Here is a 57,292-nt window from a genome sequence, read left to right as displayed (position 1 = left end):
GGGAGCGGATTGCAAATCCCCGCTCGTGCAACTCTGGGATCAGATGAGACAGGGCCTTCAGCGTCTGGTCCCGCAGAGCGGCCTCAGCATCCGGTCTGAACTCGTTGGGAGGACAGCCATCGTGCAAGAGCACGATTGCGCCCGGGCGGACGGAGGCCATTACCGTACCGACAATCGCCTCGACGCCGGGTCGAGACCAGTCTTGAGGGTCGATCGACCAATGGACCGGCGTCAGACCAGCGCGCGCACAGGTCGTGAGGACTTGTTCCGTCCAATTGCCATATGGAGCGCGCATATGCGCCAGTGAGGCCTCGGGACATGCCAGCCGGATGACCCTGTTTGTCTCAAGTATCTCATACTGTATCTGCCCAAGATGGCATTCGGACGGCTCCCGATGCGTCATTGTGTGATTGCCAACCTGGTGCCCTTCTGCAACGATCCTTCGGATGAGGTCGGGATGTTCCGCCGCATACGCCCCGACGACGAAGAAAGTTGCCGACGCCCGGTTTTCCGCAAGAAAATCGAGGATGTACGGCGTGCAGCCCGGATTAGGACCGTCGTCAAACGTCAAATAAACTGTGCGATCGCCGGCGCCGTCGGCACATTCCCCGCGCACTTCGGGTATGCAGCTGAGGGGTCTCACAGCTCTGGCCCGTTTCGATCGATTATCGTGCCGGCCGGCCATTCGGATATCGGCTGTGCAATCGGGAGAACGATGAGAACTACATCCTCGGTGCGGGTGGGTGGTTTGTCGAGAAGGGCACGGGGAAGGGTCGATCGCACACGGATCCCGGGCATGATCGTCGCCAGACCGTTTCGGCTGAACCTTGCGATATGATGCCGCAGCGCAGGTCGAACCGCGCCGAATGCGAATGGGACTTTGAGCTCCTGCAGTACCGGATGCATGACCCGGACTGAATGCGCAATCCAGAGCCCCTCAAGATCCGGACGTACACCATACAGGCCAAGTTCACCCACCAGCAGATCGACGGCGCCGATCCTGATGAAGCGACGCAGCAGCCCGATGTGAGCTGCTACCCCATTCGAGTCATAGCCGATTGCACGGAGCTCAGGCCTCGCGCCGGCCCAACTTTTACTGCCATCGAATGGTTTTGCGTGGAATATCCCAGTCGGACCATAGGTCTTTCGGAAGAACTCTGCCAGTTCTATATGGTCGTCAAGGTTAAGTTCATTTTCCCAGCACAGTCGCCAACGCAATTGGCAGCGCCTTGAAGAAGCTATTAATTCTTGATGTGTTGCCAAGCTACTCATCACGCGATCCGATCTAAAGCGAACTAGAAATGCACACGATACGGGCTGAGCATCTCAGCGGGAGGGTTGATAAGTTCAGTTGGTATGATGGTATCTATGCACGACGCCGAAGAGCATGATTTCGAAGCATATACCACTGGACTGCTTGTTCTACATACCAAGTGTTGCCGGGGGGAAGGTTGTGGAAATTCATCCTTAGTTCTAAGCTTCGGGTGCTTTAATGCAGCATCTGCTAAAGTTGGTAAAATCGAATGTTTTGATGGGAATTATCCAGGTCATGGATGGGGTAGTCGCCGAACTTGGGTAGCATCAAGCGTCACGGACCTTTCGATCGCTTCGTTTGACGTGTCTGTTCTAAAGTCACGATTTGCGACCGTGGCGCTGAGTGACCCATAAAGGGAGGCTCCTGCTGATCGCGGCAGGATGTGGGGCGAACAGTTCCCGCAGCGAATGCGCCACCGGAACAGGGCTCATGCAAGAGACCCATCGCAATCTCCATGAGGCGGGAGGTCCGACAGCATCCCGCGGCAATAGACCCGCCGCGGCCCGGCCGTGAGAGGGGGAAAGCCATAGCTGGGAAGGGGACGATGGCCCGATCCCGCCAGCAGAGCCGACAGTAGGATGCGCCGTCCGGGAAGTTTTCTTGGTCCCATGCCAATGACGCGGGCCAGACCGGGAACGATCCCGTCAACCGCCGTGAGATGCCAGACACTCGCGCTCGCAAGAGATCAGCCACGGTGCTCCTCGCACAAGGAGAAGCCGGGCAATGTCATATGTGGTGTCCAGATTTGGATGCCCGGTGCTCGCCTTTATCGTCGATCTACTTTTCGCCGAAGCTCGACGCTGCGCCTTCGCAATGGGCTGCTAAGGTCCTTTCCGCCGGAACCCGGGGCTAACCTTGGGCAGCCCGCTCGTTCCCGCCGCCACAGCGATTGAGGCGGTCACCGAGCTCAAAGAAGCTCGCGTAAGGTCCGCCTGAGAAGTGGCGTCGCAACTCTTCGAAATTCTCTATCGTTTCGTCCAGGGGGCGCGCTTCCTGGCGCTTCAGGTTTGAGGTACCAGAGAGCCCAACCGCCGGAACCCCGAGGAAATCCCAAATCTTAGCCAAGCACGACGAGGGTTCGCCAAGAAGGTTCTCGTACTCGACCGCATGCAAGTCGCTGCAGGCGAAGGAGCGCGTGACGCGACTGTGGAATTCGTCGGCGGCCTTGAAATAAGCCTCGCAGCAGGCGATTGCTAGTTTCACGGGCGGAGCCGCGTCGTTGTCCGAGCTGAACTTCAGCCATTGCCGGGTTTGCCTCGCCTGTGTCAGCGATCGAAGCGATTCCAATGTGTTCTTGCGGACCAGAAGGATAACCTTGAGATCTGGCCAACAGGCGAGCTCGGCAAAAAAGCTCGGACGGTCGTGGAACTGAGGTTCATTGATCTTGCAACCAACGCGCGTCAGCTTCTTGTCGGTTTGGTTCGGGTAGCGCAAGTAGGCAAGCTCAAGGAGCTCGCGATCGCCGCCGATCAAACGGTCCTTATCGAGCCAATTCGTGTCGTAGGTGTTGAGCAACTCCCCGTTGCTCAGGACATTCGGATGCTGGTTCAGCATTTCTTCCAGATAGTGCGTGCCCGTCCTAGGCATCGCAAGGATCACGAATGGGCCGGGCGCCGGCACGGGTTGGGTCATTGCTTGTATCTCCGATCAGCATTGCAGATGATAACTCGGCCAAGACTACGAGACGCGGCGAGATAAAACCACGCAGTAGCCAGATGTGAGTTGCTAGAACGTCGCAAGCTGTGGACACCAACGATTTTTCGCAGAGATCTATGCTTTAGATAGAATTATCTTTTCGGCTGCAGCCAATAACATGCAAGCTATACGACGATATATTTGTATTACTGTCATCGTTCCTCAATAACCCACATCGACGATCCAACTTAGAACAGTTTGGAAACTGTCGGCTCCAAGCAGCCCAGGAGGTGCTTTGTTGCGGGTACGCCCAACAAGATCGCGGTGCTGGACATTGCGGATTCGTTGATGCTCGGCGTGCTCCTCAGGGAGCAGGGCAACTGAAGAGCCATGGTTGTGCATCTGAAGAGACTCTCGCGGTTGACATTTTTCTATGCGGCATTCCATAAGCCGCGTAAAATCTAACGTTTTGATGCCTCCCATCCACGCTATGGATAAAATGTCACGTGCGCTTCAAAGGCCTTGATCTAAACCTCCTCGTCGCGCTCGACGCTCTCATGAACGAGCGCAACCTCACCGCTGCCGCACGCAGCATCAATCTGAGCCAGCCGGCCATGAGCGCGGCTGTCGCCCGGTTGCGGGACTTTTTCCATGATGAGCTATTTACGATGAGGGGCCGCGAACTTGTCCCAACGCCCCGTGCCGAAGGGCTGGCCCCCGCCGTCCGTGAGGCTCTGCTGCACGTTCAGCTCTCCATCATTTCCTGGGACATGTTCAACCCAGCTCAATCGAAGCGCCGCTTCCGGATCAGCATTTCCGATTTCATGACGTCCGTATATTTCCAATCGGTCGTGGAGCGTGTCGCACGGGAAGCGCCCGACGTCAGCTTTGAACTGCTGCCTCTGTCCGAGGACCCCGATGAGCTTCTGAGGCGCGGGGAGATCGATTTTTTAATTCTTCCAGACGTGTTCATGTCGAGCGCGCATCCTAGAGCAACACTATTCGAAGAGACTCTCGTTTGCGTAGGCTGCCCCACGAACAAGGCGCTATCAAAACCGCTTACGTTCGAGCAATACCTGTCGATGGGGCATGTTGCCGCCAAGTTCGGACGCACGCGGCAGCCCTCCATCGAAGAATGGTACTTCCTCGAGCACGGGATCAAGAGACGTATCGAGGTCGTCGTACAGGGCTTCTGCATGGTCCCGCCCATGTTGACGCGGACGGAGCGGATAGCCACCTTGCCGTCGCGGCTGGTTGATCACATTGCAGGAGCAATACCGCTGCGGATCGCTGAAATTCCGCTGCCGCTTCCCGCATTTACCGAAGCCATACAATGGCCTGCTCTTCACAACAGCGATTCCGCAAGCATATGGATGCGCGAGATATTATTGCAGGAGGCATCCCGAATGGGTCCGCCGCGCAAGGCTGCTGCAGGTGTCACCTCCTAATTCGATGCAAATTTGCCTAAAGGGCACATAACGCGAGAACGTCTCTGTCCGCATGTGTTGCCCCGAGCCATGTGAGAATCGTTGTGCATTGCGAGACGCACGCAGTGGTTCGGCGGTGGTAAACTGATTGTGGCATGGTCGACGTGTCTCGAATGTCTCTGGTGTATACCGCGACTCCCTCAAGTTGGCGTCCGATCCCGACGCATCTGGCAGCATCGTTGACTCACCTGCGCTAGTCAAACCGCATTCAGACCGCTTCACCACGCTGACTCCAGCGCCGCGCAACAGTCCCCGCGTGCCGGAGACCCCGGCTAAGCGACGCCGTCGTCTACCTGCTCAAAATGAAAGGATTCGCGTTCGTCAACCTGGAATTCTTTGGCTTAAGGCGATCCGGCAAGCCGATCCGCAGCTTTGTCTATCGGCATGTCAATGACTGTGACTGCGCACTCTGCCAGGAAACGGCGTTCGTTTCTGGTCAGCACAGACCCATCGATTAGCGCACAATGTGGCCCGTCGGAGCGCTTCATGATCTGCCGGGCGTAGGTGCGTAACATCTGATCGTCAAAGCGGCAGCCGACAAAGAAAAACCCCCGATTGCTGCGCCGCTGCTTCACCTGATCGGGAATTGGCGTCTGGATGTCGATGTCTGTTAGCACTTCGACATAGTCGGAATCTGAGACCAGGAAGTTTGCGGCCGGCCTGATGCTGCCATGAGGAACATAGAGAACCGTCTCTACCGGTGGTACCCGGTCGAGTTCAATTCCGGACAAATCGTAGGCTTTGGTCCAAATGTCACTGATTTCGTTCGCCCGCGTGACGCCTTGTATTTCGACAACATCCCTTCGGCCGGTCGCGATCAGGGCCGCGCGCATGGCACCGTCATACCAACTGTCAACGATGAGCGAGAGCGGCAGCGTGGCGAGCCAGGTGTGGAGGACCATCGGCACCGCAGACGCGGCGAAGATTTCGGCCATCCAAGCCTGAAGCGTCCGCCGATGCCGTCGCTGTTCGATAAACTGCGCCACAGACCACATATTGGTGCGAATCTTGGAGGGGGCTGGGGCGCGCTTGTTGAGGGCCGCGGCGACAGCTTCCGGAGTATGCGGTAAGGGCGACTTCGCGCAGCCGAGCCGGAGCAGACCAGGACCAAGATAGGGAATGATCGCGTCTGCGACCAGCGCTCCCTTGAGCAGGTCAAGCCGCGTCTCGGCATGACTGTCCCGGGTGATTAGAAGATGGCGCGCGATGGTGTTCATGCCCGTTCCTCTACCGTCAGTCTGCGGCGTCGGAAACTTTCCGAGCCTCAACAGTGATCGGCAAACGTGTGTCCTGCGGAAGCTCAGGCAGAACGAAACGCCAGCCGTTTTTGAGCACCACGGCCCCGCCCCACAGGCTTTCATTTTCGACCTCGATGATCGGCTCTTCGAGATCCTTCTTGGGGATATATGCCGACAGGCCAGCATCGGTCCTGCGGATCATTATCTTCATGTGCCTGCCCGGTCGTGAGGAGCGTCAGTCATTTCGGCACCGCAAGCAGCAGAAGACGTGTCGAGGCTTGTCATTTCACGAGCCCGCATGCCCACCACCGTGCCACGATCGACCCACTCGACCGCATAGATATAAAACTGCTGGAGAAAGGTGCCGATGTCGCGCACATATCCTTCGTCACCTTTCCGCACCAGGTTCTCGCCAGTCGCCCGGCCGGGATAGGTGCCGTCATTCTTGATGTGGCGTGTGGCGCAGACCCTTTCGCCCGGCATAAACCTCGGAGGCTTATGGATTTCGACCTCCTGTTCGCGCCAGAGGTTCATGGCTGTTCTTCCTTTTCGCGGTTGGAGATCTGGGGCGACGAACTTCAAGGCACGTCGCAAAGCGATCGGAAGGTCAAGCGGGAACGCAGGTCATCTCCACCGGACAGACGGAGGCGCATTGCTGTGCCTCAAATATGTCCTTGCATTCGGTGCACTTTTTTGCGTCGATGACGTAGGCTTCGCCTTTGAATTTGATCGCACCAGAAGGACATTCGAACTCGCAGGCACCGCATTGAGTACACTGGGATGCGATGATCTTGAACGCCATTTTTCTTCAACTCCTGGTCAATTGGATTGAGAGGTCTCAGGCCGTCGCGGCCAAGGATCCGCCCCCAAATTCGGCAGCGTAAATCGTGCCGATCGCGGTCTCGATATGCTCATAGCCATAATCATCGATAGCGCGGATCCCGGCTGCCGTCAGGCGGGCCTTCGGGCATTCTCCGATCTTGGCGCACAGCACGACCTCTATGCCGTCGAGGGCAGCGAGGGCGCCCTCTAACGCGGAATCCTCGCCCCAGCCACCCAGGCAATATTGCTCAATCTTGCGATGCCCGACCAAGCTGATCCCTCTCGGCGAAGCCTCGTAGATCTGGAATTCTCTCACGTGGCCGAAGTGCTCGTTGACGCGGCCGCCGCCCTTGCTGGCCACAGCGACAAGAAGCGACCTGCCCGAGCCGGTTGCCTTGACCGTTTCGAGCGCTTCACTCTTCGCCACCACGTGATCGCCGCGCTCGCGCGCCACCACTTCACGATAGGCGTTGCGCTTGCTGGCATCGTAGGTGACTTCGTCGGCAATGTGATCGAGCGTGAAGTCCTGGCCACGATCCTCGCCGAGCAGGCCAACGGCATCGGCCCGGCACTGCCGGCAATGGCGCATCAATGTTGCGCCGCCTGCGAGGCGATCCTGAAGAGCCTTCAACTCCATCGCCTTTGGCCCGCGTCGACCGATCAGGCCGTAGTGGGTACCGTGTTTCGGGTCGGAAATCAGCGGCATGACGTTGTGAAGGAAGGCGCCGCGCTCCTTCACCCATTTGTTCACCTCGACAAGGTGCTCGTCATTGACGCCTGGGATCATCACCGAATTGATCTTGATAAGGATCCCACGCGCCGTCAGCATCTCCAGGCCCAGCATCTGCCGCTCATGCAGGATCCTGGCCGCCTCGACGCCGGTGTAGCGGCGGTGCTTGTAGAAGATCCAAGGATGGATCTCTGCGCCGACTTCCGGGTCGACCATGTTGATGGTGATTGTAACGTGATCGACATTCATGTCGCAAAGTTCAGCGACATGGTCCGGCAGCGCCAGCCCATTGGTCGAGATGCACAGCTTGAGATCGGGGATCTCCTTGGCAACTCGTGCGAACGTTGTCCTGGTCCTGTTCCAGTCGTAGCAGGCATCTCCCGGTCCGGCGATGCCGAGCACGGAAAGCTGCGGCACGTCATTGGCGACCGCGATCACCTTGCGGACTGCCTGGTCTGGGGTCAGCTTTTCCGAGACGACACCAGGTCGGCTCTCATTGGCGCAGTCATATTTGCGGTTGCAGTAGTTGCATTGGATGTTGCAAGCTGGTGCGACCGCCACATGCATGCGGGCGTAATAATGGTGCGCTTCTTCTGAATAGCACGGATGATCCTTGACCTTCTCCCAGACAGCCGACTCCATGGCGACACGGCTTGCGGGCGAGCCGCAGGTTGAAGAGGCGCATCCAGCCGATTTCGCGGGCGAGATCTTTTTGGTCTCGCTTTCAAGCGAAGTCATCGGTGGGGACATCGAATAGCTCTGTTAGGCTGACGTTACACTTCCAGGCGCAAGAGCCGTGCCAAACCCCGCAGAGGCGGCATTCAGCTAAAATCTCGGCTTCTCGTGTCTGGTTTGTCAGCTGCTTACGACTTCGGTTCTGTAGGACCTCCGACATTGACGAAGCCAATGGATCCGAGAGGATCGGTCTTATTTCCGCAAAACGGGCGGTCCACTCAGACCGGACATCATGCAGACGTCTAGAATTTCTTCACCTCGATGCCGTGCCGGCGTAGTGCATAGCCGACTTGACGGGGTGTGAGGCCGAGGAGACGAGCCGCTTTGGCCTGGACCGAGCCGGCCTTTTCCATCGCGGCGATCAGCCGGTCGCGTTCCGTCAGGCGGGGGCCTCTTGCGGGACGATTGGGATCGTCATCGCTGGCGCTATCGGGCCATGCTTCAGTCGCCGAGCCGATGCGCCGGGCCGGGAGCGGCGATCCAACTCGGTCCATGGTGCCGCGGGCGAGACCGGCCATAGCATTGCCGCCGTGGGAACAGCCAGTTCCCTTCCAAATGAGCGAAGAAAGACACTGGCCGTTTTGGCAGGCGAAGTCGGACGGAACGATCGTGGTGGAACGGGCAAGTGTAGCCGTCCTTCTCACGCAGTTTTCCAGCTCGCGGACATTACCAGGGAAGTAGCATTGCGACATGACGTCAAGCGCCGAAGGGGTGAAGGCGAGCTGACGATGGTTCTCCTTGTTGAACCGGTCAAGGAAGACTTCACCCAGACGTGGAATATCGCCGGGTCGGTCTCGCAGCGGAGGCAGGATGATCGGTATCACACTGATGCGGTAGTAAAGGTCAGCCCTGAATTCCCCATTCACGACAGCCGATTCAAGATCCTTATTGGTGGCACAGATAAGCCGGACATCAACCTTGAGCGTCCTGTTTCCGCCGACCCGCTCCAGTTCACCCTCCTGCAAAACGCGCAACAGTTTGGCTTGAAAAGCAGGCGAAATCTCGCCGATCTCGTCGAGCAACAAGGTTCCACCATGCGCCAATTCGAAACGGCCCGCCCGTTGCGCGATCGCCCCGGTGAAGGCGCCCTTTTCATGCCCAAACAGCTCCGATTCCAGAACGCTTTCAGGCAACGCGGCGCAGTTGAGCTTGATAAAGGCCTTCGTCCTACGGCCCGAAAGCTTGTGGATTGCCTGAGCAAAGAATTCCTTGCCGGTGCCGCTTTCGCCGCGCAGAAGAACGGTCGAATTGGTCCTTGCCACGATTGGAACCATTTCGAGCACCTGCTTGACTGCCGGGCTTTCCCCGATGATCCCGTCGATTTTGACCGACCGATACCGGCCGGGGTCGGCCCTTTCTGCGTCGCGCGGTTTGCCCGGTCCAGCTTGCTGTTCGACGAGCTGATGACCGTCAGTATTCGCCAAGCGGTGCAGATGGACAACGCGGCCGACAAGGTCGGCGACCATGTTGAGGAAGGGCAGGTCCTCGTCGTCATGGACGGAGCTGGGTTCCTCTTTGAGGCGCTCGATCGACAATATCCCGAGGATTTCATCCTGCGCTTTTACAGGGATACCGACAAAGGTCAGCGCAACGGCTTCGTCGTTCGACACCGTTTCACCATCACCCTGAAACAGTGCGGACTTGCTGACATCCTCTATGATGACCGGCCTCGCCGTAGCGACGATTTGGTCGATTATGGCCTGCGGTATGGCGCGGCGAGTGACTGACTGGGGTGGATAGACGTTGCCCGGTATTGCGGAGATATCCGGCCCTCCATCAGCGCCAAGGACGATGATTGCTCCACGACGCATCCGCACGAAGGAAGATAGCGCCTTGATGACATTGGCCAGCGTGGACTCTAACCGGGCAGGGGCGGTCAGGATCTTCGATATCTCGTAGAGTCCCCTAAGCGAGATATCCGCGTTATGCATGCTTCCTGTGGCTGGTTCAGGCAGGGTGGTAGAGCTTATGGGGTCGACCCTGCCGCGCATCGTATCGTCCATACAAACAGCTCCGTGTGTCCCCCCACCGGCAAATTCCTGTTTTTTCGGATGTCGAAGAGAACTATCGGCTATACCGTCTTCAATTGCGAGGCGGTTCTTGGCAACTGCCTATGCGACGCGTTGCCGCAACTAGGAGTTGTTGGCCCCGCTATCAGACGGTAAATGCGTAGATCATCCGAACTTGAAGAGAACACCAAAACCGCCGCGCGGATAATTCCACGTGATCTCGCCACTGGCCTCGCATAGCACTCGGCAAGTGCCACACTCCATGCACCCGTCGGCTGCGATCTCCACTTGACCCGTGGCGTTAAGCTCATAGCATCTTGCCGGACAGACGCGTGTCAAAGCCAGCAGGTTCGCGCTCGGGCTTTGGTGAGCTCGCACGGTGATATGGGGACGCCCCGCATCGATAAGGTAGCGGTTTTGATATAGCTTGTCCTCGACGCGTACGGCCGGCACTGCAATCGTCATCTTGCTCTCCCTCAGCGCCAGGCGAATGCCAGGCGCAACGCATCGCTGACCAGCCCCCAGCGCGACCGCGAGGCTATGAACGCTGCCGTGGTCGCCTTTTCCTTGTCGATCTTAGGCGTGCCATCGACCCGCACGAGATTCTGCGCGGCCAGCGAAATCAGCTGCGGGTATGTCATGAAGAAGCTGTGGGAGTTGGTGTGCAGCAGTGCCGGCATATCCTTATGTTTGCGCAAGTCCTTGAGGACAAAAGAGCTGTCCAGCATGGTTTTGTACAGCGCGAGATTACGCCTGGTCATCGGGAGTTTCCGGGCCTTGATCTGCATGATCGCCTCGCCTGCGACGCGACCGGACGTCATTGCGAGATTGGAACCCTCGCGGTGAACGGCGTTGTTCAATTGCGCTGCATCTCCGACGGCGACCCAACCGTCGCCGAAGAGCTGCGGGATCGCCTTGTACCCGCCTTCGGGAATGAGATGGGCGGCGTATTCCTTCACCTCCGAGCCCGCTATCAGCGCCCGCACCGAGGGATGGTTCTTGAAACCCTCGAGCAGGACATACGGGCTCTCCATCGTCGCAGCGAAATCGGAAACGAGGCAACCGATGCCCAGTGAGATCGATTCCTTGTTGGTGTAGAGAAACGCCAACCCGGTCATGCTGCGGGAGATGGTGCCCGCTGCCTCAATGACACAGCCCTCATTGCCCTTGAGGCCGAAGCGTTGCTCGATCACCTCTTCGGGCAAGAAATGCATTTCCTTCACGGCGAGTGCCACGCTTTCTGCCCTCGGCAGTTTGCGCAAGCCCGACCGCGTGCCTAGCAGTCCGTTGACGCCTTCCGCGAGAATGACGACATCCGCCAAGAGCCTTTCCCCGGCTCTGTCGGTGCGAACGCCGACGACCTTGCCTGCGGGATCATAGGCGAGCTCCGTCGCTGTCGTTTCGCACAGGACCGTCGCCCCGGCCTCGCGCACCTTGCGCGAAAACCACTTGTCGAACTGGGCCCGGATGATTGTGTACCGGTTTGGCTTCGCTTCGTTGAAGTCGTCGGACCGATAATGCATCCCAGCATGGGATGTGTCGTCCATCATCCAGAAGCGCTGCTCCACCAGATGCCGTTCGAGAGGCGCGTCATCCCGAAAGTCGGGGATAATCTTCTCCAACATGTGCGCATACATGATGGCTCCCTGGACATTTTTGGAGCCCGGATACTCTCCGCGCTCCAACTGCAGCACCTTCAGGCCGCCACTTGCCATCGTGAAAGCAGCTGCGTTGCCGGCCATGCCGGCTCCAATAACGATAGCGTCGAATTTTTCCTCGAGCATGCCCGTCTCCCTTAGCTCGCAAGCTTGTCGCGACTGTGCGGCGACAGCCGCCGGGTGAAGGCTTCCGTCAATGCCGGCAGGAAGCGGATCGCATCAGTGACGATGCCGATATGGGCGAAATCGAAAATCGGCGCGTTCGGGTCGGTATTGACGGCCACGATCAGATCGGCACTTTCAACGCCCACCCGGTGCTGGATGGCGCCTGAAATTCCAGCCGCGATGTAGAGCTTCGGTCGGATGGTCTTGCCGGTCTGGCCGATCTGCCGTTCAGCCGGCATCCAGCCTTTCTGGACGAGCGGGCGCGAACAGCCATATTCGGCGCCCAGTGCCCGGGCGAGCTTCGTCACGACCTGCAGGTTCTCCGCCCCGCCAAGGCCGAGGCCACCCGCAACCACCACGTCGGCAAAGGCAAGATTTGCCTTCACCGACTGGGCATCGGGCAGGAAGCCAAGCACCTTGGTGACGATCTCGTCCTCGAGCATCGACAACTTGTGCTGGATGACACGCCCGACGGGCTTTTCCTCGCGCTGCGGCAAAGCCATGACTCTCGGTCGCACTGTCGCCATCTGCGGCCGGCAGTTGAGCGTATAGATGGTGCACAACAATGAACCGCCAAAAGTCGGCCGAGTGGCGGCAAGCGAGCCATCAGGATCCACGTCAAGTTGGGTGCAGTCGGCCGTGAGCCCGGTCAGCAGAGTGGTCGCCACCGAGCCGGCAAGGTCCCTGCCACGCATGGTGGCACCCAGAAGCAGGATCTCGGGTTTGTAGGTATTGACCAAGTCGGTCATCGCCTTGGTGAAGGGCTCGTTGCGATAGTCAGCAAGCAGCGGCGCCTCCACGATGTAGGCAAGATCGGCACCATAGGCGAAGGCCTGGGCGACGGCATGCCAAGAGGCCTCTCCCGCGGGCCCGAGCACGACGCCCGCAAGTTGCACGCCAAGCTTATCGGCTAGCTTGCGACCTTCGCCCAGCAGTTCGAAGGAGACCGGGTGCACTTCGCCGCGCTCCAGCTCGATGAAAACCCAGACGTGCCGATAGTCCTTGAAACGCTCGGGCAGATCCTTCTTCATACCAGCACGACCACCCGTCGCAGCAGGGGTTCTTCGGTTTTCGCTCGACATCCTTAGCTCCTCAGGCACCCTCGAAGGCCAGTTCGTGTTCCAGCGCCGGCTGGCGGGTGAAGATTGCAGCAATCAGCTCGTCAGCGACATCGCGCAGCACCTTGTCTGCGCTGTCGATCTGCATTGCCTTCTCCACCCGATTGGCAGGCGCGAACACACGCTTCACGACGGTCGGCGATCCGCGCAAGCCGCATTTCCCGAGGTCCTCGATGCCAGCCTCGGCCGCACTCCATTTCACGACCTGACTACGGGCCGCGCGCAGCGCGTCTTGCAGCGAGCCGCGGCGGATTTCGTTGATGCCTTCCAGCACCGTAATGAGGCACGGAAGCTTGCTTTTAAGCAGTTGCATACCGCCTTCCGCGCGGCGTTCGACCGTGATCTCGCGCGCATCGAGATCAAGGACGGCAATCTTGGCTACATAGGTGAGCTGCAGCAGGTCGAGACGCTTGGCGATGCCAGGCCCCACCTGGGCCGTGTCGCCATCGATCGTCTGCTTGCCTGTGAAGACGATGTCGGGGGGTCCGAATGTCTCACCGATCTTGCCGATCGCCTGAGAGAGAGCAAACGAGGTGGCCAACGTATCGGAGCCGGCAAAAAAACGGTCGGTCAGGAGCACCGCGCGGTCGGCGCCATAGGTGAGCGCCTTGCGCAGTGCGTCCTCTGCCATAGGAGGGCCCATGGTCAGCACGGTAACTTCGCCGCCATCGGTGTCGCGCAGCCTCAGTGCCGCTTCGAGCGCAAACAGATCGTATGGGTTGATGATCGTCGGCACACCTTGGCGCATGATCGTATTCGTCACCGGATGGACGCGTATTTGCGCTGAATCGGGGACCTGCTTGATACAGACGACGATATGCATGCAATCTCTATGGCTCCATCGGAGTGCGGCTTGGCGCTTGATCTGCTTGCAAGCACCATTCGTGCCAACCGCTAGTGCTGGCTACATCCCGTTAAAACGCGCCACTATGCGTCTGAGCCGTGGCTGCCGGATTTGTCGCCTTCACGACATTGTCGTGTGGCAACGCTGTCGCGTTCACTCCTTTCCGAACGGCTTCAGGATGGAATCGAAGGGGACGAAGGTGCGGCCGGGCGTGGCAGGGCGATTTGGATCGTGGTCTTTGAGTACCTTGAAGACCCGATGGCTGAGTGGCGAGGCTGTGGCGAAGTCCTCATAGGCGCGTTGCAATGTGGCGCGCGCGCGCGCGGCGATCACCTGGTCGGTGAGATCTGAGAAATCCTCGTCGGCGAGATATTGACCCATGCGCTTCATGATATGAAGCCGGGAGACATCGAGCACCTTTGGATCATAGCAGACCCGAAGGACGGCGAAGAACTCCTCCGCGGCAGACAGGCCTTTCAGCTGTGTGAGAATGCCGGCGACTTCGATGATTGGCCTTTCGGTGGAACAGCGGCTCATTGCGATCTCCCTGGTCGGTGATGATGATCTCGGGCTCGGCTAGCTTCTCTCCCAAGGCGCAGATCTCAAATCCCATCGCCGTATACGTTGCAGGTGGGGAGGTCATCACGCAGCTTCTCCACGAGTGCTGGCACGATCTCGAGTACCCGGTCGATGTCCTTCCCGCTGTTGTCGCGCGACAGGGAGAAGCGGATTGCCCCTTGCGCCGCGGAGCCGGCAATGTTCATTGCTGTGAGCACATGGCTGAGCTCTGTTGAGCCGCAAGTGCAGGCCGAGCCAGAGGAACAGGCGATCCCCTCGCGATCGAGAAGCACCAGCAGGCCATCGGCCTCGACATTCTCGAAGGCGATGTTGGTCGTATTCGAGAGCCGCTCCATGGGATCGCCGGTCACGAAAGCGTCTGGAATGCGCTGAAGAAGTCCGCACTCCAATCGATCGCGGAGAGACTTTATTCGTTTACCGTCCTCATCCATGAATTTCATGGCAATTTCGGCTGCCTTGCCAAGCCCGACGATGCCAGGCGAATTCTCTGTGCCAGCGCGCCGGTTACGCTCCTGGCGACCCCCCTTGATCAGCGGACGAAAATACACCCCGCGCCTGATATAAAGCGCACCAATGCCCTTGGGGCCATGCAGCTTGTGTCCGGAGAGCGACAGCATGTCGATTGCTGTCGATTTCAGGTCTATCGGAAGCCGACCGACTGCCTGCACGGCGTCCGTGTGGAAAAGGGCACCGACGTCCTTGGCCAGGTCAGCCAACTCGACTGCGGGAAAAATCGTGCCGGTCTCGTTGTTTGCCCACATGATCGAGACAATGGCCACGCCCGGGCTCAACGCCGCCCTGTAGGCATCGATGTCGAGCCTGCCATGGCGATCCACTGGGACCATGTGCACCTTGACGTCGCACGTCTTCTCAAGGTCCGCGCACAGCGCCAGCACGGCCGGATGCTCGACCGCGGAGATCACGATCTCTGGGCGGTGGGGCATCACCTCAAGCGCCGAGAGGATCGCCGCATTGTTGCTTTCCGTTCCCCCAGATGTGAAGGCGATCTCATCTTCAAATTGCGCGCCGATCAGCTCCTGCACCTGCTGACGCGCCTTTTTGACGGCCGTGCGCGCGGAAGCGCCAAATCCGTGCTTCGACGAAGGGTTGCCGAACTGATCCATGAAGAGTGGCCGCATCGCTTCGTAGACCTGAGGATCCACTCGCGTCGTCGCGTTGTTGTCGAGATAGATCGGCCTCATGAAGCTCTCCTTAGCTGACCGGAAACACGTCCACGCCACGACCCGTCGCCCCCCGAGCGTCTGCCCCCATGCGATGGTGGCAGAGCTGAATTGGCGGAGGAGCGCGCCAGCCTGGCTTTCGGCATTCGCCGTGGCCAGAACGCTGGCGTTCGTCGGATGGAAAGCTCTTGCCCGCCGCATAGGCCCACATGGCCTGCCTCTTCGCGCAGGCAATCAGGCGAAAGACTTCCCACAAGCGCATTTCTCCAATGCGTTCGGATTATCGAAGACAAAGCCAGAACCTTCCAAGCTCGTCACGAAATCGACCGTCATGCCTGCGACATGGGGCTGCGAGCTTACGTCGACGAATACCTTGACGCCGTCTTTCTCGATGACCGCATCGCCCTCCTGCGAGAGGGTTTCCAGGCCCATGAGATACTTCAGTCCCGCGCAGCCGCCACCCTCGACCTTGATGCGCAGGCCCTCCGCCGGCTCGCCGGCTTGCGTAAGCGCGGTCCTTACCGCGGCGACAGCATTTTCGGTGAGCGTGATCATGGGACGTCTCCTCAGTGCGCGATGTTCGGCGATGCCGACGCACGGATCGTGCCAGAGGAGGACTGTTTTTCTAAACAGGTGACGTTTTTGATAGCGCAGGTCGCATGCCCATATTGTCCACAGCGCTCGACACGCGGCCGGGTGGGGCGGGAGGGCAGGGCGCCGTTCCGGAGTTTCCTTGGCGACACACAGCTGTCGGCTTTGTCGAGCCAACGACACGAGGGGTGTTCGGCCTGGGTTTTCTGGAGCCTTCCAAGTCGTTGAACACCAGCGATCAACTGTCTCTGAGCTCTTCCGCCGCACCTGGCATGGCTTTTGAAGCACTCTCGTTGCGACGCGGCGGAAGTCGGCCGTTTCATGTCGCCCCGTGACATCGCAACAAAGGAAGGACAGCAAAATGTCAGACCTGCCCCAGATCGCCATTCAATGGGCAACCTGGCATCTACATAGGCCGCCTCCCAAAACACGTTCGCCGCCATTGTCGGTCTTCGGCTGAAAATTTGGTTATCGAGACCCATCGCCGCTAGTTCGGTACACGCTTCTGCTCAGAGGTTGCGCAAGCGCGCAAGGCCGTAGCGAACTGGCGACGATGACATTGCTGCCGCGAGACGGGCGAGCCGACCACGATGGAAGCCAGCTGGTCTTCGTGCCGACTGCGGGACCTCCCGCCCCGCAGTCTCCCTCCATTGTTCTTTCAGTCTTCGCTTTGTGTCGATTTCGATTGAAAGCCCCGCCCGGCGACCCGTCGGGCTACATCGTTCCACGACGAGCGGTCGCAATAAACTTGCAAAGGACTCGCGTCTTCCGATCAGGCCGAGCTCAGCCGTTTGCTTGCTCACTACGCCCAAATCCAACGGCCGGGAACATCACAAAAATGGAAAGCGAACCTTGGGTAACAGTCCTCCAGCAAGTGCTTGTTCCAGTGAGCCGCCCAACTTGCTCGCCAAAGCTGAGGCAAACAGATCTGGAAATTACGCCCGTGAACAATCATGCCGATGGCGGCGCAACCAATCCGAGGCATTCGACCGCGCATGTGGAGGCGGCGGGTTGGGGCCAAGGGCTGAGCACGCTCCCGCGCATCACTTGGATGAATTTGCGCCACCCGTGGCAAGTTGCATTCGCGATTGGATCGACTTTCCTGGCTGCAACCTTGCAATTGCTCATTCCTCCAATGCTCGGTCGGGCTGTTGACCTCATCCGGACTGGCGGCGGCATCTCTGCCGGTGCAACCGACCAAGCGCTTTGGAGTTCGGGTCTCCTACTGCTCGCCGTCAGTGCGCTGCGCGGCCTTTTCACATTGGCACAGAATTACTTTGCCGAGTCCGTCGCTCATCACTTCGCCTATCACTTGCGGCTCGCCTGTTACGAAAAGATCCAGCGCCTCAGCTTCTCTTTTCATGACCAGGCGCATTCAGCCGATCTGATTACCGTCTGCATGCTCGATCTCGAAGGCGTGTGCTGGTTTTTCTCCGCGGCGCTGATCCGCTCCGTCCTGCTGGCCATGCTAATCGGTATTGGCGCCTATAGTCTGCTCTCCATCAATGTGGCGCTCGGTGTCGTGGCGCTAAGCTTTGTGCCGTTCGTGGGATGGCGCTCATCGCGCGCCCAGCTCAAGCTCCGCGCGACTTGGCTCGAACTGCAAGGCCGGCTATCGGTTCTGAGCCGCGTCATGGAGGAGAATCTCTGTGGCATCCGCGTTGTCCGCGCCTTTTCGGCGCAGGCCTATGAGATGCTGAAATTTGAGCGAGCCTCGAAGAGCGCGCTTGCACTTGCCCAGGAACGGGTTGACATCTCCGCGCGCAACACTTCGGCGGTGAGCTTCTCCTTCTTCCTCGCCATGGGCCTTGTCCTCTGGATCGGCGGCACCAAGGTCATTGCCGGTGAGATCAGCGTCGGAAACCTCGCGACTTTCCTGACATTCATGACCCTCCTGCAAATGCCGGTCCGCCAAATCGGATTGATGGTCAATGCCTTCGCTCGCGCTTCGACCTGCGGTTCCCGTCTCTTCGCCTTCCTCGATCTGGACGTCACAATTAAGGATGCGCCCCAGGCTAGCCCCCTTAAAATCAACGAGGGCATTGTACGTTTTGACAATGTCTCGTTCGCTTACCCAGGCGCTCGAAATCATCAGATTCTGAGGAACATCAGTTTCGAGGCCCGCAGAGGCGAGACGCTGGCCATCGTCGGCCCCCCCGGTTCGGGCAAGTCGACAATGGCTCACCTGATCCCCCGATTTTACGACGTCAGCGCTGGCGCCATCACTCTTGACGGGCAAGATATCCGCAACGTCACCCTTTCTTCGCTTCGCCGGGCGGTCGTGGTCGTGCAGCAGGATGCGTTCCTGTTCACCACAACGGTCGAGAACAATATCGCTTATGGAGATCCATGGGCCAACCAACCGCGGATCGAGCGGGCAAGCGTATCCGCCGAACTGCACAACTATATCCTGAGCTTACCCGCCGGCTACAAGACGGTGGTTGGCGAACGTGGCGTTTCCCTGTCGGGCGGCCAGCGCCAGCGTCTCACGATAGCGCGCGCGACGATGTTGCGCCCACCGGTCATTGTTTTCGACGACTCCACCGCCGCGATCGACGCCGCTACCGAACGGCGCATTCGCTCAGCCATGCGGCGTTTCGCGAAAGATCGCGTGACGATCATCATTGCCCACCGGCTGAGTTCCGTCATGCACGCCGATCAGATTCTTTTCGTGGAAAATGGCGAGATCGTCGAACGAGGCACTCACGAAGAGCTTCTGGCCAGGGGAGGGCGCTATCAGGCGCTACATGACCTCCAGGCTCGGCCTGGCGAAGTCGACGGAGCGAACTGATGGTCCAGAATGTCGACGGCGACAGCGAAGGCAATGCTGTCCGCGACGACGGCACGCGGCCGCCGCGCGCTGTCGTCGGCTCGCCCCGAACCGAGGACGAGTTATTCGGTCAGGCTTTTGACAAGAACATCGTCCGGCGGATCTGGGCATTCATCCAGCCTTACCGGATCCAGCTTGTTATAGCGGTTACCGGGGTACTGATCTGTGCCGGCGTGCAGCTTCTCATCCCGCTGATCATCCGCTACGCGATCGAGCACGCCATCACGCCTGGAAGCAACGATGGCTCTGCGCTGCTTGTGGCCACCGGCGTCTTTTTTCTCGCAATTTTGGTCAATTGCGTTGCCAGTTGCGTGCAGGAGAGCGCGATCGGCAAAATGGTCGAGCTCGTGCTCTTCGACATTCGCCGCGCCATGTTCGGCCATCTGCAGAGGGTTTCGCTTTCCTTCATGGACAAGACCGAGGTCGGGCGCCTGATGTCGCGACTCCAGGGTGATATCGGCGCAATCCAGGAATTTCTCCAGACGTCGGTGCTTTCGGTGGGCGACATCGCTCTGCTTTTCGGCATCATCGTCGTCATGCTGTGGCTGGACTCTTCGTTGGCGCTCCTTACGCTTTCGGTATTGCCAGTCCTCTTCATCATTCGCATCTTCTGGCTGCCGAGCGCCCGCAAGGCCTTCATGGCCGCCACCGAAACCAATTCGGCCGCCAATGGGGCGCTGGCCGAGGCCATTCATGCCGTGCGGGCAGTCCAATCCATGGATCGCCAGCAGGTCAATTTCCTCCTCTATGACGACAAGGCCCACGCCAATCTCAAGACGCAACTGACCGCTGCCAAATATGCCCAGGTCATGGTGCCGATTGTCGATACCCTCACGGGTCTTGCCATGGCCGTCATTGTGGTTGGCGGTTCACAAGTCGTGAACGGCCGCAACGATGTAGGGGTGACGATAGCGTTCTTGTTCTATGTCCAGCGCTTCTTCGACCCGATCCGCTCGCTCACGCTGCAGTATTCTGTCATGCAGCGCGCGATGGCGTCAGGCAAACGGCTGACAGAGGTGCTCGACGTGCACATTGAAATTCAAGACAAGCCGGACGCCAAGTCGCTTTGGCCGCACATGGACGGATCCGTCGAATTCAGGAATGTCACTTTCGGCTACGATCCCAAGCATCCGGTTCTGAAAAACGTTTCGTTAAATGTCAACCCGGGTGAGACGGTCGCTTTGGTTGGTCCAACCGGTTCGGGCAAATCGAGCGCCATGGCGCTCGTTCACCGCTTCTATGATGTCCAGCAAGGCCAGGTGCTGGTCGGCGGACATGACGTGCGCGATGTAACGCAGGAATCGCTTGGGCGGCAGGTCGCTATGGTTCTGCAGGAGCCGTTCCTCTTCACCGGGACCGTCTTCGACAACATCCGCTACCATAGAACGGACGCGACTGGCGACGAGGTGATCGAAGCCGCCAAAGCCGTCGGCGCCGACAACTTCATTATAGGAATGCCCGGCGGCTACAACGCCGTGATCGGCGAGCGCGGTGGCAATCTCTCGCTCGGTCAGCGCCAGCTTATCAGCTTCGCGCGCGCGCTCGTGGCCGACGCCAAGATCCTCGTCCTTGACGAGGCAACCGCCAATATCGACAGCTACACGGAAATGCTAATCCAGAGGGCTCTGACAAGGCTTCTAGCAGGCCGAACTGGCCTGGTGATTGCCCACCGTCTTGCCACCATCCGTCGAGCCGACCGCATCATCGTTCTACAGAGCGGAGAAGTGGTCGAAACCGGCAAACACGATCAGCTGATGGCCAGGGATGGCCTGTACGCCAAGCTCTACAAGCTCAATTATGCCTCGTTCGACGACATTCCCGAGGACCAACTTGATCTTACCCCGCAGGGCCGGCGCCAGACTTGATATCTGGAAGGCAGCTGTTCACACCGTTGCCAAGGACCGGGTCCAGCACGCGGCGGAACGACCGCGCGCCAAGGCTGCGCGGTATGGCCCAGAAAACAGCCACGCCCAACTCTCACGAACCAAGATCACCATAGACTTGGATCAAGAATCTTTCGTCGGGGGAGGCCAACCGCGCTTCTCTCGGCGCCGTTGCACGGAGGAGGGTATGTTCATTGCCTCCCGGTATTTCATGACAGTGCGGCGAGCAAGGTCGATGCCGTTTTCCCTGAGTCGGAGGGCAATATCCTCATCGGAAAGCACCGCATCTTCCGCGGCGATCAGCGCCTTGATTTGATGGCGAACGGCTTCAGCGGAGTGGGCACCGCCACCCTCGCAAGAGCCAATCGCGACGGTGAAAAAATACTTCAGTTCGAACACGCCACGCGGCGTGAGCATATACTTGTTCGACGTGACCCGGCTGACAGTCGACTCATGCATATTGATCGCCTCAGCAACGTTTCTGAGATTGAGAGGCCGCAGATGAGCCACGCCATGTCTCAAAAAGGCATCCTGCTGGTGCACGATCTCCGCAGCCACCTTAAGGATTGTTTTGGCGCGCTGATCGAGGCTGCGGACGAGCCAATTCGCGTTTTCCATGCATTCGTTTAGAAATATCTGATCCTTTTCATTTTGGGCTGTAAGCCGCGAGACTTCCACGAAATAGCTTTGGTTGATCAGCACCCTCGGCAGCGTGTCCGGATCAAGTTCGACAGTCCATCCACCTTCGCGCGAGGGCAGGACCCAGACGTCGGGCACGATGGTTTCCGGCCCCCCTGATTGGAATCGGTTGCCAGGCTTGGGATCAAGCGCACGCAGTTCGTGCAGCATGTCGACAAAGTCCTCTTCATCGACCCCGCAACGCCGCTTCAATGCCTTGAAGTCGCGTTCGGCAACCATCTCGAGATTGGCAACCAAAGCTGCCATTGCCGGGTCGAACCGGTCCTGCTGACGCAACTGTATTTCAAGGCACTCGGCAAGCGTTCGCGCAAATATCCCCGGTGGGTCAAAAAGCTGCAAGGTTGCCAGAACCCGCTCCACAACAGCCTCGGGGACATTCAGGATGCCCGCCAGCCCCAAAAGATCCACCTGAACATATCCGGCGTCGTCCAGATGGCTGGCAAGCGCGCCGGCAATCATCCGCTCTTGGGGGTTAAACGCAGTGAGGGCGATTTGACCAGCGACGTGTTCGTGCAGTGTTTCAGGAATGGCGACAAACACCTCTGGCCTTGGCTCGCCGGGCGCGACAGCGGGGGGGTCGCGTGTTGATTTCTGCTGCCTGAGCCGCTCCGAAGGCTCGGCCCCGACAGGCCTATCGACCTGGCTTGCGCGTTCGACGTTCGGAAGATCCTCCCCCGAAGGTGATGCGTCACCCTCACTGTCGTTTGACGTCAGTTCCAAAAGAGGGTTCTTCTCGACTTCCTGCTCCACGAACTGACGCAGTTCCGTGTGCGCCAGTTGCAGCAAGCGAATCGACTCAATGAGTTGAGGTGTCATAACCAGGGATTGCTTCTGGCTCTGAAACAGGCTTGCTGAGGGCTTCATGACTACGGCCAATGCACCTAGGCTGTGCGCGAGGGGCGATGTGAAACGTTAATTCCACTTGGCCATACAGCGGCGGTGGTTTTACGATCCCTCAGGGTTTCAAGAATGTTCTGCGGCGACGAGACCCCATAAGGATCGGTCTCGCAGTTGTCGGAAAAACCTTCCTCCTCGAACCACTGCTCCACCACACCATCGTCGACGACGGCCGCGTAACGCCAGGAGCGCATACCAAAACCAACATTGTCCTTGGCAACCAGCATGCCCATCTTGCGCGTGAACTCACCCGAGCCATCCGGAAGGAGCTGAAGCTTTTCCACGCCCAACGCCTTGCCCCAGGCATTCATGACGTAGGCGTCGTTGACCGCGACACAGTAGATCGCCTCGACGCCCTCTTTCTGGAACTCGCCATAGAGCTCTTCAAAATCTGGCACCTGGTAAGTCGAGCAAGTCGGCGTGAAGGCCCCGGGCAGCGAGAACAGGACGACGCGCTTGCCTCCGAAATAGTCGACGGATGTTTTGTCATCCCAACGGTATGGATTTGGCCCACCGACAGATTCGTCGCGAATGCGCGTGCGAAAGGTAACCAGGGGTATCTTCTTGTTCACGGTCATCAAGGTTGCTCCTGTAAAAGGGAAACTGGCGCGGTGCTTCTCTGTTGGGCCGACGCAACGCCGATCATCAACAGGGACGAGGTGTCGGTGCGCTCCCGCCTGTTCGGGAACGTGCCGGTTTCTGGCCTCGGGCTTCCGAGACAACGATTTGACTGACCTGGGCTCTCTGGCACGCCTTCTGCGGCCATGCCGCTGGAAAGGATATCGACGACGTACGGCCTGTCCTCGAGCAAGAAGTGCCCGTGCGATCACGTCATCAGGTTTGACGCGGCGAACGCAGGAAGCTTCATCGAAAGCACCGGTGTATCGACCAGCATGGCCGCCATACTCGAGATGGACGGTCCGGGCGGCTCTCGAACGGCCGCAAACGTCCGCTATCAGCTGGACGCACCGGAATTGTGTTGCCTCGTGGTCAATAGCGGCGTCGGCGCGCCACGCGCTCGCCAAAAGGGGCGGCATATGCAGATGCGTAGAATTGAAGCCGCATCGACATTGCCATTCCCTTTGCAACAAGGCTCATCTCCTGCGTCCACGAAGCGTTCGCGGATCCCCACGCATGTATCGTGCCAAGGGAGAAATCGTTTCCGAACAAGGGCCGGTTCCAGCAAGCTATGTAGAATGTCGGACACCGGACATTGAGAGGAGCGGTCGCCAGGCACGGGCAATTCCGCTGCCGTTGCGGAGCATCCGGTGAGCCATTGCTGAGGTTGCGAAACAGACACCCGGTGTCGGGTTTGTCGAGCTAGTGACGCTCGTGTCATCCGCATTTTTGATGCGCTCCCCACCTGAACGCGCGCCAATGCGTTCTCCGGTTACTGTGTGATGTTTGGAGGCGCAGTTGGCACGGCACTTGAATCTGCTCACCAAGAGCGGTGGGACGCAGCCGGCGCGTTTCAAGTCGCGGTTGACGTCGCGATCGCGGCAACGAAGCAAGGAAGCCAAATGTCAGGTCAGCCTCAGGAAGGCACTATTTGGAAAACCGGCGTCAGCCGCTCAGCTCCAAATTCCAGAAGTCCAGATCGCCTTCCACACGCACAGTCGCGCGGTGTCGGCCAATGGCCTTCTATCGATCCGGCGGTAAGCTTCGACGAGCACGTGCTTGCCTGTGTTCTCTCAAGAGCGCTCGAGGAGATCGATCGGGGCGAGGCGACCGCGACGCAGGCTACTGGCCTTACGCGTGCCGATCTGCGCGATGTCCTGACGGACCGGTTTCCAGACGTCCCTGTCAGCGCATTCGCCTTGGAAGCGGCGACCGACGTCGAACCGGCGATGGAGGAACAACTCCTGCGCGATCTTTTGCTGGCGCAGGCCCGGCCCGGGGACTCGGCGAGCGCTTGGTTTGCCAAAATCATCGCCCGGCGCGCCATGCGCGATGACCATCTCTGGCAGGATCTTGGCCTTTTCAATCGGGCCGAACTCAGCCGCTTGCTCGCCACGCATTTCCCGACACTCGCAGCCGGCAACACCAGGAATATGAAATGGAAGAAGTACCTATACCGCATGCTGTGCGAGGCTGAAGGTTTTTCACTATGTACCGCGCCCAGTTGCCGCCAATGCAGTGATTTCGAAAGCTGCTTTGGCTCGGAAGAAGACGAAAGCTGCCTCGCACGGATCAGGAACGACATCGATCTGAATTAAAACCGCCTTCGTCAGCGGTACGAGGCACGCCAGCGCTTGATCCGGCGGCATTGCTGGGAGGCGATGTTCATCACATCGCCTTTTGAGACACCGCGCTCAAGTGGGGGCCCAGCCCATGTCGCCCAAAGGAGGCCCAAGGTGAGGAAAAACCAGGTTGCGAACCATTGGGTTCCAGATCATGTCCCGTCCGAGATGGTGAGGGACTTCAGCCTGTTCACGTCGCCAGGGATGCGGCCCACGGCCAACGGAGATCCCCACGCCGCTGTGGCCTGCGTCCATGGCGGGCCGCCGATCTTTTATGCCCCCCACAACACGCGCGATGGCCGGGGTACATGGGTCATCACGCGCGCCAGAGATCAGCGCCGAGTGCTGCAAGACACCGAAACCTTTTCCAGCCAGCGCAGCATCTTCGCCTCCGCGCTCGGCGAAAACTGGCCGATGATCCCACTCGAACTCGACCCGCCGGCGCATGGCATCTTTCGTTCACTTCTCAATCCATTCTTTTCGCCCCAGCGTGTAACCGCGCTGGAACCGGCCGTTCGGGAAAGGGCGATAGCACTAATCGACAGGATCGTCGCATCGGGCACAAGCTGCGACGTGATGAGGGATTTCGCCTTCCCTTTCGCGGTCAACATCTTTCTGCGCTTTCTGGGGCTAACCGACCACCGGCTTGAGACATTTGTCGGCTGGGGGAAGGATCTGCTCCATGGCAATGCTGTCCAAAGACTGACCGCGGCCCAGCGGATTGTCGCCTTCATCGACGAACTTGCAGCCTTGCGCCGCAAGCGACCCGCCGATGATTTCATGAGTTTCGTCGTGCAGGCACATGTCGAAGGCCGCCCACTAACCGACGGGGAAGTCCGTGGCATCGGCGTGCTCCTGTTCGTCGCAGGTCTCGATACGGTTGCAGCAGCGATCGGCTTTGACTTGGCCTACCTCGCACGCAACCCAAAGGACCAGGAATGGCTGCGGAGCAAACCGAACCGTATTGTGCTCGCGGCCGAAGAATTGCTCCGTGCCTATCCGACCGTGCAGATGATCCGTGTGGCCACAAGAGACATCGATTTCGAAGGCGCGCCCATCCGGAAGGGGGACTATATTTCTTGCGCCACGATGATTGCCAATCGTGACCCGGCGGAATTCGAAGGCCCCAACACGGTCGATCTCGCACGTGAGGAGAATCGCCACACCACCTTTGCCCATGGCCCCCACCGCTGCCTTGGCTCACATCTTGCCCGGCGCGAGATTGTCATCGGCCTGGAGGAGTGGCTGGCGCGCATGCCGGCGTTCCGGATCAAGGGGGGGACCGCGCCCATCACCCATGGCGGCCATGTGTTCGGGATCGAAAATCTGATCCTGGACTGGTCCTCGCCAACGCCGTCCCGAGCCGAGGAACAGATGAGGAGCTAACGCCATGCGCATCATCGTCGACAAGGCCAAATGTCAGGGTCACGCGCGATGCTGGGCGCAAGCACCGGACATCTTCACGCTGGATGACGAGGGCTACATCCTGCCCGGTGACATCAAGGTCGCGGTCACAGACGAACCGAAGGCGGCACGAGGCGCACGGTCCTGCCCTGAACGTGCATTGGGAATCGATCGGACGGCCGCTGCTTGAACGAGTGACCCGCTTTGTCATTGAGAGTCTCGCGGCGTGGCCGCATCGAGCGAACTCCCAGAACGCAAACAGCGGGGCGAGGTGCCTCTACCGCCCCGTCAAGCGCCGAACAACACGAACCGTTGCCGCGCAGATGAATGCGCGAAAACGCCTCTTCCAATCTCAGAACCTGGGACAAAGCGATGGGCCATGCAAAACTTATCGAACTGCTCGACCGGGAGGCCATCCGCGACTGCCTCTATCGGTACTGCCGCGGAATAGACCGCGCCGACGAGGCGGCACTGCGCAGCGCGTACTGGCCTGATGCGCATGACAATCACGGTGCCTATTCCGGCTCGGCCGAGGGCTTCATCCAGTATGCGCTGGATGTCTTCAAGGCCCAGCCGCGCTACATCCATCAGGTCACGAACATCCTGATCGATTTCATCAGCCCGGCTAACGCCGCAGTCGAGAGCTATTTCACCGCGCTGCAACGCGGACCCGACAGGGCCGGCGATATACGCCAGGAGCTCCTCTGCGGCCGCTATTGCGATCTATTTCAGAAGAGGAAAGGGGCGTGGCGGATTGCCGAACGGACGGTGGTCTACGATTGGTTGCAGGAGCAGATGCCGCCGACGGGCTTCGAGCCAGAGCTGTTCGGGCCCCGGCGGCCGCTCGGAGCACCGCATCCAGACGATCCGGTCTACGCCCTGGGCATGCCCGCAGCGGAGGCGAAGGGCCATGACTATGCTGCAGTCCTCTCGCACTCTTTTGGCGACGGCCTGTCCGCCGCGAAGAAGTCCAGAGCGGACCAGGCCCAGTTCGGACGGAAATGGACCGTCCCCAAGACGAGCAACTGTGGCGAGACGGATCTTTCCGCCGGCTGGCGCCGGGTCGAGATCGGTGACCCTGGTGGGAGACAAGTTCTCAGGAACCGGCTGGCACGACGCATCGTGATCATTACAGGTGCTGCAGACGGCATCGGCGGTGTCCTGGCCAAGACTCTCGCCGCGGACGGAGACGTCGTCGTTGCAGTGGATCTTCCCGACAGTGGGGTGCTCGAACTGGCCCGCGGTCTCGGGCGGCCGCATCTCGGGCTCGAGTTCGATGTCTCGAAAGAGGAGGACATTCTTGCGCTTTACCGCCGGGTCGAAGCACAGTTCGGGCAGATCAGTGTGCTCGTCAACAACGCCGCTATTGGGCCCATTGTCGATGCGACTGTCGAGACCAGTATCGAGTCCTTCCGACGCACCCTGGGAGTAAACCTGATCGGGCCCTTTGTCATGGCCCGCGAAGCAGCGAAGCGGATGCAGCCGGGCGCCGTCATCGTCAACGTCGCCTCGATATCGGGCCTGGTCAGCAATCCGAAGCGAAATGCCTACGCTGCGTCGAAGGCGGGCCTGATCTCTTTCACGAAGTCTTTGGCGTGCGAATGGGCGTCGCGCGGCATTCGCGTGACGGCGTTAGCGCCGGGCTATGTGCGCACTTCGATGACCGCGGCCCTTGAACGCGCCGGCAAAGCGGACCTGGCGGCGGTGCGCCGCCGCGTGCCGATGGGGCGGATAGGGCGTCCCGACGAGATCGCCCGGGCCGTACGGTTTCTGGCCAGCCCGCAAGCGAGTTACATCACCGGTTCGGTGCTGACGGTTGACGGTGGTTGGACCTCCTTCAACCAGCCGGGCGATGCACATCCGCCGGTGGATGCGACGCCAGGAGCCGAACTCTCCCGTCCGGCCGAGCACGCCGGCGCGCGAATCGTGCTTGTCACGGGCGGGGCAACCGGCGTAGGCCCAGCCGTCGTTCGCCGCTTTGCCGCGAACGGCGACACCGTCGTGATTGCCGACAAAGATGGCAGTGCCGCGACGGAACTTGCTCGGTCGCTCGGCGGCAAGCATGTGGCGCTTACCGTCAACGTGGCCGTCGAGCGCGAGGTGGTGGCGCTGTTCGAGGAATTAAGAGCGCGCTTCCGCCACTTTGAGGTCCTCGTCAACAGTGCTGCTGTCGCCGATACGTCGGCGATCGAACAAATGCCGGCACAGACCGAACACGTGCTTGATGCCACTCTGACGGGTGCCTTCACTTGCGCGCGTGAGGCGATCAAGATGATGCGCCCCGGAGGCATGATCCTTAATATCGGAGCGACCAGCACCTTTCTGCCCTTGGCCCCGCGCCATGTCCATGGCGCATCCAAGGCGGGGTTGGAAATCCTGACCCGGTGCCTGGCGGCCGAACTCGGGCCGGGCGGCATTCGGACGGCCGCCGTCGCTTCTGGCTACATCCGCTCGCTTGGCACCACTCAGTTGGCGAAGCTCGGCACCATCGACCCGAAAGCGATCAGCAGGCGCATCCCAATGGGGAGGATGGGACAGCCGGAAGAGGTCGCGGACGCAGCGTTCTTTCTGGCTTCGTCGGATGCTTCATACGTCAACGGCTCAATCCTGTACGTCGACGGGGGCTGCAATGCGTTCGGCGATGCAAGGTTCGCCAGCGAATCCGATCAGGAGCCAACCAACATCGTGGAATGATTCGTCGAGCCAGCCGGCGGGCTGCGGCTGCTGCACCGAAGCGTGGCCCGCGGGGGGGCGGCATGAGTTCCAACGTTCCCGGCGCGGCTGTGATCTCCGAACCGAAAGCGGCTGACCGCAATGTGGTGGACTGCGCCACGCCAAGATGAGATCGACACCGCGGCCAAGGCGATCCCGTGAAACAAGGAACCAGCATGGAATTCGCGACATTCATCCTGGCCGCTCAACGCGGCTATCATCAATCGTCCGACAGTGTGATCCGCAACTCCATCGAACAGGCGGTGCTTTCGGAGCAGGCGCAATTCAACACCGCCTGGTTCGCCGAGCACCACTTCAACAATTACAGCCTAGTTCCGTCGCCCTTGATGATGGTGGCGCACTGTGCCGGCGTGACGAACACCATTCGGCTCGGCACTGGCGTTTGCGTTCTACCGCTCTATCAGCCACAGCGCCTGCTCTCCGAGATTGGATTCGCCGACGTCGTTTCGAACGGCCGCCTCGAACTCGGAGTCGGCTCGGGGTACCAGCAGTTCGAATTCGAGCGTTTTGGCGTCGACGTCGACGAGGCGCCGGCTGTATTTTCTGAATATCTGGACATTCTTCTCAAGGGCCTCAACCAGCAGATCTTCGAGCACAATGGCCGGTACGAGAAGATACCCCCGACGGCGATCTCGGTCCGCACCCTTCAGAAGCCGACCCCGCCGATCTGGATCGCCGCCGGATCCGCGCGCAGCATGGGCCGGGCGTATCGTGAGGGACACAACCTTTTTGTCACAGCTCTGCACAACGGTCTGGAGACCCTGCGCATGCTTCGCGAAAGCATCGAGAAGGCGGCAGCCTCCGAGGCAAAGAATGCCGCGCAAGCCAGGATATCGCTGCTGCGCTGCTGCTATGCCAGCGACAACGCCGCCGAGATCAACAGCTATCTCGACAATGCCCGCTTCCAGCGCCGGCTGTCTGAAGCCCTGCATCAACGCCGTCAGCAGAGCCAGGACGGTTACCTGCTGCAGGAAACACCGACTCAGCAGGATCTGTCCTTCGAGACCATGCGCGAAAACTTGCCGATCGGCAGCGTGAATCGCGTGATCGATCGCCTGCTGGAGGAGCTAGATGTCCTGAAACCGGACCAGATCGCGATTCAGACCCAATTGGGAGATTTCGACCACAAAACGATGCTGCGTCAACTCGAACTCTGGGGAGACAAAATCATCCCGGCAATCAACAAGTCGCTTGGTCAAGGTCGTAACGGCCTGAATTGAATCAGATTGCATCGGCGCGGCGCTGTTCGGCATCGAAGATCCAGACGCTTGTCGTGTTGCCACCTCGCATAGGCCGCGGTTTGATCGGGACGCTTTTTTGGAACCAGTCTCAAGCTTTGCCTGATGACGCCGCTTCGTCAGGTTGTCGTCAGCAACGGTCTCTATCTGCCCCGTAGCGATCCGCCTGCGAGTCGAGCCGGCAGGGTGGCTTTCATCCCAAATGGATTACGGAGTCAGAAATGAAGAGGTCCTCCCTGCTGGCCGGCATCGCGATTGGCTTGCTCGCTTTGTCTGTGACGGCGAAATCGTTTGCATCCGAAGTCACCAACCATTCGGCTAATGCACTGACGGCACTGACGGGACCAACAGCACCAACGGCACCGGCCGAACCAACGGTGCCAGCGGCACCAAGCGACAAGGGCCAAGACGCCTCTTCCGATGCGACCGATGATCCGGGGGTCGGCAAGAGACTGCTCTGCTTCCTACGGCTGGGGAAGTGTACTGATCCTCGCTTTTGAGCGTGTAAGCGATCTCACCACAGAATGAGATCTTGGTGTTGACCGTGCTGATCAGTCGGAATTGGCGATGTCTCGGCGCCCTCCGTCCAGCGGCCGAGATCGTGAGCATCTGCTCCGGTCCGCCTGCCCATGATGGCCGCTCCGTCAGGATATCGTCAGCAGCGGTCCCTATGGTCGCCAAATCGGGCCGCCCGCCACCGGCGGCCTAAAGCCGACAGGGTGGTTTGACACAATTCCATGATCGACGGAGAGAGAGATGAAGAGGTCCATCCTGCTGGCAGCCACCGCGGTTGCCTTGCTGGGTTTGCTTGTGACGGCGAGATCGTTTGTCTCCGTGGTCGATCAGTCGGCTCCGGTATCGGTCACGCCACCAAGCCATTAACAGCCATGATGGCAGCACCGATTGAAGAATGACCCTGGTGCCGGCGAAAAACGCCTCCGCTTGCTGGGGTAGGCAAGGTAGCGATCCTCGCTCTTGAGCGGTCTACGGCAATGAGACATTGCCGTCGGGCCATACTGATCAGCTGGGAAATGGCGATGCTGGCGCGATCCTGCGGCGGCAGAGCTCATCTAGCATCTGCTTCGGTCCGCCTGGACCGCTCGTATGGTCAGCAGCGGTCCGTATCATCGTCAACGCGGTCTGCCGGCTACCTGCGGCTCAAACAGCCCGCATGGCTGGCTTTGACACACGTCGCTGTTCCCAAAAAAATCGACGGAGACAGAAATGAATAGGATCATTCTGCTGGCAGCGACGGCGATTGGCTTTCTGGGTTTGTTTGTCACAGCGAAATGGTTGTGTGTTTAGTCGATCATCAGCTCCGTTATGGGCCACGGCATCACGCGGTGCCAGCCAGCATACCACCACCGATTCCACCGAAGACTGATCTGATACCCGACCACGAGTTCATCTGCTTGTTCTGACCGCGATCGGTTGGCGGGCGCTGAGTCTGAGTGCGAGATTTGCTGCGTCGCAAGCCGCGCGGCTTCAGTGCCGGCCGCGACATCAGGATGACAGCTGGCTGGAAGGCTAGCGTCCATTCAGCCGATAATCGCTGCTGTGAGACCGACGTCAGCGCTGGGTCGATGCGGCCTCTCGCGCCCACCACTGACGGATTGGGTAGATGCAGTCGTTTTTCACGATAGCTGTAAGGACGCCGTCACGCCCGATTGGGATCGGCCGCTGTGGCTCTGAGTCATTGTCGACATGGAGCAATCGACATTTCTGTAGGCTTTGTCGGATCCGCAACATGGGTGTTTGACCAATCAGCCGGTCCATCCATGAGCTAGATAGCTGAAAACCAACACGAAGTTTTTTCTTCAGGTCGATCCAGGCAGGCTGGCACGAGTTTTGATCCTTTTCCTGGGAGAGCGGCATGACCTGCCGACCGGTCATGCGTGTATTGACCCAGATTGATGAAAACGAAGGAAGGAAACTACATGGCGGCTTTGCGTCAGATCGCATTCTACGGAAAGGGGGGCATCGGGAAGTCTACCACCTCCCAAAACACGCTCGCTGCCCTGGTCGACCTCGGGCAGAGGATTCTCATCGTAGGCTGCGACCCTAAGGCTGACTCTACTCGTCTCATCCTGAACGCGAAGGCGCAAGATACCGTGCTCCACCTCGCGGCAGAGGAAGGGTCCGTCGAAGATCTCGAGCTCCAGGACGTGCTGAAGATCGGCTACAAGGACATCAAGTGCGTCGAATCCGGTGGTCCCGAGCCGGGCGTCGGTTGCGCGGGCCGCGGTGTCATCACCTCCATCAATTTCCTTGAGGAGAACGGCGCCTATGAAGACGTGGACTACGTCTCGTACGACGTGCTTGGCGACGTTGTCTGTGGCGGCTTCGCAATGCCTATCCGCGAGAACAAGGCACAGGAAATCTACATCGTCATGTCCGGCGAGATGATGGCACTCTACGCTGCCAACAATATCGCCAAGGGTATTTTGAAATATGCCCATTCGGGCGGCGTGCGTCTCGGCGGCCTGATCTGCAACGAGCGCCAGACCGACCGGGAACTGGATTTAGCCGAGGCTCTCGCAAAAAAGCTGAATTCCAAGCTCATCCACTTCGTGCCGCGCGACAACATCGTCCAGCACGCCGAACTGCGTAAGATGACAGTGATCCAATATGCGCCGGACTCCAAGCAGGCCGGGGAATACCGCGCCCTTGCCGAGAAAATCCATGCCAATGGCGGCCAAGGCACCGTCCCGACTCCCATCACCATGGAAGAGCTGGAAGACATGCTGCTCGATTTCGGCATCATGAAGACAGAGGAGCAGATGCTTGCCGAGCTAGCGGCAAAGGAAGCCGCGCCTGCGGCCGCTCAATAGCCCCGCCCAAGGCGCCGGCTCCCGGCGCCTTCACCGAACGGGCGCCTAACGAGCAGGCGCCAGCCAAAGAACCTCAAAAAGGGCAGCTTTATGAGCCTTGACTCCCAAAATGACGGCGCCTTGCACACCAAGCTCATTGAGGACGTGCTAGCGCGGTATCCAGAAAAGACGGCAAAGCGGCGCAAGAAGCACTTGGGCGTCGCCACCAACGGCCAAGAGGTTGCCGGAGTGGGCGAGGCCCTCTCCGAATGCGACGTCAAATCGAATATCAAGTCCATTCCCGGTGTGATGACGATCAGAGGGTGCGCCTATGCCGGCTCCAAAGGCGTGGTGTGGGGGCCGGTGAAGGACATGGTCCACATCTCGCACGGGCCCGTCGGGTGTGGCCAATATTCCTGGTCGCAGCGCCGCAACTACTATGTCGGTACGACCAGCATCGATAGCTTTGTCACGATGCAGTTCACCTCCGACTTCCACGAGAAGGATATCGTCTTCGGCGGCGATAAGAAGCTGGAAAAAATCATCGATGAGATCGAAGAGCTCTTCCCGCTGAACAAGGGCATCAGCATCCAGTCGGAATGTCCGATCGGTTTGATCGGCGACGACATCGAGGCGGTCTCGCGCAAGAAGGCCAAGCAGCACGAAACGACCATCGTGCCAGTGCGCTGCGAGGGATTCCGCGGGGTCTCGCAGTCGCTTGGCCATCACATCGCCAATGACGCGATCCGCGACTGGGTGTTTGAGAAGAAGGAAGTCGAGTTCGAGGCAGGGCCTTACGACGTCAACGTCATCGGCGACTACAACATCGGCGGTGATGCTTGGGCCTCGCGCATCCTGCTCGAGGAGATGGGCCTGCGCGTGGTAGGCAACTGGTCGGGTGACGCGACACTCGCCGAGATCGAGCGTGCGCCGAAAGCCAAGCTCAACCTGATCCATTGCTATCGATCGATGAACTACATCTGTCGCCATATGGAAGAAAAATACGGCATCCCCTGGATGGAGTACAATTTCTTCGGTCCTTCCCAAATCGAATCCTCGATGCGCAACATCGCCAAGCATTTCGGGCCGGAGATCGAGGGCCGGACCGAGTATGTAATCGCCAAATACCGCCCGCTCGTGGACGCGGTGATCGACAAGTACTGGCCACGCCTGGAGGGCAGGACAGTCATGCTCTATGTCGGCGGGTTGCGCCCTCGGCACGTGATCTCCGCCTACGAAGATCTCGGCATGGAGATCGTCGGCACAGGCTACGAATTCGGGCACAACGACGACTATCAGCGCACTGGTCACTACGTGAGGGAGGGCACCCTGATCTATGACGACGTGACCGGTTACGAACTGGAAAAGTTCATCGAGGGGATCCGCCCCGATCTCGTTGGCTCCGGCATCAAGGAAAAGTACCCGGTGCAGAAGATGGGAATACCATTCCGTCAAATGCACTCCTGGGACTATTCCGGCCCCTATCACGGGTATGACGGCTTCGCCATCTTCGCCCGAGACATGGACATGGCCATAAACAACCCGGTCTGGGACCTCTACGACGCGCCTTGGAAGAAAAAGTCCGAGCCGTCGGCGGCCATCGCAGCCGAATGAGAACCTCGCTTCGCATCGCCAGCGAGGCCTCGAACGCCTGCGCTACTTGATCCGCAGGCGATCCGAATGTTTTGACGTCCCTGTGCCGCCCGATGGCGCGCGCCAGATCCAAAGAGGTACACCCAATGCCGCAGTCAGCGGAAAAAGTTCTCGATCATGCTCCTCTGTTCCGTGAGGCGGAATACAGGCAGATGTTGGCCGCAAAAAAGCTGAATTTCGAATGCCCGCATCCCGACCAGATCGTTACAGACCAAAGCGAATTCACCAAAACGTGGGACTATCGCGACAAGAACCTCGCTCGCGAAGCGCTTGTTGTGAATCCGGCCAAGGCTTGCCAGCCGCTTGGCGCGGTGTTCGCCGCCGCAGGCTTCGAACGCACGATGTCGTTCGTCCACGGCAGCCAGGGATGCGTGGCCTACTACCGTTCGCACCTGTCACGCCACTTCAAGGAGCCGTCGTCGGCGGTCTCGTCCTCCATGACCGAGGACGCCGCGGTGTTCGGCGGCCTGAAGAATATGATCGACGGGCTTGCCAACACCTACAATCTCTACGAGCCGAAGATGATCGCGGTCTCCACCACCTGCATGGCAGAGGTGATCGGCGACGACCTACATTCGTTCATCGAAAATGCCAGGCAGGAAGGCTCAGTCCCACAGAACTTCGAAGTGCCTTTCGCACACACGCCAGCATTCGTCGGCAGCCATGTCGACGGCTATGATGCCATGGTCAAGGGCGTGTTGGAGAACTTCTGGAAGGGCCAGCAGCGTTCCGCGGTGGCCAACACCGTAAACATCATTCCAGGTTTCGACGGCTTCTGCGTTGGCAACAATCGCGAGCTGAAGCGTCTGCTGGATGTGATGGGCGTGTCCTACACCTTTATCCAGGACGCTTCGGATCAGTATGACACCCCGTCGGATGGCGAATTTCGCATGTATGACGGCGGCACCAAGATCGAGGACGTCAAAGCGGCGCTCAACTCCCAGGCAACCGTCTCGCTGCAACACTACAACACCCGCAAGACGCTGGAATATTGCCAGGAGGTGGGGCAGGCAACGGCCTCCTTCCACTACCCCATCGGGGTGGAAGCGACCGACGAGCTCCTGATGAGGCTGTCGGAGATGTCCGGCAAGGACATCCCGGAGTCGATCCGCCTCGAGCGTGGCCGCCTGGTTGATGCGATGGCCGACAGCCAGGCCTGGCTGCACGGAAAAAAATACGCGATCTATGGTGACCCGGACTTTGTCCACGCCATGGCCCGCTTCGTCATGGAAACCGGCGGCGAGCCGACCCACTGCTTGGCTACCAACGGCAACAATGCCTGGGAAGCTGAGATGAAGAGACTGCTCGCAGCCTCGTCCTTTGGCAAGGGCGCGCAGGTCTGGGCGGGCAAGGACCTATGGGCGATGCGCTCTCTGCTTTTCACAGAACCGGTTGACCTGCTGATCGGCAATTCTTACGGCAAGTATCTGGAGCGCGACACGGGCACACCGCTCATCCGGCTGATGTTCCCGATCTTTGATCGGCACCATCACCACCGCTTCCCATTGCTAGGCTATCAGGGTGGCCTGCGCGTGCTGACGACGATCCTCGACAAGATCTTCGACAAGCTCGACCGAGCTACGATCGAAACGGGCGTGACGGATTATTCCTTCGACCTGACCCGCTGAAGCTGGCAGCCGCACGGCTGCCATTCCGACGGACCTTGGAGACCGGTGCAATGTCCTTGCCCAGTGCGAAATTGCAGGATCTCTTCTGCGAGCCCGCTTGCGAGAAGAACCAGGGCAAGGATGCCAATACGCGCAGACAGGGCTGTTCCAAACCGCTGACGCCCGGAGCCGCAGCCGGAGGCTGCGCTTTCGACGGCGCCAAGATCGCCCTGCAGCCGATCACGGACGTCGCGCATCTGGTCCACGCGCCGCTCGCCTGCGAGGGCAATTCCTGGGACAACCGAGGCGCGATGTCGTCGGGGTCGGCCCTGTGGCGCACAAGCTTCACGACCGATCTCACCGAACTCGACGTCGTGATGGGGCAGGGCGAGCGCAAGCTTTTCAAGGCCATTCGCGAGATTAGCCAAGCGTATGCCCCGGCGGCGATCTTTGTCTATTCAACCTGCGTGACCGCGCTGATCGGCGATGACATCGACGCCGTGTGCAAGCACGCGGCGGCAAAGCTAGGCTTGCCCGTTGTGCCCATCAATGCGCCGGGCTTCGTCGGCTCCAAAAATCTCGGCAACAAACTCGCCGGCGAGGCACTGCTCGATCACGTCATCGGCACTGCTGAACCCGACGATGCCGGCCTATGCGATATCAATATCATCGGCGAATTCAATCTCTCTGGGGAGTTCTGGCTGGTAAAGCCACTCCTGGACCGGCTCGGCATCCGCGTGCGCGCCTGCATTCCTGGCGATGCACGTTACCTCGATATTGCCTGTGCGCACCGCGCCCGGGCGGCGATGATGGTCTGCTCGACTGCTCTCATCAACCTCGCCCGCAAGATGGACGAGCGCTGGGACATCCCGTTCTTCGAGGGTTCCTTCTACGGCATCAGCGCCACCTCGCAAGCACTTCGCAAGATCACGGATCTGCTCGTCAACAAGGGCGCCGATCCAGAGTTGGTCGACCGCACCGAGGCGCTGATTGCGCAGGAGGAGTCTATTGCCTGGAGCAAGATCGCGGCCTACCGCCCAAGGCTCCAAGGCAAGCGCGTGCTGCTCAACACCGGCGGTGTGAAGTCCTGGTCGCTGGTTGATGCGCTGATAGAAGCCGGCCTCGAGATCGTCGGAACCTCGGTCAAGAAATCGACCGACGAAGACAAGGAGCGCATCAAACAGACCTTGAAGGAAGAGAACCAGGTCTTCGAGTCGATGGCGCCGCGCGAGCTTTACGCCATGCTGTCACAAGGCAAGGCCGACATCATGCTGTCGGGCGGGCGCACGCAATTCGTCGCGCTGAAGGCAAAGACGCCCTGGCTCGACATCAACCAGGAGCGTCATCATCCCTATGCTGGCTATGACGGCATGGTTGAACTCATACGCCAGATCGACCTCGCCATTCGCAATCCGATCTGGTGCCAGGTGCGGGACCCGGCACCGTGGGATGGCCATCCTGTCCTGAACGGTCAACTGACGAGCACAACCAGCCCCGGCCCGACCCCCGCCACCGCCAAAGCCGTAGGCTAGGCTTGATGAAGCCAATGGCCAGCATTCTTGCTCAGACCAAATCGGCTGCGGTCAATCCGCTGAAGTCGTCACAGCCGCTGGGTGCCGCGTTCGCCTTTCTCGGAGTCGATGGTGCGGTTCCGCTGTTCCACGGCAGCCAAGGTTGTACCAGCTTCGCCTTGGTGCTCTTGGTCCGGCATTTCAAGGAAGCGGTCCCCCTGCAAACGACGGCGATGGACGAATTGGCGACAATCCTCGGCGGCGCCGAGCATCTCGAAGAGGCGATCCTTAACCTCAAGACTCGCACCAAGCCAAAGCTGATCGGGGTCTGCACAACGGCGCTGGTAGAAACTCGTGGCGAGGATTTGGCAGGCGACATTGCCAAAATCAAGCGCGACCGCGCGGAGGAACTCGCCGGGACGGAGGTCATGCTGGCCCACACGCCGGATTTCGATGGCGCGATCGAAGAGGGCTGGGCCAAAGCCGTCACCGCGATGATCCAAGGCATTACACGGCGTGGCGAGCAGATGCGGCACTCCAAGACGATCGCGATCCTGCCCGGCTGGAATCTCACCGTGGCCGACGTCGAGCACTTGCGCGAGATGGTGCAAAGCTTCGGCCTGCACCCGGTGATCCTGCCGGACGTCTCCGGCTCGCTCGATGGCACAGTGCCCGACCGCTGGATCCCCACCACCCATGGCGGCACCAGCGTCGAGGACATTCGCGCGCTTGGTACTGTCGCGCATTGCATCGCCATTGGCGAGCACATGCGCTGCGCGGCCGAAGCGCTGCAGAGCCTGACGGGAGTGCCTTACGGGCTGTTTCACTCCCTGACCGGGTTGAAGGCTGCGGACCAGCTTGTCTCGCTTCTTTCGGCGATTTCAGGCGCGGCGGTGCCGGCCAAGATACGCCGTCGTCGGAGCCAATTGCAGGATGCCTTGCTCGACGGACATTTCCATTTCAGCGGCAAAAAAATTGCGATCGCCGCCGAACCAGACCAGCTCTACCAACTGGCGACCTTTTTCGTCAGCCTGGGCGCCGAAATTGCGGCCGCCATCACGACGACCGATACGTCCAAGATTCTCGAAAGAATTCCAACGGAATCGGTCCAGGTCGGAGATCTCGGAGACCTGGAAGCCCTCGCTGCCGGTACTGATCTTCTTGTCAGCCATTCCCACGGACGCCAGGCGGCGGAGCGCCTGGGGATTCCGCTCATGCGCGTCGGCTTCCCGATCTTCGACCGCCTCGGCAGCCAGCATAAGCTCACCATCCTCTATCAGGGAACGCGCGACCTCATCTTCGCGGTCGCTAACATCTTCCAGGCCAACCAACATGCATCGACGCCTGAGACGCTTGACCCATTCCGCAACCGAGAAACGCCAGATGACCTCCCTTCGTCGCCTCTCGCTCGTCAATGACGAGGCCCACGCAATGCCGCCCGAAAGGCAAGCCGGCGCATTGCGCGTGGCGATCGCCACGCACGACTTGAGGGACCTCAACGCCCATTTCGGATCGGCCAAGCGCTTTGCCGTCTATGACGTGACGCCGGCCGAGTGGAATTTGGTGGAAGCAGTGGCTTTCGATGAGGTTTCAGACGAGAGCGGATCGCATCGCACCGAGGGCGATGACCGCATCGGCCTGAAAGTATCGGCATTGAAAGGCTGCCATCTCCTGTTTTGTCTGGCGATCGGCGGCCCCTCCGCAGCCAGGCTTGTTGCCGCAAAAATTCATCCAATCAAAGTCCCACACCCTGAATCCATCGTCGAGGTCCTTTCGCGAACCCAGGAGATGCTCAGGAAGGCTCCTCCGCCCTGGCTGCGCAAGGTGTTGGCCGACGCGGGCGTTCCGCGAAAGAAACCGTCGTTCGAGGACGAAGATTGAAAACGAGGAGAATGCGCCATGGCTGACGCGGCCGTCATCCCTGCCGTCAAAGAGGACGAGTCGGCGCTTGCCACGCCCTTCGTGAAGTGTCTGCTGCGGCTGATTCGCGCGCAGGACTCCTACGGCTCATGGGAAGGCAAACCAGACCCGGAGCTGCTGGCCGACTTCATTGTCACCAAACAAAAGCGCCGTGAAATCCCCATTATCGGCGATCCCGATCCAGACGTGCTGTGGAGGCTCGATCTCTATTATGCCGCTGTCGGACTTGCGATCGAGGAGCGCGCCGGCCTGATGGCTTCGCCCATGATGAAAATCAGCCATGAGGGCTTTGGGCGCGTGCTTCTCACGGCCGGGCGATTGGTGGTCCTGTCCAAGACGCTGCGCGACGTCCATCGGTTCGGTTTCGAGACGTTACGCAATCTTGCCGAGGCCGGGACGAAACTGGTCGATGACGCGATCGTGGCCATCGAAATCTATCCCGACGCGGCCCGGGCGTGATGCAACGCATTCGTGGGAACAGGTCATGTCGAATTTGGAAGGGTGCAGAAGAAGGTCGGCAGCCGCTGCGCGCGCAGAAACTGCGATGAGGGAAATTAACGGGTGCGGCAGGTCTGTCAGCTGCGCCGGCCCAAACGGTGCCACGAACCGGCCGGCTACGCTCTCGATGAGCAGGGCGGCAGACAGACAAACGCATACGCTGCCATCGTCCATGTCCCTCCTGCTGAAAGGGAATGGTACGGCTTCGGACGCATGTACAAGGACAAGAATCCTCAGAAAGAAGCACTCAATGGCTTTTAAAACCGTGCTGTGTGTCACGGAAGTTGAACATTCCGATCAGGACGTCAGAACCGCTGCCGGACTGTGCGCCGAGGTTGGCGCTCGTTTGTCCGTACTAATCATCAAATTTGCCACGCGTCCGCCGATCAGCGCAGTTTCTGCCCTCTGGCCTGAGCACACACGAGACGTGGTCAGACTGGAGCGACGTTTTCGTGAAATCGAGGCACTTTCAGAGAATATCGCCAAGTTGGAAAAACGGTCCAGGGAAATCCGTACACTGCTTGAAGCCGGGAGGGCTCCCTATGACGTGGACACCGACTATTGCGATAAGGGCAGCGTCGGTCACCTGCTGCGGCATCGGGCCCCTTATGCAGATCTGACAGTCATCGGGCCATCGCTTCTCGATGACGAAGATCTCGGGCCCCTTGCTATTGACGGTAGCCTGGTCCAGTCGGGAAAGCCGGTGCTTGTGGTGCCGCATGGCGCCAAGGCCTCTCTGCGGCCGCGCCGCATCCTGGTCGGCTGGGATTCTCGCGTTGAAACCGCGCGTGTCGTTCGGGAAGCACTGCCTCTGCTGTGTGATGCAGAGGACGTTCGGGTCACATTGCTCGATCCGGAGGCAGCCGGGGCCGAAAACGGCCCTGGGCCGGGCACCGACATTGCAGGCTACTTCGCCCGGCACGGAATTCGGGTGGCTGTCGACCGGCTGCCGAGCGACGTCCAGTCGCTGACCACGGTTCTCACGCAGCACGCGATCGACACGTCCGCCGAGATGATCGTCATGGGCGCTTGTGGCCACCGCCGGCTGCGGGAGCGGATCTTCGGCGGCGTCACCAGATGGATCGTCGAGAAGCCGCCATTGCCGCTGTTTGTCGCGCGCTGAAGATCGAGGCAGTTGCCGCACGAAGAAATTCGAACCTGACCGAAACGGGTCGGCTGCAGGAAGCCGAAGCGTTGCCAGCAGAGTGCGCAATCGATTCTGAGGAAGGAAACTATGTCGGACATTGAGGAACTACAAAAGAAAGTCCGCAAGCTGCAGTCGCGCGCGGGAACCGCGAAAATGGATTTGCACGACCTGACCGAGGACCTACCGCTCAACTGGCGAACGATAATGACCGTCGCCAGGAAAACGTTCGACGTCTTTGCAGAGTTGGACACCGCAAGGAGAGAGCTCGCTGCGTTGGAGACTTCACGATGACCAGCCCGTTCGTTACCCGCGACGGCTCCAAATGGATGCCAGACTATCTGACCGCCATAGACGGCACGACCTGCATTGGTTGCGGCCGCTGCTTCAAGGTCTGCTCGCGCGAGGTCATGCACCTTTATGGCGTCGATGACGCGGGTGAAATCCTCGGCGTTTGCGATGACGAGGACGACTTCGATGGCGAGCTCAACCGCATGATCATGGTCGTCGACCATGCCGGCCGCTGCATCGGCTGTGGAGCCTGCGCCCGCGTCTGTCCGAAGAACTGCCAGACCCATCTTGCGGCCGACAACGCCGCAGCATGACCTGACGGACAAACCAGGAGAACGTCAGTGCCCCTCAGAATGTTTTGCCTCGCCTTGGCGGCGGTGCTGTCCATCAACGCTGCTATCTTGTTCCTCCTCTCGCATTCTATCCGATCGGTCATCGTCAAGACGCTGGCTGCTTCGCTGCTTGCCCAGGTCGGCTATTTCGCAAGCGTGCTCTTTCTGATCTGGCGGTCAGGCCGTCTTGGGAAAGCTGCAAAAGAAAAGGCCAAGCATTCCGGTCGGGGCCAGCAGCGCCGGCGCCAGTGGCCGACCTGTCCTGAGGATGAGGAGTGAACCTGAGACTTCGCAGTGCCAGGAACGAGCAGCTGACTTCGCGCCGAACACCTTGAAACGGCATCCTAGCTCAACTCACGTCGCCGGAGAGACCATCATGCTGAAAAAGTTCGAACGTCACCCGCTCACTTTTGGCCCGACGCCCATTGAGAAGCTCGATCGTCTGGGCCAACATCTGGGGGGAAAGGTGGACATCTACGCCAAACGCGAGGACTGCAACTCCGGTCTTGCATTCGGCGGAAACAAGCTCCGCAAGCTTGAATACATCATCCCTGACGCGATCGCTTCCAATGCAGATACGCTTGTCTCCATCGGCGGCGTTCAGTCCAACCACACACGCATGGTCGCTGCGGTCGCCGCTAAGATCGGCATGAAATGCGTCCTGGTGCAGGAGAGCTGGGTCCCTCATGAGGATGCCGTATACGACCGCGTGGGTAACATACTCTTGAGCCGCATTATGGGAGCAGAGGTGCGCCTGGTTGACCAGGGCTTTGACATCGGCATCCGCCGCAGTTGGGAACAAGCACTCGATGAGGTCAAGGCGAGGGGCGGCAGACCCTACGCGATACCGGCAGGGGCCTCCGCGCACAAATATGGCGGCCTCGGCTACATTCGGTTCGCCGACGAGGTGCGCGCGCAAGAAAAGCAGCTTGGATTTGCTTTCGACTATATCATCGTGTGCACGGTCACGGGCTCCACGCAGGCCGGCATGGTCGTCGGCTTCGCCAAAGACGGCCGACAGCGCAACGTGATCGGCATCGATGCCTCCGCAACCCCGGCACAGACCAGGGCGCAAGTGCTAGACATTGCCAATAGCACTGCGAAGCTCGTCGACCTTGGCCCGGCATTCACCGAGGCTGACGTGGTGCTGCTCAAGGAATACGCTCACCCGTGTTATGGCATCCCCTCTGAGGAAACAAAGGAATCCATCCGTCTGTGTGCCAGACTCGAGGGGATGATTACAGATCCCGTCTATGAGGGTAAATCGATGCAAGGCCTCGTTGACCTCGTCCAGAAGGGCTTCTTTCCAAAAGGTTCGACCATCCTCTACGTCCATCTGGGCGGGGTGCCGGCGATCAACGGCTACGGTTATGCCTTTCGCTACGGTTGAGGGTGGAGAATGCGACCACAGCCGAACAAGAGTTGGCGATAGAAGTCCCTCCTGAAAAACACCGTCAACCCGGAACCGACGGGTAAGAGAGAACGTCGACCGTGTGCTGAAGAGGAGCACAATCGCGCCACAAGGTCGGTAGAACACGAACAATTAGCCATTCAGGGTACGGGGATAGCTGGAGAAAGCCCACTGCGGGTGACCGGCACGCTTGCTTGGTACCGTAAGGGAATTCCAACCCGAGCCTTCCCAAGAGATCCTCTCCTGTGCCATCGCGTCAACCCGCGACATTCGGTTCTACATGTCGCGCGTTCAGTCAAACCGCTTGTCTTCTCGGTCGATCAGGATGCGCTCTGCCGCACCATCCAGATCCTCGTACTGGCCGCTGCGCAAAGCCCACAGGAAACCGCCCAATCCAATTGCGCCGAGGAAGAGCGCAACCGGGATGAGATAGACAAGGATCGTCATCGGGACCGGATCAAATCTCTCAGGATGCGCTTACGGGCAAAACATTCTCAGTCCCCACGCTTCCTGAAAGCGTGAAGCCGCATGGCGTTGGCGACCACGGTCAGTGACGAGGTGGACATCGCGATTGCCGCGATGAGCGGCGTCACGTACCCTGACATGGCGATCGGCACGGCAAAGACGTTGTACACGATTGCAATGGCGACATTCTGGCGGATCAGCCGGCCTGCCTTTCTAGAGATATCCAATGCCAAAGGCACTGCCAGAAGGCTCTCGCGCAGGAAAACGAAATCGGCGGCATTGCGACCGATATCGGCCGCGCTTGCCGGAGCCATGGAGACGTGCGCAGCTGCCAGCGCCGGCGTATCGTTCAGTCCGTCGCCCACCATCAAGATTTTGTGGCCGGCCTTGGTCAGCGCCTCGATGCGCTTAACTTTGCCGGCTGGATGAAGCGAAGGTACGAAGTTGCCGATCCCCAAGGCCTTGGCCACTTCACCGCAAGCCTTGGCGGTATCCCCAGACAGCATCTCAACGGCCAGACCAGCATCCTTCAATGCCGTCACCGCGACCCCGGCGTCGGCGCGTGTGTAGTCCTCAAAGTCAAACGCGGCGACGACCACGCCGTCTCGCGAAAGCACGGTACCGCCGCAGCTGCCACGCTTGCCGTTCCCACCAGTCGCAGCTTTCCATCCGGCCCACCCTTCTCGGCCCAGCCGCCAAATGTTTCCCTCCATGGAGGCCTCGATGCCGAAGCCAGGCTGCTCGCTGATCGAAGCTGGTCTAGGCTGGCTGGATGGGCCCAAAAAAGCGGCAATCGCCCTTGAGTACGGATGGCGCGAATGCGTGGCCATCTCGGCTGCGATTGCGAGCATGGCCGGATCGATGGATGGCGCGTTGACAAGCCGCGCCCGTGCACGTGTGAGCGTTCCGGTCTTGTCGAACACGGTTGTGTCGATGGCCGCCAGCCGCTCCATGGCCGAACCATCCTTGACCATCACGCCGGCTTCAAACAAACGCCGTGCCGCGACCACTTGCACGATCGGTACGGCAAGGCCGAGCGCGCAGGGGCACGTAATGATGAGCACAGCGATTGCGGTCGTTCCTGCCAGATGCCAGTCGCCTGATGCTGTGATCCAACCAAGGAAGGTTACGAGCGCGGCCAGATGCACCATTGGGGCGTAGAGGGCAGAGACGCGGTCGGCAATCTTGCGGTACTGCGAACGGCCACCCTCGGCTGCTTCCATAAGCCGAACCATTTGCGCCAGGAACGAATCTTTCGCGGCCGCCGTGGCCCGCATTGTGAGCGGACCAGTGAGATTGAGCGTGCCGGCTTGGATATCCGATCCCGGGCCAACCGCACGCGGCCGGCTTTCGCCAGAAACGAGCGAGCAATCGACATCCGAGCTGCCGTGGAGGATGTCGCCGTCGACAGGCACACGCTCTCCAGCGGCAATCACCAGCTCCATGCCCGGCTCGATCTGCCCGATCGACAGGTATTCGCGGGTCCTGCCGCTGCGCAGGACGATGGCGCCGCGGCCGGCCAGCCGCGAAAGGCCAGTCACGGCGGTTCGTGCCCGTTCGCGCATCACATGGTCCAGCGCGCGGCCGATCAACAGGAAAAACAGCAGCGACACCGACGCGTCGAAATAGGCATGCTCGCCATGGGTGATCGTTTCGTAGAGGCTCATGCCATAGGCGAGTGAAATGCCGACAGCGATCGGCACGTCCATGTTTACCCGCCCATGGCGAAGCGCCTTTCCCGCCGAACGGAAATAAATCCCTCCAGCGAAGGCGAGAGCCGGGAGGGCAATCAGCGCCGAAACCCAGTGGAAGAGGTCGCGGGTGGCTCCTTCCGCACCGGACCAAACCGAGACCGAGAGCAGCATGATGTTGCCGGCGGCAAAGCCAGAAATGGCAACCGCCCGGATCAGCTCCGATAAGGTCTTGTCCTGCTTGGCGCTCCCCGGGTCGAACAGATGCGCCTCATAGCCAAGCCGCCCGAGCGTAGCGAAAATCGGTGGCACCTGGTCGCCATGCCAGCGCACGGACACGCGTTTGGTGGATAGATTCACGCGAGCGCTTTCGATGCCTTCCAGCTTCCTCAGGGCCGTCTCAACGGTTTGCATGCAGACCGCGCAGTGAACTGTCGGCACCGACAGATCGGTTTGGTGCCTGTCGCCGCCCAAACTGCGGCTGGCCAGTTTGATCTCGTCGCAAGATGGCAGCGCGGACGCTGTGTCGATCATGTCCAGTGTCGTTTCGGCGCCCGGCGCGCAGCAACTCATCGCAGCGAGCCCTTCGAAATCATGATGCGGCGGACATCACGAAATGGCCAAGCAAGACCTGCATCGGCGTCGATCTCGACGATCCAGACGCCATCCTTCGGCGTATGATGCCCGCCAAATTCCCAGGCGATATCGGGATTGCTACCTGAAGGTACAAGTGTCACGGCTTTGTCCTGCGCGTCGTAAGCCGGGTGCCGAAACAGGATGCGAACGCCGTGCAGCGGAACCAGCCTGCCCTTGGCATCGGCAAGGCTGTAGCGAACCTCGCCGGACGCAATGGTCAATCTGCCATGCCAGCCAAGTGCCGCTTGTGCCCGTCCTACTCGGGCCTTTTCATTGAACTGCTGGCTGGCCACATATGTGTTCTCCACCACAAAGCCGGTCCAACTGGTGCTGGCGAGCGTTGCCATGGTCGCGTTGACGCCGATCACAACGCCAAAGAAACCGAGAACTGTGAGCAGCATGTGCTTGCCAGTGAATTCGCGCCCACCTTCCGTATTGGCTATCATCTGGCGATCTCCGGCGCATTGAAGCTGGCGGTGTATTCGGCCGATTCAGAGCTCGCCTCGTCCTCAATCCGAAACGTGAAGCTTTGCACCGGTTTGTAGATTTGGTCCGCCGGTTGGCGGACGAAAACCTTGAGCGTTGTGAGCCGGTCGGGCTCAACCGGAATGGCAAACGAGCGGCCGGATGGCAGGTCGACGCCGACGATGCTCATTTGCGCATTGGGCAACCCTTCCAGGGAGAGCACGACTGTCCGCGGCTGGGGTATCATGTTGAGCAATTTGACGGTGTAGCCGTTTCGGATCGAGCCGTTCGAAAGGGTTACAAATTGCGGATTGCGGTCGTGAAGGACATTCATCTCCAGCCGCTCGCGCGTCAGCAGCGAAGAGATGAGAACCAACCCGATCGCCGACCACGCACCGAGATAGATGAAGGTGCGCGACCGGAAGATCTTGCGCCGTTGGGACTGCGCGACCCCGTCGACAAAGGTGTTGGTCGGGTTCCTGATCAGAGCCGGGTGGATGGCACTGGTGCCGCCAGCGCTCGCCAGCGCCAAGTTGGCGTTGTAGTCCGCCAGCGTTGCATAGGAGATCAAACCGCGCGCCCGACCGAGCTTGTCCATCACGCTATCGCAGGCATCGATGCAGAGCGCGCAGGTGATGCACTCCAGCTGCTGGCCGTCCCGGATGTCGATACCCATGGGGCAGACCGCCATGCAGGAATTGCAATCGACGCAGTCCCCGGTAGGCCGTCCGGAGGCCATGGCTTTCTTGGCATGGCGCGAACGGGGTTCGCCGCGCCAGTCGTTATATGTCACGGTCAGCGAATTTTCGTCGAGCAGGGCGGCCTGGATGCGTGGCCACGGGCACATATAGGTGCAGACCTGCTCGCGCATGAGCCCGCCGAACAGGTATGTGGTTCCCGTGAAGATGGCGATGGTGACATAGGCGACGGGGGCTGCCGTGCCCGCGAGGACTTCGCCGAGGAGCTCCGGAGCATCGGCAAAGTAGAAGATCCAGGCACCGCCCGTGGCAACGGCGATGGCCAGCCAAACGGCATGTTTGATCGCACGCACAAGCAATTTGCGCGCGCTCCAGGGACTGGCTTCAAGTTTTATGCGGGCATTGCGATCGCCTTCGATCGCACGCTCAACGACCAGGAACAGGTCGACCCAGACCGTCTGCGGGCAGGTGTAGCCGCACCAGGCCCGCCCGACCGTGGACGTGAGCATGAAGAGGCTGATGCCGGCCATCATCAGAAGCCCTGCAACGTAATAAAATTCCTGCGGCCAGATTTCGATGGAGAAGAGGTAGAAGCGCCGGTTCGCCAGATCGAGCAGGACGGCCTGGTGCGGTGCGAAGGGGCCTCTGTTCCATCGCAACCACGGCGTCAAATAATAGACGCCAAGCGTGATCGCCATCACCAGCCATTTGAACTGGCGGAAACGACCCGAAGCACGCTTCGGGAAAATCTTCTTGTGCGCTGCATAGAGCGGTTGCCGAACCTTGCCGGAGTTCGCAGCCTCCGCTGCGGGCCGTTCTATCTGCCTTTGATCCAGCACAGCACCTCCAGTCGAGCAGTCGGCAGTTTCCCGTCCACCAAGCTTTGCCGCAGGGTGGACCGCGCCGCCTTGATGCAAGTCAATCCGGCGAGCCGAAAAGTTGGGTCGAGGCCCGGCTGCAGCCGGGCCTCGTCGCTCGACGGTGGTGGGGGCGAATAGGCCGCTTCTCCTATTCCCCACCGCCAAGCGAATGGACGTAGACCGCAAGCTCCTTCACCTTTGTCTCCCCCAGCCGCGCGCCCCATGCTGGCATTACACCTAGCTTGGGTGCGCGGACCTGCGCGGCGATTGCGCTTTCGCCCGAGCCATAAAGCCAGATCGCGTCCGTCAGGTCGGGAGCTCCAAGCTCCCGGGTTCCCTTTGCGTTTTCGCCGTGACAGGCCGCGCAATTGTCTGCAAACACGTTGGCGCCGGACTGGATCAGGGTCTTGTCGCGCACCGGCCCTGAAAGGCTTGCCACATACGCGCTGACCTGGCTGATCTGCTCGGGTTGAAGCACATCTGCGAAGGCCGGCATTTCCGACTGGCGAGTGTCCGGATCGGAAGCAAAGCGGATGCCGTGGGTGATGGTCTGCTGGATCTCCTCGGTCTTGCCACCCCACAGCCAGTCGTCGTCGTTGAGATTTGGAAAGCCTTTGGAGCCTTGAGCGCCCGAGCCATGGCACTGCACGCAATTGACCTTGAACGTGGCGCCCCCGGCTGCGATGGCGAACTCACGCAGCGCATCGTCCGCGGCAATTTCCGAAACGGTTTTGGACTGTATTGCCGCGACATACTTACCTTTGGCAGCTTGCGCCGTCGCCAGCTCGCTCGCGACGCCCTTGCGGCTGGAATAGCCGAGCACGCCCTTGGTTGATGAAGACAGCATGGGCCATGCGGGGAAAGCAATTGTGTAGGCGGCCGCCCAGGCGATGGTGACGTAGAAGGTCATCACCCACCACCGCGGCAACGGGTTGTTGAGCTCCCTGATTCCATCCCATTCGTGACCGGTCGTTGAGATGCCGGAAGCTTCGTCGATATGCTCGCTGCTCATGATCAGTCATCCTTGAAAGGGATCTGCGCGCCTTGGTCGGCCCGTGTTTTGCCACCGGGGCGCAAGGCAAAGGCAATGCAGCCGACGAAGAAGAGCGCCATGGCAAGCAGGGCCCAGCTGTCGGCGAACTCGCGCATCAAACTGTAGCTCATGCGTCTCCCCTCAGCGGTAGCCGGCGGCATCGTCGTAGGTCTTGAAGTCGACCAGAGTGCCGAGCATCTGCAGATACGCGACCAGCGCATCCATCTCGGTGACCTGCGCCGGATTGCCGTCAAAGTCGCCGACCTTGGCTTTGGGATAGCGCATCTCGATCGCGGTCGTGTCGGCGGAAGGATCAGCTTGTGCTTTCAGATCTGCGTTGGCGTTGGCTATCATGTCGGGCGTGTAGGGAACGCCGACATCGGCGTTGGCGACGAGATGGGTTGAAAAGTCTTTCACGTCGATCAGGGTGTCTTTCAGGAACCCGTAGCTCGGCATGATTGATTCAGGCACGACCGAGCGCGGGTTTGTCAGGTGCTGTGTGTGCCACTCGTTGGAATATCGATCGCCGACACGCGCCAGGTCTGGACCGGTTCGTTTCGAACCCCACTGGAAGGGATGGTCGTAGATCGACTCGGCCGCCAGGCTATAGTGCCCATACCGTTCGACCTCGTCGCGGAACGGCCTGATCATCTGGCTGTGGCAGAGGTAGCAGCCCTCGCGCACATAGATATTGCGGCCGGCGAGCTCCAGCGGCGAATAGGGCCGCATGCCTTCTACCTTCTCGATCGTGTTGTCGAGATAAAACAGCGGTGCGATCTCGACGATGCCGCCGACGGTCACGACCAGCAGCGACCCTACAAGGAGAAGCGTGGCGTTTCTCTCGATGAGGGCGTGTTTGGCCATCAAGCCCATGTCTGGCTCCTTATTCGGCAGGCTGGAAATCGGATGTGGAGCCCTGCAACGGCTCTTGTTCGCGCCGGCGGCCACGAACAGTCATGGTGACGTTCCAGGCCATGATCAGCATGCCGGCGAGATACATCGCGCCGCCCGCTGCGCGCATGACATAGTACGGATGCATGGCGGCCACGGTCTCGGCGAAGGAGTAAACCAGGAAGCCCCGTTCGTCATACTCGCGCCACATCAAGCCTTGCATGATGCCGGAGACCCACATTGCCGCCGCGTAGACGCCGATGCCCAAGGTCGCCAGCCAGAAGTGCCAGGTGACAAGGCGCAGCGAATAAAGCCGCTCGCGATTCCACAGCTTCGGCACCATGTAGTAGATCGCGCCGAACGAGATCATGCCAACCCACCCCAGGGCGCCTGAGTGAACGTGGCCGATGGTCCAGTCCGTGTAGTGCGACAGCGAATTGACCGTCCTGATGGACATGACTGGACCTTCGAAAGTCGACATGCCGTAGAAGGCGATCGCGGCAACCATCATGCGGATGATCGGGTCAGTGCGGATCTTGTCCCAAGCGCCTGACAGCGTCATCAGACCGTTGATCATGCCGCCCCAGGACGGCATCCACAGCATGATCGAGAACGCCATGCCCAGCGTCTGCGCCCAGTCGGGCAGGGCGGTGTAATGCAGGTGATGCGGCCCAGCCCAGATGTAGAGGAAGATCAGCGCCCAGAAGTGGATGATCGACAGCCGGTAGGAGTAGACAGGCCGGTTCGCCTGCTTGGGCACGAAGTAATACATCATGCCGAGGAAACCGGCGGTCAGGAAGAAGCCAACCGCGTTATGCCCGTACCACCATTGCGTGAGCGCGTCCTGAACGCCGGAGAACGCCGAATAGCTCTTCGATCCGAGAAAGGAGGCGGGCATCGAGAGATTGTTGACCACATGCAGCATCGCGATGGTGACGATGAAGGACAGGTAGAACCAGTTGGCGACATAGATATGCGGTTCCTTGCGCTTCAGGATGGTGCCGAGGAACAGGATCAGGTACGCGACCCAAACAATCGTCAGCCAAATGTCCACATACCATTCGGGTTCGGCATATTCGCGGCTTTCGGTGACGCCCAGCAGATAGCCGGTCGCGGCCATGACGATGAAGAGCTGATAGCCCCAGAACACGAACCAGCCCAGGTCGCCGCCAAACAGCCGCGCGCGGCAGGTGCGTTGGACAACGTACAGTGACGTGCACAGAAGCGCGTTTCCGCCAAAGGCGAAGACGACGCCCGACGTATGAAGGGGCCGCAATCGTCCGAAATTGAACCATGGCTGGACATTGAGATCCGGGTAGGCCAGCTGCAGCGCGATGGCCACACCAACCAGCATGCCGACAACACCCCAAAACACTGTGGCGATGGCTCCACAGCGGATCGGGCCATCCATATAGGCCGACGGATCGACGGGAGCTGCCGGCTTGAATTCGAAGTTGCGCAACAGGAACGCCGTGAAACCGGCAAGGACAAAGAACAACACCCACATATGTTGCCGAAAAGGTCCGTCCACACCTAAGCCGGCGCCGACCAGCGCCGCGAATGCGAACAAACTCAAAGCGACGACCTCTGTGGCAAATCTCATGACATATCCCTGACGCCGATTGGTGGAACGCGGATCCGCTCCCCACTAGTTCCGCAAACGGCGTGTTGGCGCCTTGATCTATGTCAAAGGCGGCGATCGCCAGTCGGACGATCCTGCGTCTCGAATTCACGCGGAGACGCCCCGATGGCCGGCTCGAAATCCTCAATCGTCGCAAGATGCAAAGCCTGGCCGTTTGTCGACGGCTGCGTTGATGGCAGCCGGCCATGCCGGGATGTCTGTCTCTTGCAGGAACGCAAGTTGCTGATGTGCAACGAACTGGAGGCGATAGCCGACCGGCTGCCTTCGGTGGATCGTTCGAAATGCCTGCTGATAGCAAACGAGCTCGTGCCGCTGCTGCGCATGAGCCATGCTCGCGAGGAAGAGCATCTCTTTCCTGCGTTCGCAAGCGGCGCATCGGAGGGAGATCCGAGCGCCTCGTTACGTCGCTTGCGCGCCGAGCACATTGAGGACGAATGCGCGGCGCAGGATTTGACTGATACGCTGCTGACCATCGGCCACGGAGGTGGAGTCGCCAACCCTGAAGCCCTCGGGTTTATGTTGAGGGCCTTTTTTTGTTCGGCACGGCGACACGTCGCATTCGAGCGCGAGCACGTCCTGCCGCTCATCGCGCAGCAGAATCGGATGAAAAGCCAGGAGACCTAAGCCTCAGAACGCGCCCAAGTGCCCGAACAGCGTTGCAGCCGGCTGACGCTATCGACCACGACATGGCGATTGTTCTCGATGCGGATCACGCCGTCGGCACGAAGCTTTGTCAACTGACGGCTGATGGTCTCGATCGTCACGCCGAGAAAGTCGGCGATATCGGCGCGGGTGAGCGGCAGATCGAAAGTTGCCGATCCGTTGCTGGTGGTGTCAGTCGCCGGGTCGATATTCCTCGCGATCAGGAACAGAAAACTCGCGACCTTTTCCGACGCCGTTTTGCGGCCCAAAGTCAACATCCATTCGCGAGCCTCGTCCAATTCCATCAGTGTCTGCTTGAGCAAGCGGTGTTCGAAAGCCGGCGACTGCCTTATCATTCGCTCAATGGCAGCTTTCGGGAACGAGCACAGTGAGACTTCGGTCGCGGTCTCCGCGTTGATCTCGCTTTCCGACCTGAACGGCCGGCCCACAAAATCGGGCGCGAATTGAAGCCCGACGATCTGCTGGCGGCCGTCCCCAAGAACCTTGGTCAGCTTTACAACGCCCGAAAGCAGGTTCGAATAGGTGTCGATCGGTTCGGCGTCTCCGACCAGCTCGGTTCCGGCCGGAACGCTGTGTCTCGACGATGCCTTGGCCAACTCGACCAATTGGTCCGGCTCGAGCGCCCCGCATAATCCGCTATCCCGTGCATCGCAGGCTTGGCAAAGCACAGGAATTGCAAAACTTGGAACGTCCTGTCGAATGGTCATCGGCGCGGCCCGAAACGGTAATCGTGGCGGCAAGATAGCATCGCAGCTGCGTCAGGTGTTGCGTCAGTTTGTCCTGCCGCCGCTAAGCTTGATTCAAATCAAGGCGGGCGCGGTTTGCAGAACGCAAGTTGCCCGCATGCATGGAGCAGCAACCAACGGCACGCATCCCGAATTGTCCGCCATACTGCGCGAGAACGTGCCGCGCTACACAAGCTACCCGACCGCGCCACACTTTCATCCTGGTGTCGACGCCGATGTGCTTCGAGGCTGGATAAATCACCTCAAAACCGACGACGAGTTGTCGCTCTATCTGCACGTACCTTATTGCCAGGCGCTGTGCTGGTTTTGCGCCTGCCACACCAAGCACACGCGGCACTATGCGCCTGTGGCAAGCTTCCTGCGCGCCCTGCACATCGAGATTGAAACGGCCGGGCGTCTCATAAGCCGCAAGGGCCGCGTGCGTGCTGTCCATTTTGGCGGCGGCTCCCCAACCATGCTGAAACCGAACGACATACTTGCGCTCGGAAAAGCCTTAAGGGACCGGTTTGATTTTTGCCCCGATGCCGGCATCAGCATCGAGATCGAACCCCGCGACATCGATGAAGCCCGTCTGGATGCGCTCGTCGCGATCGGCATGACGAGAGCCAGTCTTGGGGTGCAGGACTTCCATCCCAAGGTGCAGACGGCCATCAATCGCGAGCAGAGTTTCCGGTTGACCAAGAGCGTGGTCGACGGCGTCCGGGCCCGCGATGTGAAATCGGTCAATCTCGATCTGCTCTACGGCCTGCCGCACCAGACGCTTGAAAGCGTCGCCGCGACGGTCACGCACGCCTTGGCGCTGGAGCCCGACAGGATTGCGCTGTTCGGCTACGCCCATGTGCCGTGGTTCAAGAAGCATCAAACAATGATCGACGCAGCCTGGCTGCCCGATTCTGCCGAACGGCTGGCACAGTCGCAGCTTGCCGCCAGGATCATCGTACGCGCCGGCTATGAGGCGATCGGGCTTGATCATTTTGCCAAGCCGGACGATTTGCTCGCCATCGCAGCGCGCACGGGCAAACTGCGCCGCAATTTCCAAGGCTATAGCGAGGACAACTGCGAAACCCTGATTGGTCTTGGCCCATCCTCTATCAGCCGCTTCCGGCAAGGCTACGCCCAGAATATCGTTGCGACGGGCGAGTATGAGAAGGCTGTGATTGCCGGCCAATTGGCCACGGCACGCGGCATCGAATTCCGCATTGATGATCTGGCAAGGGGCTGGGTCATCGAGCACCTGATGTGCAACTTCGCCTTTTCGGCGCTCGAGCTGGTCGAGCGTTTCGGCGAGGTCGGCCAAAGGCTCCTCTATGACGCAAGCCGCATCGCGATCGGCAGCTCAGGCAGGCTGCTCGAATTGGAGGGCAATAATTTTATCGTGCCACAGCAGAGCCGCCCTCTTGTCAGGACTGTGGCGGCGAAATTCGACAAATATCTTGAGAAGGGAGCTGGCAGATATTCCGTGGCCATCTAAGTGCCTGCCCTGGGCACATCTGGGCTGGCGCTTTGTCGGCCATGGATGCGAAATCGGGCGAGGCTGCACCTGGATAGAAGGCACAAGGGGCTTGTCTTTGTGCAAAATCAAATTCGGAATTCGTCGCTCGTGGCGGCCGGCGGTTAGCCGGCCCAGCGTCTGGAGGACCGAAGTTAGCGCCTCAGCACGGCAGAAATCCCGCGTCGGATAAAGGGCAGATTTTGGCCGAGCCGAAGGCCGACATGCCTGGCGACCTGTGCGAGCGGGCGCTCGTCGGTGTAAAGCCTAACCAGCATGTTGGTGGCGTGGTAAAGCGGCGCCGCACTCAGCCTTAGCCGGGTTTCATACCGGCGCAACAAGGTCGGATCGGCAATATCCGTTCCTTTGCGCCAAGCCGTCAAAATTCCATTCGCGAGGCGATGCTGGCCGCCAAGGCCGATGTTGAAGCCGTGCGCCGTGACCGGATGCATGCCTACGGCCGCATCCCCGATGAGCGCGGCGCGCGGCGTCCAGAACCTGTCTGCCCAAGTCGTAACGAGCGAATAGGCGTGGCGGCTGCTGGCCAGCGACATTTTACCCAATCGCCCCCGACAGCGCTGGCTCATCTCTGCGAGAAAATCAGCATCGTTCATCAGGACAAGCCGGGAAACCTCGTTTGCGGAAAGTGTGACAAGCAGTGACGACACGCCTTTCGCAAGCGGCAGCATTGCGATCGTCTGCTTATCATCAAACCATTCCGTCGCGATCCCGTGATGGTGCATCTCGTGCCGAACGCGGCAAATCAGCATCGAGCAGCCGAGCCGATTGACCTCGGCGGCGATGCCCAGCAGATCACGCAGAGCAGACAGACGTGAATCCGCCGCCACGAGGAGCTGGGCTTGGAACTGTCGGCCATCTGAGAGGGTCACCATCGCGCCGCCGCGATCGATTTGCGCGGCGACGACGGTGCAGCCAGCGAACACACGCAGATGCTCCCGTTTATGGACAATGCCGAACAGAGCCCTGCGAATCCAATGGTTGGGGACCAGAATCCCCAGTGGGTTCGCGCTTCCGGCAGGCGCATCGAAGCTCAGCGCGAACGGATTGGATCCGTTAAGAACCCGCGCACCCAGCAGGGGGGACTTCTCGGAGCAGGGGATGGCATCCCATGCGCCGAGCTCTCGCAGAATTTTGACCGAGGTTTGAGTGAGTGCAATCTCACGTCCGTCGAAGGCGGGCTGAGCCAGATCAGCTATCGATTGACGTTCGACCAACGCGACCCTGAGGTCACTTGCGGCGAGCGAGGCGGCAAACGCCAGTCCAACCGGGCCGGCCCCGACGACTAAAATGTCAAAGCTGGTCATCTGGGGCACCGGCGCGGCGGAGCAGGCCAGAGCGAACAAAACCGGCAGAGTTTCCCGACAGCGTTTCGGATGACACGGTTCGACATGTGGCCTCTCGAGAGAAAGGAATTTTTTGGCGAAGTTGATTCAGGTCAATGCTGGCCTGTCGCGTTCACGCGATTCTTTTGAAAATCAATATCAAATAGGTGAAACATGGCCGACGTCGTCTCGGAGCTTGTCCGGACGTGCAATACAGCGCGGGCCAAGGGCATGGATTTTCCCACCATCTGGCAGACAATGCTCAAACAACACCCCTATGTCGTAGGCCGGCCGCTGCAAGATCAGAACGAAGTCGGCCCTGCGCTCAGGGTGCCGTTGGTCACGGGCCGTCATCTCATATTTGATGCTTCAGGTTTTCGGCTCGGCTGAAAAGCAGTGTAGTGGCGACTTGCCGCCGGTTCCGACCAGGGACAGCCATCGCTTGCATGCTTGATGACGAGATTGCGAAGGAGCATAGGCCCATGATTGCAATGTAAAATCCAATAGCCACCGAAAGACTTTGCGCAGACATATCATTCTCCTTTGAACCGGGTGAGGACAGCATGCCATTGACGGACAAGCCTTGATCTGGATCAACCACACCGAAGGGATTGATCGAAAACCTGTCTGAACCATCGGTTCGCCAGCCGGCGACTCGACAGATCGTCCGAGCGCCGCCTGCAAGCGCTGCGGCGGTTGATGTGTAGCCTCGTCCTCGTGACGGGTACCAAGCTCCGACGCAAGCAGCCTGCCGCATCGCCTTTCTTGCGCGATTTGAAGGAAATGCTTTTCCGCACGGCCGCGAGAAATGGGCAAAGCATAGTGGAACTCGCGGTTCGGGTTCCCCAGCGGCTTGGTCGCAGACGACGAGGGTGTGGAACTGGTCGGCACGACGGCACCTGCGGTCCTGGTCGGATCGGCATCTCAGCCCGAAAGGCCCGTCTTTCGGTTTGGACCCGCGCGGCATTCGGTCAGATGTCCGACGATGTCGGACATCTGACATCGCTGGATCAACGCTATCGCCTTGTTTCAGCACGACCTCTCGTTTGGAACGATGCATGCATGGCTGTCCGCGAATGTCCCCGAGCCAGTCTGGACGCCCCATGCCTTTGCCGATCCTTGCGCTTGCCATTGCGTCCTTCTGCATCGGAACCAGCGAATTCGTCATCATGGGCCTGCTGCCGGAGGTCGCCGCCGATCTCGGCGTGACGATCCCCGCCGCCGGCCTGCTGGTCACCGGCTATGCGCTGGGCGTCGTCTTTGGCGCGCCTGTCGTGGCCATGGCCACCGCGCATTTGCCGCGCAAGCCGGTGCTGGTCGGGCTCGCCGCCCTGTTCGTGGTCGGTAATCTCTTCTGCGCCATCGCGCCCAATTACTGGCTGCTGATGGCCGCGCGCGTCTTCACCGCTTTCGGCCATGGCGCCTTCTTCGGCATCGGCTCGGTCGTCGCCGCCAGCCTGGT

At 59.9% G+C, this 57,292-nt stretch carries 53 protein-coding genes (1 of these 53 cut by a window edge); 25 read left to right on the top strand and 28 right to left on the bottom strand.

The genetic code is table 11. The annotated features are described in order from the left end of the window. From nodB to O7A61_RS03655, 3 genes are all read right to left on the bottom strand, one after another. Positions 1-643 carry the 5' portion of a chitooligosaccharide deacetylase NodB gene (gene nodB, locus O7A61_RS03665; RefSeq protein WP_337128391.1) on the bottom strand. 17 nt of this gene lie to the left of the window's left edge, so only the first 643 of its 660 coding nucleotides appear in the window; the start codon lies at positions 641-643; its stop codon lies off the left edge, out of view. Beyond that, positions 640-1,272, bottom strand: coding sequence for a NodA family N-acyltransferase (locus tag O7A61_RS03660; protein WP_337128389.1), 633 nt, complete (start codon positions 1,270-1,272; stop codon positions 640-642). The genes nodB and O7A61_RS03660 overlap by 4 nt, the downstream gene beginning before the upstream one ends. Positions 1,273-2,164: 892 nt before the next feature. Continuing rightward, complete coding sequence (locus tag O7A61_RS03655) at positions 2,165-2,947, bottom strand: sulfotransferase (RefSeq protein ID WP_337128388.1); 783 nt, start codon at positions 2,945-2,947, stop codon at positions 2,165-2,167. A gap of 509 nt (positions 2,948-3,456) precedes the next feature. Between O7A61_RS03655 and O7A61_RS03650 the strand changes: the two genes are divergently transcribed. Next, positions 3,457-4,398, top strand: a complete 942-nt coding sequence (locus O7A61_RS03650) for a LysR family transcriptional regulator (RefSeq protein WP_337128387.1) — start codon at positions 3,457-3,459, stop codon at positions 4,396-4,398. 380 nt (positions 4,399-4,778) lie between these two features. Here the strand turns inward: O7A61_RS03650 and O7A61_RS03645 are convergent, their stop codons facing one another. The 13 genes from O7A61_RS03645 to O7A61_RS03585 form a co-directional block, all read right to left on the bottom strand. Further along, positions 4,779-5,654 carry an SIR2 family protein gene (locus tag O7A61_RS03645; protein WP_337128385.1) on the bottom strand — a complete coding sequence of 292 codons (876 nt, stop codon included), beginning with the start codon at positions 5,652-5,654 and terminating at the stop codon, positions 4,779-4,781. A gap of 16 nt (positions 5,655-5,670) precedes the next feature. Beyond that, positions 5,671-5,886: a putative nitrogen fixation protein NifT gene (gene nifT, locus O7A61_RS03640; protein WP_337128383.1), complete on the bottom strand. Its 216-nt coding sequence runs from the start codon at positions 5,884-5,886 to the stop codon at positions 5,671-5,673. After that, complete coding sequence (locus tag O7A61_RS03635) at positions 5,883-6,209, bottom strand: nitrogen fixation protein NifZ (RefSeq protein WP_337128381.1); 327 nt, start codon at positions 6,207-6,209, stop codon at positions 5,883-5,885. The genes nifT and O7A61_RS03635 overlap by 4 nt, the downstream gene beginning before the upstream one ends. A gap of 73 nt (positions 6,210-6,282) precedes the next feature. Beyond that, on the bottom strand, positions 6,283-6,477 hold the full coding sequence (locus O7A61_RS03630) for a 4Fe-4S binding protein (protein ID WP_337128379.1): 195 nt from the start codon (positions 6,475-6,477) through the stop codon (positions 6,283-6,285). A 36-nt stretch (positions 6,478-6,513) separates the two neighbouring features. Beyond that, positions 6,514-7,869, bottom strand: coding sequence for a nitrogenase cofactor biosynthesis protein NifB (nifB, locus tag O7A61_RS03625; protein WP_337128378.1), 1,356 nt, complete (start codon positions 7,867-7,869; stop codon positions 6,514-6,516). A 335-nt stretch (positions 7,870-8,204) separates the two neighbouring features. After that, on the bottom strand, positions 8,205-9,893 hold the full coding sequence (nifA, locus tag O7A61_RS03620; RefSeq protein ID WP_337128435.1) for a nif-specific transcriptional activator NifA: 1,689 nt from the start codon (positions 9,891-9,893) through the stop codon (positions 8,205-8,207). 243 nt (positions 9,894-10,136) lie between these two features. Next, the gene (locus O7A61_RS03615; protein ID WP_337128377.1) at positions 10,137-10,436 is read right to left on the bottom strand and encodes a ferredoxin family protein; all 300 of its coding nucleotides are present in this window, start codon (positions 10,434-10,436) and stop codon (positions 10,137-10,139) included. 11 nt (positions 10,437-10,447) lie between these two features. After that, positions 10,448-11,755 carry an FAD-dependent oxidoreductase gene (locus O7A61_RS03610; protein ID WP_337128376.1) on the bottom strand — a complete coding sequence of 436 codons (1,308 nt, stop codon included), beginning with the start codon at positions 11,753-11,755 and terminating at the stop codon, positions 10,448-10,450. Between the two features lie 11 nt (positions 11,756-11,766). Next, complete coding sequence (locus tag O7A61_RS03605) at positions 11,767-12,876, bottom strand: electron transfer flavoprotein subunit alpha/FixB family protein (protein ID WP_337128375.1); 1,110 nt, start codon at positions 12,874-12,876, stop codon at positions 11,767-11,769. A 10-nt stretch (positions 12,877-12,886) separates the two neighbouring features. After that, the gene (locus O7A61_RS03600; protein ID WP_337128374.1) at positions 12,887-13,735 is read right to left on the bottom strand and encodes an electron transfer flavoprotein subunit beta/FixA family protein; all 849 of its coding nucleotides are present in this window, start codon (positions 13,733-13,735) and stop codon (positions 12,887-12,889) included. A 174-nt stretch (positions 13,736-13,909) separates the two neighbouring features. Further along, positions 13,910-14,293 (bottom strand): nitrogenase stabilizing/protective protein NifW, encoded by a 384-nt coding sequence (gene nifW, locus O7A61_RS03595; protein ID WP_337128373.1) that lies wholly within the window; start codon positions 14,291-14,293, stop codon positions 13,910-13,912. A gap of 65 nt (positions 14,294-14,358) precedes the next feature. Beyond that, positions 14,359-15,537: a cysteine desulfurase NifS gene (gene nifS, locus O7A61_RS03590; protein ID WP_337128372.1), complete on the bottom strand. Its 1,179-nt coding sequence runs from the start codon at positions 15,535-15,537 to the stop codon at positions 14,359-14,361. Positions 15,538-15,750: 213 nt separating this feature from the next. Beyond that, entirely contained in the window at positions 15,751-16,071 is a 321-nt protein-coding gene (locus O7A61_RS03585; RefSeq protein WP_337128371.1) for an iron-sulfur cluster assembly accessory protein, read from the bottom strand. A 979-nt stretch (positions 16,072-17,050) separates the two neighbouring features. Here O7A61_RS03585 and O7A61_RS03580 point away from each other — a divergent pair. Together O7A61_RS03580 and O7A61_RS03575 are read left to right on the top strand one after the other, a co-directional pair. Then, entirely contained in the window at positions 17,051-18,898 is a 1,848-nt protein-coding gene (locus O7A61_RS03580) for an ABC transporter ATP-binding protein (RefSeq protein ID WP_442921038.1), read from the top strand. Beyond that, the gene (locus O7A61_RS03575; RefSeq protein WP_337128370.1) at positions 18,898-20,802 is read left to right on the top strand and encodes an ABC transporter ATP-binding protein; all 1,905 of its coding nucleotides are present in this window, start codon (positions 18,898-18,900) and stop codon (positions 20,800-20,802) included. The genes O7A61_RS03580 and O7A61_RS03575 overlap by 1 nt, the downstream gene beginning before the upstream one ends. 141 nt (positions 20,803-20,943) lie before the next feature. On the opposite strand, the gene rpoN is transcribed toward O7A61_RS03575, so the two are convergent. Further along, positions 20,944-22,383 carry an RNA polymerase factor sigma-54 gene (rpoN, locus tag O7A61_RS03570; protein WP_337128369.1) on the bottom strand — a complete coding sequence of 480 codons (1,440 nt, stop codon included), beginning with the start codon at positions 22,381-22,383 and terminating at the stop codon, positions 20,944-20,946. Positions 22,384-22,400: 17 nt separating this feature from the next. Continuing rightward, positions 22,401-22,994: a peroxiredoxin gene (locus O7A61_RS03565; RefSeq protein ID WP_337128368.1), complete on the bottom strand. Its 594-nt coding sequence runs from the start codon at positions 22,992-22,994 to the stop codon at positions 22,401-22,403. A 942-nt stretch (positions 22,995-23,936) separates the two neighbouring features. On the opposite strand from O7A61_RS03565, the gene O7A61_RS03560 reads away from it, so the two are divergent. The 18 genes from O7A61_RS03560 (at position 23,937) to O7A61_RS03470 (ending at position 43,187) form a co-directional block, all read left to right on the top strand. Continuing rightward, positions 23,937-24,632, top strand: a complete 696-nt coding sequence (locus O7A61_RS03560) for a nitrogen fixation protein NifQ (RefSeq protein WP_337128432.1) — start codon at positions 23,937-23,939, stop codon at positions 24,630-24,632. 192 nt (positions 24,633-24,824) lie between these two features. Beyond that, positions 24,825-26,042: a cytochrome P450 gene (locus O7A61_RS03555; RefSeq protein WP_337128431.1), complete on the top strand. Its 1,218-nt coding sequence runs from the start codon at positions 24,825-24,827 to the stop codon at positions 26,040-26,042. 4 nt (positions 26,043-26,046) lie between these two features. Then, positions 26,047-26,250: a ferredoxin gene (locus O7A61_RS03550; RefSeq protein WP_337128367.1), complete on the top strand. Its 204-nt coding sequence runs from the start codon at positions 26,047-26,049 to the stop codon at positions 26,248-26,250. Positions 26,251-26,387: 137 nt separating this feature from the next. After that, entirely contained in the window at positions 26,388-28,754 is a 2,367-nt protein-coding gene (locus tag O7A61_RS03540) for an SDR family oxidoreductase (protein WP_442921037.1), read from the top strand. Between the two features lie 194 nt (positions 28,755-28,948). Then, positions 28,949-30,013: an LLM class flavin-dependent oxidoreductase gene (locus O7A61_RS03535; protein WP_337128366.1), complete on the top strand. Its 1,065-nt coding sequence runs from the start codon at positions 28,949-28,951 to the stop codon at positions 30,011-30,013. A gap of 774 nt (positions 30,014-30,787) precedes the next feature. Further along, entirely contained in the window at positions 30,788-30,913 is a 126-nt protein-coding gene (locus tag O7A61_RS03530; protein ID WP_337128365.1) for a hypothetical protein, read from the top strand. Between the two features lie 1,055 nt (positions 30,914-31,968). Continuing rightward, the gene (nifH, locus tag O7A61_RS03525; RefSeq protein WP_337128427.1) at positions 31,969-32,862 is read left to right on the top strand and encodes a nitrogenase iron protein; all 894 of its coding nucleotides are present in this window, start codon (positions 31,969-31,971) and stop codon (positions 32,860-32,862) included. Between the two features lie 90 nt (positions 32,863-32,952). After that, entirely contained in the window at positions 32,953-34,455 is a 1,503-nt protein-coding gene (gene nifD, locus O7A61_RS03520) for a nitrogenase molybdenum-iron protein alpha chain (RefSeq protein ID WP_337128364.1), read from the top strand. A 125-nt stretch (positions 34,456-34,580) separates the two neighbouring features. Then, positions 34,581-36,122, top strand: a complete 1,542-nt coding sequence (gene nifK / locus O7A61_RS03515) for a nitrogenase molybdenum-iron protein subunit beta (RefSeq protein WP_337128363.1) — start codon at positions 34,581-34,583, stop codon at positions 36,120-36,122. A gap of 50 nt (positions 36,123-36,172) precedes the next feature. Continuing rightward, positions 36,173-37,633, top strand: coding sequence for a nitrogenase iron-molybdenum cofactor biosynthesis protein NifE (gene nifE, locus O7A61_RS03510; RefSeq protein ID WP_337128362.1), 1,461 nt, complete (start codon positions 36,173-36,175; stop codon positions 37,631-37,633). Between the two features lie 14 nt (positions 37,634-37,647). Beyond that, positions 37,648-39,030: a nitrogenase iron-molybdenum cofactor biosynthesis protein NifN gene (gene nifN / locus O7A61_RS03505; protein WP_337128361.1), complete on the top strand. Its 1,383-nt coding sequence runs from the start codon at positions 37,648-37,650 to the stop codon at positions 39,028-39,030. Beyond that, complete coding sequence (nifX, locus tag O7A61_RS03500; protein ID WP_337128360.1) at positions 38,996-39,493, top strand: nitrogen fixation protein NifX; 498 nt, start codon at positions 38,996-38,998, stop codon at positions 39,491-39,493. The genes nifN and nifX overlap by 35 nt, the downstream gene beginning before the upstream one ends. A gap of 18 nt (positions 39,494-39,511) precedes the next feature. Beyond that, positions 39,512-39,991 (top strand): NifX-associated nitrogen fixation protein, encoded by a 480-nt coding sequence (locus O7A61_RS03495; RefSeq protein WP_337128359.1) that lies wholly within the window; start codon positions 39,512-39,514, stop codon positions 39,989-39,991. A gap of 289 nt (positions 39,992-40,280) precedes the next feature. Beyond that, positions 40,281-41,153: a universal stress protein gene (locus tag O7A61_RS03490; RefSeq protein WP_337128358.1), complete on the top strand. Its 873-nt coding sequence runs from the start codon at positions 40,281-40,283 to the stop codon at positions 41,151-41,153. Between the two features lie 111 nt (positions 41,154-41,264). Next, the gene (locus O7A61_RS03485; RefSeq protein ID WP_337128357.1) at positions 41,265-41,468 is read left to right on the top strand and encodes a CCE_0567 family metalloprotein; all 204 of its coding nucleotides are present in this window, start codon (positions 41,265-41,267) and stop codon (positions 41,466-41,468) included. Continuing rightward, positions 41,465-41,779 (top strand): ferredoxin III, nif-specific, encoded by a 315-nt coding sequence (fdxB, locus tag O7A61_RS03480; RefSeq protein ID WP_337128356.1) that lies wholly within the window; start codon positions 41,465-41,467, stop codon positions 41,777-41,779. The genes O7A61_RS03485 and fdxB overlap by 4 nt, the downstream gene beginning before the upstream one ends. Before the next feature lie 63 nt (positions 41,780-41,842). Continuing rightward, on the top strand, positions 41,843-42,076 hold the full coding sequence (locus O7A61_RS03475) for an exopolysaccharide production repressor protein (RefSeq protein WP_337128426.1): 234 nt from the start codon (positions 41,843-41,845) through the stop codon (positions 42,074-42,076). Positions 42,077-42,173: 97 nt separating this feature from the next. Beyond that, positions 42,174-43,187 (top strand): 1-aminocyclopropane-1-carboxylate deaminase, encoded by a 1,014-nt coding sequence (locus O7A61_RS03470; protein WP_337128355.1) that lies wholly within the window; start codon positions 42,174-42,176, stop codon positions 43,185-43,187. A gap of 312 nt (positions 43,188-43,499) precedes the next feature. Here O7A61_RS03470 and ccoS read toward each other — a convergent pair whose 3' ends face one another. The 8 genes from ccoS to ccoN form a co-directional block, all read right to left on the bottom strand. Continuing rightward, positions 43,500-43,655 (bottom strand): cbb3-type cytochrome oxidase assembly protein CcoS, encoded by a 156-nt coding sequence (ccoS, locus tag O7A61_RS03465; RefSeq protein WP_337128354.1) that lies wholly within the window; start codon positions 43,653-43,655, stop codon positions 43,500-43,502. 47 nt (positions 43,656-43,702) lie between these two features. Next, the gene (locus O7A61_RS03460) at positions 43,703-45,937 is read right to left on the bottom strand and encodes a cation-translocating P-type ATPase (protein ID WP_337128353.1); all 2,235 of its coding nucleotides are present in this window, start codon (positions 45,935-45,937) and stop codon (positions 43,703-43,705) included. Then, entirely contained in the window at positions 45,934-46,446 is a 513-nt protein-coding gene (locus O7A61_RS03455) for a FixH family protein (RefSeq protein ID WP_337128352.1), read from the bottom strand. Before O7A61_RS03455 ends, O7A61_RS03460 begins: the two co-directional genes overlap by 4 nt. Beyond that, on the bottom strand, positions 46,443-48,002 hold the full coding sequence (gene ccoG / locus O7A61_RS03450; protein WP_337128424.1) for a cytochrome c oxidase accessory protein CcoG: 1,560 nt from the start codon (positions 48,000-48,002) through the stop codon (positions 46,443-46,445). The genes O7A61_RS03455 and ccoG overlap by 4 nt, the downstream gene beginning before the upstream one ends. A gap of 169 nt (positions 48,003-48,171) precedes the next feature. Then, positions 48,172-49,035 (bottom strand): cytochrome-c oxidase, cbb3-type subunit III, encoded by an 864-nt coding sequence (gene ccoP, locus O7A61_RS03445; RefSeq protein WP_337128351.1) that lies wholly within the window; start codon positions 49,033-49,035, stop codon positions 48,172-48,174. A gap of 2 nt (positions 49,036-49,037) precedes the next feature. Beyond that, a complete protein-coding gene (locus O7A61_RS03440; RefSeq protein ID WP_337128350.1) occupies positions 49,038-49,187 on the bottom strand; it encodes a cbb3-type cytochrome c oxidase subunit 3 in 150 nt (49 codons plus the stop codon). Positions 49,188-49,197: 10 nt separating this feature from the next. Next, complete coding sequence (gene ccoO / locus O7A61_RS03435) at positions 49,198-49,929, bottom strand: cytochrome-c oxidase, cbb3-type subunit II (RefSeq protein WP_337128349.1); 732 nt, start codon at positions 49,927-49,929, stop codon at positions 49,198-49,200. Positions 49,930-49,939: 10 nt separating this feature from the next. Beyond that, positions 49,940-51,550 (bottom strand): cytochrome-c oxidase, cbb3-type subunit I, encoded by a 1,611-nt coding sequence (gene ccoN / locus O7A61_RS03430; protein WP_337128348.1) that lies wholly within the window; start codon positions 51,548-51,550, stop codon positions 49,940-49,942. A 144-nt stretch (positions 51,551-51,694) separates the two neighbouring features. Here ccoN and O7A61_RS03425 point away from each other — a divergent pair, with 144 nt between their 5' ends. Beyond that, positions 51,695-52,213, top strand: a complete 519-nt coding sequence (locus O7A61_RS03425) for a hemerythrin domain-containing protein (RefSeq protein WP_337128347.1) — start codon at positions 51,695-51,697, stop codon at positions 52,211-52,213. Here the strand turns inward: O7A61_RS03425 and O7A61_RS03420 are convergent. Continuing rightward, the gene (locus tag O7A61_RS03420; RefSeq protein WP_337128346.1) at positions 52,210-52,959 is read right to left on the bottom strand and encodes a Crp/Fnr family transcriptional regulator; all 750 of its coding nucleotides are present in this window, start codon (positions 52,957-52,959) and stop codon (positions 52,210-52,212) included. The genes O7A61_RS03425 and O7A61_RS03420 overlap by 4 nt on opposite strands. A 136-nt stretch (positions 52,960-53,095) precedes the next feature. Here O7A61_RS03420 and hemN point away from each other — a divergent pair, with 136 nt between their 5' ends. Further along, a complete protein-coding gene (hemN, locus tag O7A61_RS03415; RefSeq protein WP_337128422.1) occupies positions 53,096-54,469 on the top strand; it encodes an oxygen-independent coproporphyrinogen III oxidase in 1,374 nt (457 codons plus the stop codon). 173 nt (positions 54,470-54,642) lie between these two features. Here hemN and ubiM read toward each other — a convergent pair whose 3' ends face one another. Beyond that, positions 54,643-55,812, bottom strand: coding sequence for a 5-demethoxyubiquinol-8 5-hydroxylase UbiM (ubiM, locus tag O7A61_RS03410; RefSeq protein WP_337128345.1), 1,170 nt, complete (start codon positions 55,810-55,812; stop codon positions 54,643-54,645). A 192-nt stretch (positions 55,813-56,004) separates the two neighbouring features. Here ubiM and O7A61_RS03405 point away from each other — a divergent pair, with 192 nt between their 5' ends. Next, positions 56,005-56,220 carry a hypothetical protein gene (locus O7A61_RS03405; protein WP_337128344.1) on the top strand — a complete coding sequence of 72 codons (216 nt, stop codon included), beginning with the start codon at positions 56,005-56,007 and terminating at the stop codon, positions 56,218-56,220. A gap of 713 nt (positions 56,221-56,933) precedes the next feature. Beyond that, on the top strand, positions 56,934-57,292 hold a 359-nt coding region (locus O7A61_RS03400), incomplete at its 3' end, for an MFS transporter (RefSeq protein WP_337128343.1).

This window comes from Mesorhizobium sp. Cs1321R2N1 (assembly GCF_037179725.1).
GTDB lineage: Bacteria > Pseudomonadota > Alphaproteobacteria > Rhizobiales > Rhizobiaceae > Mesorhizobium > Mesorhizobium salmacidum.
The sequence above is the reverse complement of the archived record's forward strand: the minus strand, read 5'-3'. Positions and strand labels throughout refer to the sequence as shown.

Excerpts from the sequence above, each read along its gene's own strand:
- O7A61_RS03405 (WP_337128344.1), top strand. The coding sequence starts at position 56,005 with ATGGCCGACGTCGTCTCGGAGCTTGTCCGGACGTGCAATACAGCGCGG.
- rpoN (WP_337128369.1), bottom strand. The coding sequence starts at position 22,383 with ATGAAGCCCTCAGCAAGCCTGTTTCAGAGCCAGAAGCAATCCCTGGTT.
- nifN (WP_337128361.1), top strand. The coding sequence starts at position 37,648 with ATGGCCAGCATTCTTGCTCAGACCAAATCGGCTGCGGTCAATCCGCTG.
- nifW (WP_337128373.1), bottom strand. The coding sequence starts at position 14,293 with ATGAGCCGCTGTTCCACCGAAAGGCCAATCATCGAAGTCGCCGGCATT.
- O7A61_RS03610 (WP_337128376.1), bottom strand. The coding sequence starts at position 11,755 with ATGCTCGAGGAAAAATTCGACGCTATCGTTATTGGAGCCGGCATGGCC.
- O7A61_RS03565 (WP_337128368.1), bottom strand. The coding sequence starts at position 22,994 with ATGACCGTGAACAAGAAGATACCCCTGGTTACCTTTCGCACGCGCATT.
- ccoP (WP_337128351.1), bottom strand. The coding sequence starts at position 49,035 with ATGAGCAGCGAGCATATCGACGAAGCTTCCGGCATCTCAACGACCGGT.
- hemN (WP_337128422.1), top strand. The coding sequence starts at position 53,096 with ATGCATGGAGCAGCAACCAACGGCACGCATCCCGAATTGTCCGCCATA.
- O7A61_RS03600 (WP_337128374.1), bottom strand. The coding sequence starts at position 13,735 with ATGCATATCGTCGTCTGTATCAAGCAGGTCCCCGATTCAGCGCAAATA.
- O7A61_RS03425 (WP_337128347.1), top strand. The coding sequence starts at position 51,695 with ATGGCCGGCTCGAAATCCTCAATCGTCGCAAGATGCAAAGCCTGGCCG.
- nifH (WP_337128427.1), top strand. The coding sequence starts at position 31,969 with ATGGCGGCTTTGCGTCAGATCGCATTCTACGGAAAGGGGGGCATCGGG.
- O7A61_RS03485 (WP_337128357.1), top strand. The coding sequence starts at position 41,265 with ATGTCGGACATTGAGGAACTACAAAAGAAAGTCCGCAAGCTGCAGTCG.
- O7A61_RS03460 (WP_337128353.1), bottom strand. The coding sequence starts at position 45,937 with ATGAGTTGCTGCGCGCCGGGCGCCGAAACGACACTGGACATGATCGAC.
- O7A61_RS03440 (WP_337128350.1), bottom strand. The coding sequence starts at position 49,187 with ATGAGCTACAGTTTGATGCGCGAGTTCGCCGACAGCTGGGCCCTGCTT.
- O7A61_RS03585 (WP_337128371.1), bottom strand. The coding sequence starts at position 16,071 with ATGATCACGCTCACCGAAAATGCTGTCGCCGCGGTAAGGACCGCGCTT.
- O7A61_RS03560 (WP_337128432.1), top strand. The coding sequence starts at position 23,937 with ATGTCAGGTCAGCCTCAGGAAGGCACTATTTGGAAAACCGGCGTCAGC.
- ccoS (WP_337128354.1), bottom strand. The coding sequence starts at position 43,655 with ATGACGATCCTTGTCTATCTCATCCCGGTTGCGCTCTTCCTCGGCGCA.
- O7A61_RS03550 (WP_337128367.1), top strand. The coding sequence starts at position 26,047 with ATGCGCATCATCGTCGACAAGGCCAAATGTCAGGGTCACGCGCGATGC.
- nifK (WP_337128363.1), top strand. The coding sequence starts at position 34,581 with ATGCCGCAGTCAGCGGAAAAAGTTCTCGATCATGCTCCTCTGTTCCGT.
- nifX (WP_337128360.1), top strand. The coding sequence starts at position 38,996 with ATGACCTCCCTTCGTCGCCTCTCGCTCGTCAATGACGAGGCCCACGCA.
- O7A61_RS03420 (WP_337128346.1), bottom strand. The coding sequence starts at position 52,959 with ATGACCATTCGACAGGACGTTCCAAGTTTTGCAATTCCTGTGCTTTGC.
- O7A61_RS03660 (WP_337128389.1), bottom strand. The coding sequence starts at position 1,272 with ATGAGTAGCTTGGCAACACATCAAGAATTAATAGCTTCTTCAAGGCGC.
- O7A61_RS03655 (WP_337128388.1), bottom strand. The coding sequence starts at position 2,947 with ATGACCCAACCCGTGCCGGCGCCCGGCCCATTCGTGATCCTTGCGATG.
- O7A61_RS03535 (WP_337128366.1), top strand. The coding sequence starts at position 28,949 with ATGGAATTCGCGACATTCATCCTGGCCGCTCAACGCGGCTATCATCAA.
- O7A61_RS03605 (WP_337128375.1), bottom strand. The coding sequence starts at position 12,876 with ATGTCGAGCGAAAACCGAAGAACCCCTGCTGCGACGGGTGGTCGTGCT.
- O7A61_RS03645 (WP_337128385.1), bottom strand. The coding sequence starts at position 5,654 with ATGAACACCATCGCGCGCCATCTTCTAATCACCCGGGACAGTCATGCC.
- ccoN (WP_337128348.1), bottom strand. The coding sequence starts at position 51,550 with ATGAGATTTGCCACAGAGGTCGTCGCTTTGAGTTTGTTCGCATTCGCG.
- O7A61_RS03575 (WP_337128370.1), top strand. The coding sequence starts at position 18,898 with ATGGTCCAGAATGTCGACGGCGACAGCGAAGGCAATGCTGTCCGCGAC.
- O7A61_RS03635 (WP_337128381.1), bottom strand. The coding sequence starts at position 6,209 with ATGAACCTCTGGCGCGAACAGGAGGTCGAAATCCATAAGCCTCCGAGG.
- ccoO (WP_337128349.1), bottom strand. The coding sequence starts at position 49,929 with ATGGGCTTGATGGCCAAACACGCCCTCATCGAGAGAAACGCCACGCTT.
- fdxB (WP_337128356.1), top strand. The coding sequence starts at position 41,465 with ATGACCAGCCCGTTCGTTACCCGCGACGGCTCCAAATGGATGCCAGAC.
- nifD (WP_337128364.1), top strand. The coding sequence starts at position 32,953 with ATGAGCCTTGACTCCCAAAATGACGGCGCCTTGCACACCAAGCTCATT.
- ubiM (WP_337128345.1), bottom strand. The coding sequence starts at position 55,812 with ATGACCAGCTTTGACATTTTAGTCGTCGGGGCCGGCCCGGTTGGACTG.
- nifB (WP_337128378.1), bottom strand. The coding sequence starts at position 7,869 with ATGGAGTCGGCTGTCTGGGAGAAGGTCAAGGATCATCCGTGCTATTCA.
- O7A61_RS03470 (WP_337128355.1), top strand. The coding sequence starts at position 42,174 with ATGCTGAAAAAGTTCGAACGTCACCCGCTCACTTTTGGCCCGACGCCC.
- O7A61_RS03490 (WP_337128358.1), top strand. The coding sequence starts at position 40,281 with ATGGCTTTTAAAACCGTGCTGTGTGTCACGGAAGTTGAACATTCCGAT.
- nifS (WP_337128372.1), bottom strand. The coding sequence starts at position 15,537 with ATGAGGCCGATCTATCTCGACAACAACGCGACGACGCGAGTGGATCCT.
- O7A61_RS03540 (WP_442921037.1), top strand. The coding sequence starts at position 26,388 with ATGCGCGAAAACGCCTCTTCCAATCTCAGAACCTGGGACAAAGCGATG.
- O7A61_RS03455 (WP_337128352.1), bottom strand. The coding sequence starts at position 46,446 with ATGATAGCCAATACGGAAGGTGGGCGCGAATTCACTGGCAAGCACATG.
- O7A61_RS03615 (WP_337128377.1), bottom strand. The coding sequence starts at position 10,436 with ATGACGATTGCAGTGCCGGCCGTACGCGTCGAGGACAAGCTATATCAA.
- O7A61_RS03555 (WP_337128431.1), top strand. The coding sequence starts at position 24,825 with ATGGTGAGGGACTTCAGCCTGTTCACGTCGCCAGGGATGCGGCCCACG.
- O7A61_RS03630 (WP_337128379.1), bottom strand. The coding sequence starts at position 6,477 with ATGGCGTTCAAGATCATCGCATCCCAGTGTACTCAATGCGGTGCCTGC.
- O7A61_RS03495 (WP_337128359.1), top strand. The coding sequence starts at position 39,512 with ATGGCTGACGCGGCCGTCATCCCTGCCGTCAAAGAGGACGAGTCGGCG.
- nifT (WP_337128383.1), bottom strand. The coding sequence starts at position 5,886 with ATGAAGATAATGATCCGCAGGACCGATGCTGGCCTGTCGGCATATATC.
- nifE (WP_337128362.1), top strand. The coding sequence starts at position 36,173 with ATGTCCTTGCCCAGTGCGAAATTGCAGGATCTCTTCTGCGAGCCCGCT.
- O7A61_RS03530 (WP_337128365.1), top strand. The coding sequence starts at position 30,788 with ATGAAGAGGTCCATCCTGCTGGCAGCCACCGCGGTTGCCTTGCTGGGT.
- nifA (WP_337128435.1), bottom strand. The coding sequence starts at position 9,893 with ATGCATAACGCGGATATCTCGCTTAGGGGACTCTACGAGATATCGAAG.